This window comes from Prolixibacter sp. DSM 2831, from assembly GCF_056493735.1.
On sequence record NZ_CM151379.1, the window covers coordinates 3,402,615 to 3,460,285 of the forward strand.

59 protein-coding genes (2 of these 59 cut by a window edge) are annotated in these 57,671 nt (G+C 44.7%); 28 read left to right on the forward strand and 31 right to left on the reverse strand.

From position 1 onward, the window contains the following. The 4 genes in view from AC060N_RS13845 to AC060N_RS13860 are tightly spaced (at most 23 nt apart) and all read left to right on the forward strand, a layout consistent with a single transcriptional unit that may run on beyond the window. Positions 1–1,379 carry the 3' portion of a glucoamylase family protein gene (locus tag AC060N_RS13845; RefSeq protein WP_479524334.1) on the forward strand. The gene continues 1,030 nt to the left of window position 1, outside the view, so only the last 1,379 of its 2,409 coding nucleotides appear in the window; its start codon lies off the left edge, out of view; its stop codon occupies positions 1,377–1,379. Between the two features lie 23 nt (positions 1,380–1,402). After that, on the forward strand, positions 1,403–3,586 hold the full coding sequence (locus AC060N_RS13850; RefSeq protein WP_479524335.1) for a glucoamylase family protein: 2,184 nt from the start codon (positions 1,403–1,405) through the stop codon (positions 3,584–3,586). A gap of 14 nt (positions 3,587–3,600) precedes the next feature. Continuing rightward, entirely contained in the window at positions 3,601–5,946 is a 2,346-nt protein-coding gene (gene bglX / locus AC060N_RS13855) for a beta-glucosidase BglX (RefSeq protein ID WP_479524336.1), read from the forward strand. A gap of 18 nt (positions 5,947–5,964) precedes the next feature. Then, on the forward strand, positions 5,965–7,584 hold the full coding sequence (locus tag AC060N_RS13860; protein WP_479524337.1) for a sulfatase family protein: 1,620 nt from the start codon (positions 5,965–5,967) through the stop codon (positions 7,582–7,584). Between the two features lie 98 nt (positions 7,585–7,682). On the opposite strand, the gene AC060N_RS13865 is transcribed toward AC060N_RS13860, so the two are convergent. The 3 genes from AC060N_RS13865 to AC060N_RS13875 all read right to left on the reverse strand — a co-directional run bounded on the left by AC060N_RS13865 (position 7,683) and on the right by AC060N_RS13875 (position 12,516). Continuing rightward, positions 7,683–9,482 (reverse strand): hypothetical protein, encoded by a 1,800-nt coding sequence (locus AC060N_RS13865; protein ID WP_479524338.1) that lies wholly within the window; start codon positions 9,480–9,482, stop codon positions 7,683–7,685. 834 nt (positions 9,483–10,316) lie between these two features. Continuing rightward, positions 10,317–11,828, reverse strand: a complete 1,512-nt coding sequence (locus tag AC060N_RS13870) for an acyl-CoA dehydrogenase family protein (RefSeq protein ID WP_479524339.1) — start codon at positions 11,826–11,828, stop codon at positions 10,317–10,319. A gap of 214 nt (positions 11,829–12,042) precedes the next feature. Next, entirely contained in the window at positions 12,043–12,516 is a 474-nt protein-coding gene (locus AC060N_RS13875; RefSeq protein ID WP_479524340.1) for a GyrI-like domain-containing protein, read from the reverse strand. A gap of 211 nt (positions 12,517–12,727) precedes the next feature. Between AC060N_RS13875 and AC060N_RS13880 the strand changes: the two genes are divergently transcribed. Both AC060N_RS13880 and AC060N_RS13885 read left to right on the forward strand, forming a co-directional pair. Next, entirely contained in the window at positions 12,728–12,964 is a 237-nt protein-coding gene (locus AC060N_RS13880; protein WP_479524341.1) for a hypothetical protein, read from the forward strand. 281 nt (positions 12,965–13,245) lie between these two features. Further along, entirely contained in the window at positions 13,246–14,241 is a 996-nt protein-coding gene (locus tag AC060N_RS13885) for an IS110 family transposase (protein WP_479524294.1), read from the forward strand. Positions 14,242–14,387: 146 nt separating this feature from the next. On the opposite strand, the gene AC060N_RS13890 is transcribed toward AC060N_RS13885, so the two are convergent. From AC060N_RS13890 to AC060N_RS13970, 17 genes are all read right to left on the reverse strand, one after another. Beyond that, a complete protein-coding gene (locus AC060N_RS13890) occupies positions 14,388–15,296 on the reverse strand; it encodes a lysostaphin resistance A-like protein (RefSeq protein ID WP_479524342.1) in 909 nt (302 codons plus the stop codon). Positions 15,297–15,353: 57 nt separating this feature from the next. Beyond that, positions 15,354–15,941 (reverse strand): DUF3267 domain-containing protein, encoded by a 588-nt coding sequence (locus tag AC060N_RS13895; RefSeq protein ID WP_479524343.1) that lies wholly within the window; start codon positions 15,939–15,941, stop codon positions 15,354–15,356. A gap of 134 nt (positions 15,942–16,075) precedes the next feature. Continuing rightward, positions 16,076–16,411, reverse strand: a complete 336-nt coding sequence (locus AC060N_RS13900) for a hypothetical protein (protein WP_479524344.1) — start codon at positions 16,409–16,411, stop codon at positions 16,076–16,078. Between the two features lie 11 nt (positions 16,412–16,422). Continuing rightward, on the reverse strand, positions 16,423–16,866 hold the full coding sequence (locus AC060N_RS13905; protein ID WP_479524345.1) for a hypothetical protein: 444 nt from the start codon (positions 16,864–16,866) through the stop codon (positions 16,423–16,425). A 2-nt stretch (positions 16,867–16,868) separates the two neighbouring features. Beyond that, a complete protein-coding gene (locus tag AC060N_RS13910) occupies positions 16,869–17,345 on the reverse strand; it encodes a hypothetical protein (protein WP_479524346.1) in 477 nt (158 codons plus the stop codon). A gap of 221 nt (positions 17,346–17,566) precedes the next feature. Beyond that, positions 17,567–18,490: a DUF6263 family protein gene (locus AC060N_RS13915; RefSeq protein WP_479524347.1), complete on the reverse strand. Its 924-nt coding sequence runs from the start codon at positions 18,488–18,490 to the stop codon at positions 17,567–17,569. Positions 18,491–18,612: 122 nt separating this feature from the next. After that, the gene (locus AC060N_RS13920; protein ID WP_479524348.1) at positions 18,613–19,143 is read right to left on the reverse strand and encodes an ORF6N domain-containing protein; all 531 of its coding nucleotides are present in this window, start codon (positions 19,141–19,143) and stop codon (positions 18,613–18,615) included. Positions 19,144–19,363: 220 nt separating this feature from the next. Beyond that, the gene (locus AC060N_RS13925) at positions 19,364–19,738 is read right to left on the reverse strand and encodes a hypothetical protein (protein ID WP_479524349.1); all 375 of its coding nucleotides are present in this window, start codon (positions 19,736–19,738) and stop codon (positions 19,364–19,366) included. 5 nt (positions 19,739–19,743) lie between these two features. Further along, positions 19,744–20,052 carry a hypothetical protein gene (locus AC060N_RS13930; RefSeq protein WP_479524350.1) on the reverse strand — a complete coding sequence of 103 codons (309 nt, stop codon included), beginning with the start codon at positions 20,050–20,052 and terminating at the stop codon, positions 19,744–19,746. A 159-nt stretch (positions 20,053–20,211) separates the two neighbouring features. Next, positions 20,212–21,648, reverse strand: coding sequence for an exonuclease domain-containing protein (locus AC060N_RS13935; RefSeq protein ID WP_479524351.1), 1,437 nt, complete (start codon positions 21,646–21,648; stop codon positions 20,212–20,214). A 101-nt stretch (positions 21,649–21,749) separates the two neighbouring features. Beyond that, complete coding sequence (locus AC060N_RS13940) at positions 21,750–22,034, reverse strand: hypothetical protein (RefSeq protein WP_479524352.1); 285 nt, start codon at positions 22,032–22,034, stop codon at positions 21,750–21,752. A gap of 131 nt (positions 22,035–22,165) precedes the next feature. Then, on the reverse strand, positions 22,166–22,807 hold the full coding sequence (locus AC060N_RS13945) for a hypothetical protein (RefSeq protein ID WP_479524353.1): 642 nt from the start codon (positions 22,805–22,807) through the stop codon (positions 22,166–22,168). A 397-nt stretch (positions 22,808–23,204) separates the two neighbouring features. Continuing rightward, positions 23,205–24,200, reverse strand: a complete 996-nt coding sequence (locus AC060N_RS13950; RefSeq protein WP_479524294.1) for an IS110 family transposase — start codon at positions 24,198–24,200, stop codon at positions 23,205–23,207. 252 nt (positions 24,201–24,452) lie between these two features. Then, positions 24,453–25,124 (reverse strand): NAD(P)H-dependent oxidoreductase, encoded by a 672-nt coding sequence (locus tag AC060N_RS13955; protein WP_479524354.1) that lies wholly within the window; start codon positions 25,122–25,124, stop codon positions 24,453–24,455. Then, entirely contained in the window at positions 25,087–25,656 is a 570-nt protein-coding gene (locus AC060N_RS13960; protein ID WP_479524355.1) for a flavodoxin family protein, read from the reverse strand. The genes AC060N_RS13955 and AC060N_RS13960 overlap by 38 nt, the downstream gene beginning before the upstream one ends. Positions 25,657–26,151: 495 nt before the next feature. Beyond that, on the reverse strand, positions 26,152–27,450 hold the full coding sequence (locus AC060N_RS13965) for an MFS transporter (RefSeq protein WP_479524356.1): 1,299 nt from the start codon (positions 27,448–27,450) through the stop codon (positions 26,152–26,154). Between the two features lies 1 nt (position 27,451). Continuing rightward, complete coding sequence (locus tag AC060N_RS13970) at positions 27,452–27,946, reverse strand: GNAT family N-acetyltransferase (protein WP_479524357.1); 495 nt, start codon at positions 27,944–27,946, stop codon at positions 27,452–27,454. Positions 27,947–28,276: 330 nt separating this feature from the next. Between AC060N_RS13970 and AC060N_RS13975 the strand changes: the two genes are divergently transcribed. Together AC060N_RS13975 and AC060N_RS13980 are read left to right on the forward strand one after the other, a co-directional pair. Further along, on the forward strand, positions 28,277–28,858 hold the full coding sequence (locus AC060N_RS13975) for a YdeI/OmpD-associated family protein (protein ID WP_479524358.1): 582 nt from the start codon (positions 28,277–28,279) through the stop codon (positions 28,856–28,858). A gap of 1 nt (position 28,859) precedes the next feature. After that, positions 28,860–29,726, forward strand: coding sequence for a class I SAM-dependent methyltransferase (locus AC060N_RS13980; protein ID WP_479524359.1), 867 nt, complete (start codon positions 28,860–28,862; stop codon positions 29,724–29,726). A 52-nt stretch (positions 29,727–29,778) separates the two neighbouring features. Here AC060N_RS13980 and AC060N_RS13985 read toward each other — a convergent pair whose 3' ends face one another. Both AC060N_RS13985 and AC060N_RS13990 read right to left on the reverse strand, forming a co-directional pair. After that, positions 29,779–30,126, reverse strand: a complete 348-nt coding sequence (locus AC060N_RS13985) for a DUF488 domain-containing protein (protein ID WP_479524360.1) — start codon at positions 30,124–30,126, stop codon at positions 29,779–29,781. 9 nt (positions 30,127–30,135) lie between these two features. Continuing rightward, entirely contained in the window at positions 30,136–30,837 is a 702-nt protein-coding gene (locus tag AC060N_RS13990) for an aspartate/glutamate racemase family protein (RefSeq protein ID WP_479524361.1), read from the reverse strand. Between the two features lie 389 nt (positions 30,838–31,226). Here AC060N_RS13990 and AC060N_RS13995 point away from each other — a divergent pair, with 389 nt between their 5' ends. The 17 genes from AC060N_RS13995 (at position 31,227) to AC060N_RS14075 (ending at position 46,914) form a co-directional block, all read left to right on the forward strand. Next, positions 31,227–31,808: a Crp/Fnr family transcriptional regulator gene (locus AC060N_RS13995; protein WP_479524362.1), complete on the forward strand. Its 582-nt coding sequence runs from the start codon at positions 31,227–31,229 to the stop codon at positions 31,806–31,808. Positions 31,809–32,041: 233 nt separating this feature from the next. Further along, entirely contained in the window at positions 32,042–32,866 is an 825-nt protein-coding gene (ygiD, locus tag AC060N_RS14000) for a 4,5-DOPA-extradiol-dioxygenase (RefSeq protein WP_479524363.1), read from the forward strand. A 40-nt stretch (positions 32,867–32,906) separates the two neighbouring features. After that, entirely contained in the window at positions 32,907–33,752 is an 846-nt protein-coding gene (locus tag AC060N_RS14005) for an SDR family oxidoreductase (RefSeq protein ID WP_479524364.1), read from the forward strand. Between the two features lie 137 nt (positions 33,753–33,889). After that, positions 33,890–34,390 (forward strand): hypothetical protein, encoded by a 501-nt coding sequence (locus tag AC060N_RS14010; RefSeq protein ID WP_479524365.1) that lies wholly within the window; start codon positions 33,890–33,892, stop codon positions 34,388–34,390. A gap of 315 nt (positions 34,391–34,705) precedes the next feature. Then, a complete protein-coding gene (locus tag AC060N_RS14015; RefSeq protein WP_479524366.1) occupies positions 34,706–35,989 on the forward strand; it encodes a M20 metallopeptidase family protein in 1,284 nt (427 codons plus the stop codon). 608 nt (positions 35,990–36,597) lie between these two features. Beyond that, positions 36,598–37,098 (forward strand): CPBP family intramembrane glutamic endopeptidase, encoded by a 501-nt coding sequence (locus AC060N_RS14020; RefSeq protein WP_479526997.1) that lies wholly within the window; start codon positions 36,598–36,600, stop codon positions 37,096–37,098. Positions 37,099–37,409: 311 nt separating this feature from the next. Further along, positions 37,410–38,213 carry a hypothetical protein gene (locus tag AC060N_RS14025; RefSeq protein WP_479524367.1) on the forward strand — a complete coding sequence of 268 codons (804 nt, stop codon included), beginning with the start codon at positions 37,410–37,412 and terminating at the stop codon, positions 38,211–38,213. A 13-nt stretch (positions 38,214–38,226) separates the two neighbouring features. Beyond that, complete coding sequence (locus AC060N_RS14030; RefSeq protein ID WP_479524368.1) at positions 38,227–39,138, forward strand: helix-turn-helix domain-containing protein; 912 nt, start codon at positions 38,227–38,229, stop codon at positions 39,136–39,138. An 85-nt stretch (positions 39,139–39,223) separates the two neighbouring features. Continuing rightward, on the forward strand, positions 39,224–40,243 hold the full coding sequence (locus AC060N_RS14035) for an aldo/keto reductase (protein ID WP_479524369.1): 1,020 nt from the start codon (positions 39,224–39,226) through the stop codon (positions 40,241–40,243). A 406-nt stretch (positions 40,244–40,649) separates the two neighbouring features. Then, positions 40,650–41,828 carry an alpha/beta hydrolase-fold protein gene (locus AC060N_RS14040; RefSeq protein ID WP_479524370.1) on the forward strand — a complete coding sequence of 393 codons (1,179 nt, stop codon included), beginning with the start codon at positions 40,650–40,652 and terminating at the stop codon, positions 41,826–41,828. A gap of 213 nt (positions 41,829–42,041) precedes the next feature. After that, a complete protein-coding gene (locus tag AC060N_RS14045) occupies positions 42,042–42,566 on the forward strand; it encodes a DapH/DapD/GlmU-related protein (protein ID WP_479524371.1) in 525 nt (174 codons plus the stop codon). A gap of 88 nt (positions 42,567–42,654) precedes the next feature. Then, on the forward strand, positions 42,655–43,143 hold the full coding sequence (locus AC060N_RS14050) for a cupin domain-containing protein (protein ID WP_479524372.1): 489 nt from the start codon (positions 42,655–42,657) through the stop codon (positions 43,141–43,143). A 50-nt stretch (positions 43,144–43,193) separates the two neighbouring features. After that, positions 43,194–43,964, forward strand: coding sequence for an SDR family NAD(P)-dependent oxidoreductase (locus tag AC060N_RS14055; protein WP_479524373.1), 771 nt, complete (start codon positions 43,194–43,196; stop codon positions 43,962–43,964). A gap of 41 nt (positions 43,965–44,005) precedes the next feature. After that, positions 44,006–45,202 (forward strand): NAD(P)-dependent alcohol dehydrogenase, encoded by a 1,197-nt coding sequence (locus AC060N_RS14060; RefSeq protein ID WP_479524374.1) that lies wholly within the window; start codon positions 44,006–44,008, stop codon positions 45,200–45,202. 47 nt (positions 45,203–45,249) lie between these two features. Next, the gene (locus AC060N_RS14065) at positions 45,250–46,116 is read left to right on the forward strand and encodes an aldo/keto reductase (RefSeq protein WP_479524375.1); all 867 of its coding nucleotides are present in this window, start codon (positions 45,250–45,252) and stop codon (positions 46,114–46,116) included. A gap of 180 nt (positions 46,117–46,296) precedes the next feature. Further along, positions 46,297–46,524: a tautomerase family protein gene (locus AC060N_RS14070; RefSeq protein ID WP_479524376.1), complete on the forward strand. Its 228-nt coding sequence runs from the start codon at positions 46,297–46,299 to the stop codon at positions 46,522–46,524. 15 nt (positions 46,525–46,539) lie between these two features. Then, a complete protein-coding gene (locus AC060N_RS14075; RefSeq protein WP_479524377.1) occupies positions 46,540–46,914 on the forward strand; it encodes a DUF2255 family protein in 375 nt (124 codons plus the stop codon). Positions 46,915–47,036: 122 nt separating this feature from the next. Here AC060N_RS14075 and AC060N_RS14080 read toward each other — a convergent pair whose 3' ends face one another. Continuing rightward, entirely contained in the window at positions 47,037–47,435 is a 399-nt protein-coding gene (locus tag AC060N_RS14080) for a pyridoxamine 5'-phosphate oxidase family protein (RefSeq protein ID WP_479524378.1), read from the reverse strand. Between the two features lie 454 nt (positions 47,436–47,889). Between AC060N_RS14080 and AC060N_RS14085 the strand changes: the two genes are divergently transcribed. Beyond that, entirely contained in the window at positions 47,890–50,088 is a 2,199-nt protein-coding gene (locus AC060N_RS14085; protein WP_479524379.1) for a DUF5916 domain-containing protein, read from the forward strand. Between the two features lie 141 nt (positions 50,089–50,229). On the opposite strand, the gene AC060N_RS14090 is transcribed toward AC060N_RS14085, so the two are convergent. The 3 genes from AC060N_RS14090 to AC060N_RS14100 form a co-directional block, all read right to left on the reverse strand. Further along, a complete protein-coding gene (locus AC060N_RS14090; RefSeq protein ID WP_479524380.1) occupies positions 50,230–50,628 on the reverse strand; it encodes a cupin domain-containing protein in 399 nt (132 codons plus the stop codon). 25 nt (positions 50,629–50,653) lie between these two features. Beyond that, positions 50,654–51,412, reverse strand: coding sequence for a carboxymuconolactone decarboxylase family protein (locus AC060N_RS14095; RefSeq protein WP_479524381.1), 759 nt, complete (start codon positions 51,410–51,412; stop codon positions 50,654–50,656). A 161-nt stretch (positions 51,413–51,573) separates the two neighbouring features. Continuing rightward, the gene (locus tag AC060N_RS14100; protein WP_479524382.1) at positions 51,574–52,536 is read right to left on the reverse strand and encodes a DMT family transporter; all 963 of its coding nucleotides are present in this window, start codon (positions 52,534–52,536) and stop codon (positions 51,574–51,576) included. 370 nt (positions 52,537–52,906) lie between these two features. Between AC060N_RS14100 and AC060N_RS14105 the strand changes: the two genes are divergently transcribed. Both AC060N_RS14105 and AC060N_RS14110 read left to right on the forward strand, forming a co-directional pair. Continuing rightward, positions 52,907–53,404 carry a cyclophilin-like fold protein gene (locus tag AC060N_RS14105; RefSeq protein WP_479524383.1) on the forward strand — a complete coding sequence of 166 codons (498 nt, stop codon included), beginning with the start codon at positions 52,907–52,909 and terminating at the stop codon, positions 53,402–53,404. A gap of 226 nt (positions 53,405–53,630) precedes the next feature. Next, on the forward strand, positions 53,631–54,527 hold the full coding sequence (locus AC060N_RS14110) for a helix-turn-helix domain-containing protein (protein ID WP_479524384.1): 897 nt from the start codon (positions 53,631–53,633) through the stop codon (positions 54,525–54,527). Here AC060N_RS14110 and AC060N_RS14115 read toward each other — a convergent pair. The 5 genes from AC060N_RS14115 to AC060N_RS14135 form a co-directional block, all read right to left on the reverse strand. Then, the gene (locus AC060N_RS14115; RefSeq protein ID WP_479524385.1) at positions 54,524–55,258 is read right to left on the reverse strand and encodes a carboxymuconolactone decarboxylase family protein; all 735 of its coding nucleotides are present in this window, start codon (positions 55,256–55,258) and stop codon (positions 54,524–54,526) included. The two genes, AC060N_RS14110 and AC060N_RS14115, sit on opposite strands and share 4 nt — an antisense overlap. Positions 55,259–55,451: 193 nt before the next feature. Next, positions 55,452–56,111: an SDR family oxidoreductase gene (locus AC060N_RS14120; protein ID WP_463236409.1), complete on the reverse strand. Its 660-nt coding sequence runs from the start codon at positions 56,109–56,111 to the stop codon at positions 55,452–55,454. A gap of 182 nt (positions 56,112–56,293) precedes the next feature. Further along, positions 56,294–56,521, reverse strand: coding sequence for a hypothetical protein (locus AC060N_RS14125; protein WP_463236411.1), 228 nt, complete (start codon positions 56,519–56,521; stop codon positions 56,294–56,296). Positions 56,522–56,565: 44 nt separating this feature from the next. Continuing rightward, the gene (locus AC060N_RS14130) at positions 56,566–57,246 is read right to left on the reverse strand and encodes a hypothetical protein (RefSeq protein WP_463236413.1); all 681 of its coding nucleotides are present in this window, start codon (positions 57,244–57,246) and stop codon (positions 56,566–56,568) included. 27 nt (positions 57,247–57,273) lie between these two features. After that, a protein-coding gene (locus AC060N_RS14135; protein ID WP_106542213.1) for an FMN-dependent NADH-azoreductase crosses the window boundary here: on the reverse strand, positions 57,274–57,671 show its 3' portion. It continues 208 nt past the right edge of the window; 398 of the gene's 606 nt are visible here — the last part of the coding sequence; its start codon lies off the right edge, out of view; the stop codon is at positions 57,274–57,276.

A 57,671-nucleotide genomic window follows, 5' to 3' on the forward strand; every position in this document is an offset into this window, starting at 1 on the left:
CTGCTTCGGGTGCTACCGGAATGGGATTGATGGCCATGATCGTGGCTTATGAACGGGAATATCGTCCACGCGACGAAATAAAAGACCGGATTCTGAAAATCCTGAATTTTCTCGAAAACTGTGACCGTCACCACGGAGCCTGGTCACATTGGTACGATGCAGACACATACAAAACAAAGCCTTTCAGTACCGATGACGATGGCGGAGATTTAGTTGAAACATCATATGTGGTGCAGGGACTCATTGCCCTAAAAAACTACTTCACGGGAACGGATGACAAATCGGTTCAAATTAGGCAAAAGGCCGATCTGCTATGGAAAGGCGTTGACTGGGATTGGTACCGGCAGGATGGACAAAACGTGCTGTATTGGCACTGGTCGCCCAACTACGGCTTTGCCAAAAATATGAAAGTACAAGGTTGGAATGAGTGCCTCACGACTTACCTGATGGCTGCCGCCTCTCCCACTCATGGCATTCCCAAAGAAGTGTATGAGCAGGGCTGGGCCCGCAACGGTAGTATCGTCAACCAACGCACATTCTACAATTTTCCCATCAGTTTGTCACCCGACTGGGGCGGTCCGTTGTTCTGGATTCACTACTCCTTCCTGGGAATCAATCCGCACGGTTTGAAAGATCAGTATGCCGATTACTGGTTGGAAAATGTTAACACGGCGAAGATTCATCACGCCTACGCGGTCGACAATCCAAAGAATTTCCCGAACTACAGCGACAAGTGTTGGGGCCTCACCGCCAGTGATGATCCTGATGGCTATACTGCACACAGACCATACGATAACGACAACGGAACGATCAGTCCGACGGCTGCTCTGGCCAGCATGCCATACACGCCCGAAGAATCGTTGAAAGCATTGAAATATTTCTATCGCGAACGGGGCCAGGAACTGTTTGGCTTGTACGGACCTTACGATGCATTCAATGATGCTGTAAACTGGGTGCAACCAGCCTACATCGGAATCGACCAAGGTCCCATTGTGGTGATGATTGAAAATTACCGTACCGGTTTGCTTTGGAACACCCTGATGAAAGATAGCGACGTGCAGGCCGGATTGGACAAGTTCGGTTTCCAGTACGAAACCTCAACCGACGTAAACGATATTCTTAGCAACAAACAGGAATTCAGCGTATATCCCAATCCGGGAAACGGACAGGTATACATCGACTTTCCGGCTATCAATACTCAGCGTGCAGTTGGTGTGAGTGTTTTCGCTCTCGACGGCCGGTTGGTTCTGAAAAAGAACCTAACAAGTTCCGGTACTGAGATTTTTGTCGACTGTTCTGCTTTGCCCGACGGAATGTATATCCTGCAGCTCGTCAACGGGAACAACTATGGCCAAACCAAACTGGTCATTCGAAAATAGTTGAACGATTAAAATTTCGAAGAATGAAAAAACAAACTTTGCTAGTGCTCTTGCTGCTCTTTACCGGCATCCTGAATGCCAAAGAGCTCGAATACAATCAGGTATTCTTCGAAAACTCCCTGATGAAGAAAAGCTGGTTTTTCAGCGAAACTTCTTATCAATCTCCCAGCTTTGTTCTGAATATTCAGGGCAAACTTCCGGTAGAAAACGAGAAATCTTTCACTCCGGGAAACAGTCTGCAACTAACCTACCAATCCGCTCCGAACGGCCAATGGAGCGCCCGGTTGATGTTTCCAAAATGGCGCGGCAAAGACTTTATCAAAAACGGCGACTTTCTTTTCCTGCACTTATACGTGGCGGATGAAACAGCCCGAACAGAACTACCCAATATTTCCATTGAGTTGAAAAATAAAAAGACATCAAAAGCACTTGCGCTGGCGGGTTATCTAAAAAATTATTCCTCAAGGAAGTGGATGGAAGTCAAAATTCCGCTGAAGGATTTCGAGGATGGCTCTTCCATTAAATTTCAGCATAGTGAGGATATTCAGTCCGTTGTATTTCAACAGGCTTCGACTGATGGAAAATCTCACCATCTATTGATTGATCAGGTGGAGATACTGCCGGAAGAAACCGACGCTCAGCCTATGGCAACACCGGCTTTGAAAACGGCAAAAGGCTATGAACGACATGTCGATTTAAGTTGGAATCCGGTTAATCCGGAAAACGTGAAGTATGTAAAAATCTACCGCTCGGAAGACAATATTCATTTTCACCCAGTTGCTGTTCAAAGTCCGCAGTATGCTTCCCGCTATGCTGATTTCACTGGTTTCCCGGGAAAAACGTATTACTACAAAATCAGTTACCTGAATTACCGTTACCACGAATCGGAATTATCTCCTTCTGTAAAAGCAACAACTCACGCCATGACCGACGACGAATTGCTGGATATGGTGCAGAAGGCTTGTTTCCGTTACTATTGGGAAGGAGCAGAAGCCAACAGTGGACTGGCGCTGGAAGACATTCCCGGCAGGAAAGATATGATTGCTACCGGAGCATCCGGTTTTGGTCTGATGGCACTTATCGTAGGAACGGAACGGGGATTCATTACGCGTGACCAACTGATTCAGCGCTTAACCAAAATTGTCTCTTTCATCGAAAAAGCGGATCATTTCCACGGGGCCCTTCCTCACTTTCTAAACGGTCCTACCGGGAAGGTGGAGCCGTATTTCGGCAAATACGACGACGGCGGTGACTTAGTGGAAACCTCCTTCTTCATGCAAGGATTACTGGCGGCACGGCAGTACCTCAACCCCGTGAATACACAAGAAGAGCAACTCCGGAACCGGATGACAAAAATATGGGAAGGAGTGGAATGGAACTGGTACAAACAAACCGCTGACAGTCCGTTCCTCTACTGGCACTGGTCGCCCGACTACGCCTGGCACATTAACCACCGGTTGATTGGTTGGAACGAAACCATGATTACCTATCTACTGGCCATTGCCTCATCGACGCATTCAGTTTCGCCGGAAATGTACTACAGCGGATGGGCCAGTCAGGATACCATCGCACAGAAATACCGCTCGGCCTGGGGCAAATCAAAGGATGGTTCGATGTACACCAACGGAAAGACGTTTTACGGGGTGAACCTGGCTGTAGGTGTCAACAACGGCGGTCCGCTGTTTTTTACACACTACTCCTACATGGGCTTAAATCCTCACCTCTTTCAGGATAAATACACCAATTATTTCGATAACAACCGGAACATTGCTTTAATCAACTATCGGTATTGTTGCGAAAATCCGAAAGACTTTACCTACTACGGAGAGGATTGCTGGGGACTGACCGCCAGTGACGGACCATGGGGTTACAAGGCCCGCGAACCCCTTCAACGAATGGACGACGGCACCATTGCACCGACAGGCGCGATTGCCTCTTTTCCCTATTTGCCGGAAGCCTCAATGAAAGCTCTGAAATATTACTACCGTGATTGTGGTTCGTTTCTGTGGGGCGAATACGGTTTCCGCGACGCCTTCAACCTAAAGCAAGACTGGTGTGCCAACATCTACATGGGGCTAAATCAGGCATCGATGGTTGTGATGATAGAGAATTACCGAACCGGCCTGATTTGGAAGCTATTCATGCAAAATAAAGAGGTACAGAAAGCCCTACAAGAACTTGAATTGGAAAGTAAGAAAAAACAATAAAGACCAAACACACTATGAAGCAACGAGTGAACATGTCCATATCGCTTTTAATATGGCTAACGCGATGGACGAAACAGTTAAAACGGAAATTTTATCTGCCGGTAGTGCTGCCAATTCTGGTAGCAGCCTGCACGTCGACAAATCATCAGTCTCCCATGGACCGGAAGATTGATGGCCTGATGAAACAGATGACCCTGGAGGAGAAGATCGGACAGTTGAACCTGCCGGGAGCCGGTGATATCACCACCGGTGAAGCTACCAATTCCGACATCGCCTCTCAAATCAAGGCAGGCAAAGTCGGTGGCCTTTTCAACATCAAAACCGCCGAAAAAATTCGGGAAGTACAAAAAATAGCTGTCGAGCAAAGCCGGTTGAAAATTCCATTGATCTTTGGAATGGATGTCATTCATGGATACCAAACGGTTTTCCCGATTCCGTTGGGACTGTCCTGTAGCTGGGATATGCCGCTGATTGAACAGTCTGCTCGCATTGCAGCGATTGAGGCCAGCGCCGACGGTATCTGCTGGACCTTCTCTCCCATGGTGGATATTTCCCGTGATCCGCGCTGGGGACGAATGGCAGAAGGAAGTGGAGAAGACCCGTATCTGGGTTCTGAAATTGCCAAAGCCATGGTCAAAGGCTATCAGGGTGACTCACTGACCAAAAACAACACCATCATGGCGTGTGTAAAGCATTTTGCTTTGTATGGTGCCGTAGAAGCCGGGCGTGACTATAACACCACTGATATGAGCCACATCCGGATGTACAACGAATATTTTCCGCCCTACAAGGCGGCGGTGGACGCCGGCGCGGGAAGTGTGATGACGTCCTTCAACGAAGTCGACGGAATTCCGGCCAGCGGCAATAAATGGCTGATGACCGATGTTCTGCGCAAACAATGGGGCTTCAAAGGATTCGTGGTAACCGATTTTACGGCGATTAATGAAATGACCGCCCACGGAATGGGTGACCTGCAAACGGTTTCAGCACTGGCATTGAAAGCCGGAGTTGACATGGACATGGTAGGCGAAGGCTTCGTCAAAACGCTCAAGAAGTCGTTGGAAGAGGGCAAAATTACCCAAGAGGAAATTGATCGGGCTTGCCGGTTGGTACTCGAAGCGAAATACAAGCTGGGATTGTTCGACGATCCGTATCGCTACTGCGACACGCAGAGAGCAAAAACAGAGATCTTCACACCTGAACATCGTAAAATTGCCCGCGAAACAGCAGCCCAAAGTTTTGTTCTGCTCAAAAATGAAAAACAGGTTCTACCGTTGCAGAAAAAAGGCACCATCGCCCTGATTGGACCATTGGCAGCGAACCGCGAAAATATGGACGGTACCTGGAGTGTAGCCGGCGATTTCAAGAAATCAGTTTCGCTGCTGGATGGCATCCGGAATGTGGCCGGCGATAAGGTGAAAGTTATTTACGTAAAGGGCGCCAATGTAGTTGCCGACTCAGCACTGGAAGCACGCGTAAGTATATTTGGCAAACCCACCTACCGGGATAACCGTCCACCGGAAGTGATGATTCGCGAGGCGGTGAATGCTGCCCGCAAAGCAGATGTGGTGGTGGCAGCTCTGGGCGAAGCCGCAGAGATGAGCGGTGAAAGTTCCAGCATGTCGCACATTGAACTGCCGGAGAATCAGCGTGAATTACTAAAAGCACTGCTCAAGACCGGAAAGCCGGTTGTCATGGTGCTCTTTAACGGACGACCGATGGCCATCAAATGGGAACAGGAACATGTTCCTGCTATCCTCGATACATGGTTTGGTGGAACCGAAGCGGGCAACGCCATTGCTGATGTGCTGTTTGGTGATGTCAATCCTTCCGGAAAACTGACTGCAACGTTCCCGCAAAACATGGGACAAGTACCAATTTTCTACAACCACAAAAACACGGGCCGGCCGCTTCCGAAAGGAAAATGGTTCACGAAATTCCGTTCCAATTATCTGGACGTTTCCAATGCTCCGTTGTATCCGTTTGGATTTGGCCTTAGTTATACGACTTTCGACTACGGCAAAATAAAACTGAGCAGCGCTTCCCTTACCGGAAACGAGACGCTCACCGTTTCGGTTCCGGTCACCAATTCCGGAAACCGGGAAGGCAAAGAAGTAGTTCAGCTCTACATCCGCGATATGGTGGGAAGTGTCACCCGTCCGGTGAAGGAACTCAAAGGATTTCAGAAGATCGGCCTGAAAGCCGGTGAAACCAAAACAGTGACCTTCAACATCACGACTGACGACCTGAAGTTTTATAATTACGATTTGAAATACGACTGGGAACCGGGTGATTTTAAAATCATGGTGGGCGGAAATTCAAGAGATGTGCAATCAGCCAGGATAAACTGGCAGGAATAATTTATAAAACGTCAAATTATGGAATCTCATTTTTTAAAAGGGAAAACCATTGCAGCTGTTGGGGTGGGAGCTTTAAGTTTGTTTTCTGCCTGCAATCAAAAGGCACCGGCGCCTAAAAAGCCCAACATCATTTTCATCATGAGTGATGATCATGCTTACCAGGCTATTAGCGCATACGATCAGAAGCTAATTCAAACGCCCAACATTGACCAGATTGCCAACCAGGGAGCGCGTTTCGATCATTGCTTCGTCACGAATTCGTTGTGTAGCCCAAGTCGGGCAGTGATTCTCACGGGGCAGTACAGCCACCGGACCGGCGCGCGGGACAACTCTTTTTCGATGAGAATTAAACCGGACATTACGACTTTCCCCATGCTGTTGCAAAAAGCCGGTTATCAAACAGCCATTGTTGGGAAATGGCATCTCCTCAACAAACCGAAAGGTTTCAACTACTCTTCCATCCTGATTGGACAGGGAAATTATTATAACCCCGACTTCATTACGAATGGGGACACCGCACGGGCGCATGGTTATGCGACAGACATTACCATGAACAAGGCGCTTAACTGGCTTTCGAGTATGCGGGATAAAAGCAGTCCGTTTTGCCTGATGATTCACAACAAGGCGCCGCACCGCGATTGGCTGCCCGATACGACCGATTTCCACGAATTCAGCAAAGACCTTCCTTTGCCGGCCACGTTGTTCGATGACTATTCCGGACGCGGAAAAGCCGCCCACGAGCAAATGATGGAAATCGACAAAAACATGCATTTGTATAATGACCTGAAATATAACGCATCGGGGCCGATACCTAACGACGCACCGACCGATCTCCATCGTGAGCTTGACCGCATGGATAGTGCTCAGCGTGCTACCGTACTTAAATTCTACGCCAGTGAAGATGCGAAGGTGGATACGTCCAAAATGACGCACAGGGAATTCGTTATCTGGAAATATCAGCGGTACGTAAAAGATTACCTCCGCTGTATTCGTTCGGTTGACCGGAATGTAGGCCGGTTACTCGATTATTTGAAACAGGCTGGATTGCTCGACAATACCCTGATTGTTTACACCTCGGACCAGGGAATGTATCTCGGAGAGCACGGCTGGTTTGACAAACGGTTCATGTACAAACAGTCGTTCCGGACGCCGCTGCTAATGCGCTATCCGCCCAAAATCAAGCCTGGCACAGTTGTAGATGGCATGGCAATGAATCTCGATTTTGGCCCAACCTTCCTTGATTTGGCTGGTGTTCCGAAACCTGATTATATGCAAGGCACTTCACTGGTGCCGTTGTTCGGTGGGCAAACGCCGGCAGACTGGAGAAAGGCAGTTTACTATCATTTCTATGAATACCCCGGCTGGCATGCCGTGAAACGTCATTACGGTATCCGGACACAGCGATATAAACTCATCCATTTCTATTACAATGTGAACGAATGGGAGTTATACGATCTGAAAAACGATCCGGAAGAGATGCAAAATGTTTACGACAACCCGGATTACCGGCAAGTCAGAGATTCGTTGACGACGCAGTTGCGCTTGTTGCAGAAGAAATACGGGGATTCCGATTCACTGGCAGAGAAATTTTTGGAGCATGATAAACCAATGATGGATAGATTTAAGAACGTCTATTAATGACGATGAGACATTGGATTGATTCTGTCTGAAAGCGAACTATCCATCCAAGTGTAGAGTTCCCCGCCTGAAGCTAAGCAACGGGCGGGGATATTCTTTTACTTCAAACTTTCAATTTCGGCAACCAGGCGTTGCAGCGTTTTTTTGCTGTTGTCCAGCTCGGTTAAAATGCCGGCTTTGGTATCTTCAAATTTCTCCTTCGCCGAACTGAACAATCCCTGGTAGTAGTTGATTCCCTTTTCGAGGTTACCGGCGAACGACGACAAGTATTTTTCCTGCTTAACCGTCACCGACTTTTTGGTCTCTTCCACCTTATCCTTCAGGTAATCGATGTAAATCTTTAGCTCTTTCACAAACATGTTGGGACGATCGGCACGGGCCATCATATTGCCACGACCATAAATGTGATCGGTAATCTCCTTCAGACTAACCACTTTATTGAAATAGGCCATATTCGGTCCGGGACAAACAGATACCCCTTCACCTTCGTCTTTGGTATCCATATGATGCGCTTTCAGGGCTGATGTTCCCAGTCCAACGCAAATGCAGGATTTGTCGATCACCGCGTTCACTTTTTCCTGATAAGTCTCTTCTGACATTCCCTCTTTTTTCAGCTCTTTCAATTTTAACAGCTGGTAATGCCGCGAAGCAGGACAAATTCCCTTTTCGGTGAATTCGTTGTTCAACGCCACATACTTCTTCGGGCACGGACTTCCCGGCTTTCCACCCTGGGCCCATGCCATTTTCTCCACATCTTTTGTGTTACCACGAAGGTTGTTGAAAGGCACGCCCAGCGGAGAAATGTTGCTCAGATACAAATCGTCCTCTTTGGCTTCCGCCAGTTTATTCATGGTTTCATCATCTACGGTGGTAGCTTCCGGAACCAACAAAAATGGGGAACCCCAACCGACAGAATCAATCTGGTAATGCTCGATGAGGAACTGATGCTCTTCCGCCGTTCCTACACCGCCTTGTGCGGTAATTTTCAGCGGAAGCGTATGTTCAGGAACAATCCGGTTCTTTGCAGCCAGCGCCTGTACCATGATGTCGTGTACGTCCTGTATTAGTTTTTCCCGGTTATCCCGGAATTCCGCCAAAATCGGTCCCATCAGGTTGCCTTCGGTGGCAAAAGCGTGACCGCCGCAGTTCAGGCCCGATTCAATTCGGTACTCCGAAACCCACAGGCCTTTCTTCGCCAAAAACTTTCCCTGGATAAACGCCGAGCGGAAATCACTGACTTTTAAAACGATTTTCTTTTTGACGTATCCATTTTCATCGGGAAAGAAGTCGTCGAAATGTTCCAGGTAACTGTACAAACGTGGATTCATTCCGGCCGAAAGCACAATACTCGAATGCAAATCGCTGTTGGCAAAACCGCGCAACGCAGCGTGCGCATCGTTAAACTCAACCGGTAATTTCTCTTTATGCTGGTAGTTGTCTTTGTCAATTTTGGTCATGATGTTGACATCGATACTGCCCATCGAGAGGTTCTCCCGGAGCCAGTTGCCAACTTCATCCCAATTGATGTACTTTGCCGTCCGCTTCTTGAACTCCTGTTTAATCATCGAGCTATCGGGCAGCATATTGATGTATTCCCTGATTTCGTCTTTCTTTTCCAGTGCAGCGCTCTTCAACTCTTCGAGCTTTCGTTCAGCCACGCTGTTCATCAGGTTGAGATACGAGGTGATCCGCTTGGCGCGAAAATCCTCAATCTTCTCGGAAATTTCCTGGTAAGGCATTTCGAACTTTTCGCAATACATCTTCCGCAGTTTCTCGAGCAGCATGTCATCTACCAGCGAAATGACAGAATCGATGCCCAAATGCGCAACCTTCAGCGGTGTGTCAATGGTATATCCGATTCCCATAACGGGAATATGAAACGAGTGAGTATTGGCCATAATGATATTTGTTATTCGGTAAACGCTGGATTGGGCTGCAGTGGCTTGCGGGTATTTTTTTCGACCGTGGGAAAGTTCCGGCCGGCGGGAGATTATCTGTTCTTCCTCTTCAAATCCTTCACGTCATTGCTGCCTCGAAGGCAACGTTCAACTCTTATTTTCTCATGCTATGTCATTCAATCGGCACAAGATAACGGAAATTTGAGGGCCACGGCAACCCGAGCGCTTATATAGATTTCTTCTGCATTACGTTTACAGGTTTCAGGTGCAGCTGCGCGGGTTCAGGTTAAAGGTTAAAAGGGTTTCTGTTGTCCCTATCGTTAAAAGGTTTCAGGTTACGCTACGCGATTTCAAGTTTCAGGTTATGCTTTATTTTAGTTGTGCTCCAATAGTTACGATGTTTTTTCTGTTACTCGAAGCCTTACAGATAATATATACATAGCAACTTCTTAAATGATTCGTCCCCTACATCGCCCATAGGCGATACGTGCGTTTGCCCGTCAAAGTTGCCCGGGCAGGAGTTGGGGGGAGCGGTTTTTGGCGGGGATTCAGGATTGTGGGTAGGGAAGAAAATAACCGTGACGCGGGTGGAAGGATCACTTTGACAAGATTTTTGCAATACTTTTCATCGAATGGAAAAGTATGAATAATCTGTTAATACTATCCGTGTCCATCCGCGGATGATCTCTGCTTTAGCGGGAAAAATCGTTATGCTTTTTGCGTGAAATATCTAATTGAAGAAAAGTTTCAAGTATTAAGAAAGATACCAGACAAAAAAAGGATGTCATCACTCAGAGTGACAGACATCCTTTCATATTTTTTTGAATGAAACGCTTAACTGAACTTCAGCCACGAACTGTCTTCACGGTAGTCAACTACCGGAACGGTTTTCATTTCGAACTTGTACGAGCTGACCAGCATGGCAATGTCGTGCCGGATGGTTTCAATGCTTTCCTTTACCAAGTCACTACGGAAGCCTTTTGTTCCGAGATCGACCACATGATTGGCCGCAATCACCTTGCTGATGATTTTTCCTAAATCGACCACTTTCCGTTGCGGTAAATCGAAATCGACTTTGAAATTCACCAGCGACTTGAAATAGTCGGCTGCCCGCTCGGTCAGATTATAAGACTGGAAGAAATCCAACAGGTTCACCTCTTTCTTCTTCCGCATCATCTTCAGAACACCTTCCGATATCTGCGTGTACAGCATGTCGTTCGAGCCTTCGAAAATCTGGAACGGACGGGAATCCATGATTCCCCGCGAGCCTACGTTCTCGGCCTTGTAGCCGTTCGCTCCCAGTAGCTGTGTGAGCGTCTGTGCCGATTCCTGCATCAGGTCGGTAATGTAAGCCTTCATGCTACCGGCTTCCACAGCATCCGGCGACAGATCATTTTCGATACCACTGTGTTCTGCACTACGCGAGCACATGGCCGAACTGATGGTAAATGCACTCTGAATTCGGGTAATTTGGTGCTTCACCTGGTCGAGGGACATCAGCGATTTCCCTCCGACAAAGCGCGAAGTTACCTGTTCGATCGCCTCATCCATCATCCGGTGAATAAAGCCCATGCCCATTCCCGGGAACTGAAACCGGCTGCGGTGCAACAGGTCCATCATCAACTTCAATCCGGTGGTCTCCGGCTTCAGTTTATTCTCTTCGGGTACTTTGATATCAATCTTATTTTTCCCGTAAGGAATCGGATATAATCCAATGTTGTTGTAATACTCTTCTACTTCGATTCGTTGTTCCGGTTGGTGGGCGTCACAAACAAAAAAATCAATGTCGCGTCCCAACCGGCCATCTGCCGTTTTAGGCCTTGAAGTCATGAGCCAGTAGTCGGCCATGCCTGTTAACCCCTGCCAATGCTTGGTACCCTGAATATGATAGTGATCCCCTTCTTTCACATTGAATGTATGCATGTTGAGTGCATCGCTGCCATAATCCGGTTCCGTAATCATCAGTCCCCCCATATTTTGCTTATTAAGGAACCGTTTGAAGATGTCGCCTTTGACTGAATCCTGGGCATACTTCACCACCGGTTCCAGAAAAAGAGCGATGTTGATGCCGAAAATCAACGACAACGGCAACGACTCGTACGACGCAGTCTCCAAAACGCCCAAACATTCCTTTACCTTCACTCCCCTGCCTCCATAGGCTTCAGGAATGGCAACCGATAACGGATTCCGGGACATGATGTCGCGCAATACGACGGCAGGAAATCCCCTCTGCTGAATAAATTTCTCAATGTCGTCCCGCTCATAAAAAACACTCTTCAATGTCTCTTTCAACGAGTTGAGAAACGTGCTAAACGGAATTTGACCTGTACTTTCAGAAATAATCATTATTGTATTTTGTTTGATGTAAATGCCATGCTATTTAAAACGCCTCTAAATTTACGCTTAATCATGCAGATTCCATAAAGGAATATCAACATACAACAGCAAGCAAAGGGCTAATAATGTTCACAGGCGGGAATAAAAAACAGTATAACTGTCGTTATGATTAATACAATCATCGTATTCAATCACCTCAATGTGCTCTTCGCCCCTGGTCCTTCTACTTAACCGATATATAGATATCGACTTCAGCCCTGTTCCAATCCAAACTGCGCTCATCGTAGATTTCATAGTCGGCATGGTACGCCCGGTCCATGTCCGAACGCCAGATGTACTGCCAGGCTTCTGCAATGCAAGCCGGCATCTGCCCCCGGGCAGTCACTTTCTCAAAAGCTCCTCCCGGAATCACCAACTCATCCATTTCTTCGGGAACCGGAACTCCCTCTTCCACGGGGCAGCCAATGAAATAAGAAAATGCCTGCGTGTAATCACTATCGTATTGATGGTATACCGCTATCACATTTTCGTTCACCTTGCCGGGAACACGACTGGCTACCGCTTCTTTTTCAAAACGCTGCCAGAGACTTCCGCAATCTACCATCGACTGGCCATTGTCGTTCGTGGTTTTTCCGGGCAATGCCAGCCCAATCAATCGTATTGGCGTCTTTACCGTATATTCTGTCACTTTCATCATGGTCTTCAAGATAAAATGTATGCGATGATACGAATTTCAGACAAGGTCGTTCCACGATTTGACCAAACGAACCTGCTTCGCAGTAAGCTAAGTTATTATGAGAACAGAATTTATTACCATTCAGTTCTTGATTAATGCATCTCCCGGTGGAAAGCGAAGGAATCCATGCCGGAGAAATTTTCATAACTTTACTTAGATAAAAACAGAGACTATGGATATTCAGGCTTTAAAACTCGAACTGGTTGAAAAGATATTGCAGACCGATGAACCATCTCTTTTGCTGAAGATTGAAAAGCTATTTCGCAAAAATGAGAATGATGATTGGTGGGAACAAATTCCCCCGGAAGTTCAGGATGCTATCGCTGAAAGTCTGGATGAAATAGAGGAGGGCAAAGTTTTTACGCACGAACAAGTGATTCGGGAAGCAAAAGAACGTTATGGATTCTGATATCCAAATTATCCGGACATCCAAAAGACAAATAACCACAACTCAGTTTCACGCAAAGACCCGTTAGACTTGCATTTTAATAGAGGAGTAAGTTTGGTTATACTCATAGCATAAATAAGAGACTCCCGTATGTAGCGTTACCTTTAGCAAAGGACCAGGTTTTAAACCTAATTTGCGTATTAAGAACTACATACGTTTGAGTTAAAGCCAGAGAGTATTTAGGGTATAACCCATTATCACGGTTTTTGCCACTCAATTGGAGCCTCTATAAATAAAACACTATGAGACAAATTTATGGTATCGATCTTTCAAAGGAAAAGTTTAATGTGAATTTTCTTTCTGAAGAGGGAATTATTAAAGAATTGGAAGTTAAAAACAACTACAATTCTATTTGTGAGTTTTTATCTGATTTACCTTCAAGTTCAACCTTATGCATCGAACATACAGGCATTTATGGTGACTTACTTATTTTTCTTGCTAACTGTTTTGAAGTAAGCATCAGTGCTGTTTCTGGCTATGAGATTAAGCACTCATTGGGTCTTCAAAAAGGGAAAAGTGATCCGGTAGATGCAGCCAGGATAAGAGAGTATGGGGAACGGTTTTCTGATAAACTAAGACCGGCTGAATATGCAGATGAGACCATCCATGAACTTCGTGAGTTACACAACTTACGGCAAGTGTTGGTGAAAAACAGAAAGATACTTTTAACGCAAGGGAAAGACAAAGGCAGGCTTCCGTTCAAGTCATTAAGAGCTCACTATATCGCAACTGAGGTGATCGCTGATCTAAGTGAACAAATCAGTTCAGTTGAGCAAGAAATACAGAAAATAATCAACGCCAACCAGGAATATGCTCAGAACAGTGAACTTATTTGCAGTATAAAGGGAATAGGACCTGTTACAGCCAATGAGCTAATCATAAAGACACATAACTTTACAAAGATCCGAACAGCCCGCCAGGCTGCTTCTTTTGCAGGAATTTGTCCCTTCCCTAACAGTAGTGGCAAGATGGTAAAAAAGCACAGAATAAGTTCAATGGGTGATCGATCATTAAAAACACTTCTGTATTTATGTTCAACATCTGCGATCACTTACAACAAAGAGATGAAAAACTATTATATCAGAAAGAAAGCAGAAGGGAAACCTTCTTATTTAGTACTAAATAATGTAGCCAACAAACTACTGAGAATAATTTATGCGATCCTGGAATCCGGACAAAAGTATGATATAAACTACTTGTGTCTTGATCCCAGAATAGCTGACAAAAAAGTAGCCTGAAAATTTGGATTAATCAGAGTATACGCAAAGATTCCTACAGAGAACGCAAAGGCGATACCTTATCGAAGCCTAACAACAGTAACGATAGTAACAACAGAAACAACTGGAAGCAAACATGAAACATGAAACCTGAAACCTGTCCCTCTTTACTCGTTTCCCTCCTCATTCACAACCACAGCCGCTGCAGGAGTGGTTCTTCTTTGCTGAAACCATACCACGAGAACGATGGCCGGGATAATTAACAATGTACAGATGAGCGAACCTTCGAATCCGAAGCTCCCTCCGTTAATGAGTTCATTACCTGTATCAACTACCTTGAAGACTCCTTTTGACGCGCTTCCGCTTACTTCGTATCCCAGCACCGGCCCCTGGATGAAGTTCCAAAACAGGTGCAGACTGATGGGAAACCAAAGATTCCGGGTGTAGATGTAGGAAGCTCCCAACAGGATTCCTGCCAGGAAAATATTCGTTATCCCCAGGAGCGAAACGTTCGGATTAAACGAATGAGCACCTGCAAACAGAACCGCACTGATGGCTAATGCCAGGTATTTGTTCATCGCTCCCATCAGGGTATTCAAAACATATCCCCGCATTACAATCTCCTCGTTGAGTGCCACCAGGATAAAGAGCAGGAAGCTTAACCCAAGACTTTCTGTTCCGCTACCCGCCTGTTGCAGACTAATATGACCGGTTGCATAAAGCAGCAAAGTACCACCGCCAATAATAACAACAGCAAACAACAACCCGTAGAGGAGCGAACGCGGCCCATTCTCAAACGAAAAACCCAGCGACTTAATACTTTTCTTATCGATCGCTTTCCGGAAAATCCATACCACCAGGAACACTCCGATGACGGTTAAACCCATGATCACCAGATTTTGCTCCGTACTCAGTGATTTCATCGCATCCGGATCGGTGAAGGGAACCTGCATGGCTAACAGTCCCATCACCTGCATAAATACGCTGGCAACGATGTAAAGAACAAGAAACAATACAATTTTTCCGAGCACCAGAAAGGTGTTGGCGGTTTTACTTTTAGCAAATTCTGCGGTCATAATCTCACGATATTTTCTGATTGTATAATTCTCTAAGAAAATGAAAATTTTAATTGGTCACGCTATCTTCTCTTCGCTACGGTATATATAACACCCCATTTCCGATGGATGATCCTGTACCCAGCTTTCCCGGTCTTCCTTCCGGAGAAGGTGTACCATCAGGAAATCGCCCGCTGCAGCCACGGTAAAGAAGATAGCGAATATGAGCATAGCCAAATTACCTTGCACCAGGGCAACAATAGCCGGAAGAACGCCCAACAGCAATCCCGGCATGATGGCGCCCAGCACATAGTGTTTTACTTTGAGCGGCTCTTTGCAATGACAATAAGGAGTTAACATCTTCCATCTCATTCCATACCGGATGGATTTAGACCCATGTTTCGTGTAAAATGACCAGGTGATGCCATGAATTAATTCTTTCATGATTATACCTGCCAGGATTACCGGAACCGCCGGCAGCATATTAACCCAAATATTGTCCATATACGCCCCAATCCTATCCACCGGGTATTGATGGTGCCAGATGAAGTAAAAAGGAATTCCGTACAAAAACAGGACGGGTGTGAGGATTAAGAAGCCAAACAGGTTGGCCCAAACAATATTGATAGTGAGGTTTTCTTTCGTGAGATTTTCGAGTTCTTTCATAATGTTTAGTTGTGGTTAATCAGTTGATTGGTGCCCGAACGTGACTTGGCGTTACACGATGATTCAAAAAACTGCACAGCTGTACCCTTCCAATATTGAAACAGAAATCCCGACAGAAAACTGTTCGTGGCAAACTAGTGTTTAGCCGAATCAGGTTCTGCGCGAAGCAATGTGTTCTCGTGATAACCCGACTTCCAAACACAAAAAAGATCCTCGTTTTCGGGCAGATTCAATAGCCTGACAACATCTTTAAAATCCTTTTTGCGAATATTCGCAATGCGGTTGTCGATGATCCTGTAATTCTTTAGAAAATACTGAACGGACAACGAATCATTCTGCACCTGTCTCCTGATATGATTTAAAACAACATGACACTCGCCTTCCATCATGAAAACAATGTTATTCTTCTCTTGCCCAAAACCAAAATGCACAGAGAAGACCACCAATAGAGCTAGTACTATTCTTTTCATCTTCCTTAGGTTTATTGGAAGTTATACCGCAATCCAATCAAACTCCGGAGTTTCACCTCATCGTCGAAGACATACCCCGGTGCCAGCTCAAATAAAACCGAAAGGCGCTTGAACTCCTGCAACGGGAATACTTCCAACTCCATTGGAAATAGTAGTGTATTGCCTGCACCACCATCGGTGAACAAATCGGTTTTAAAACCAACGCCAATCGAAAAACGATGGTACTCCCGCGCTTTCAACCGGTAAAACAGATCCAGTTCCGTCGAAACATCTTTGATAGCCCGGTTGGCAAAAATTTTCAATTCACTTGCGATAGCGTTATCATTCAGGGTACGTACGGGCAGGTTGACCGATATAATTCCGGTGTTGTAATACGTTAGTGCCACCTGGGAATAAGCGTTCCCGCCTGCCAGGAGACTAATAAACAAGCTGGTCAGTAAGAGGATTCGTTTCATCTTCACGACTCCGTTGGTGACACCAATGGTACCTTCGTCGTTTCGTGTTTCACCCGTTGGGTCCGGTAACTCCGGATATACAGGACCACCCCCAGCAGGAACAACAGCGGCCCCATCCGCAGATGCTGGCCCGCATAGGTTAAATTGATGTCCTGCATCAGCGACGTCCACTCGAAGTACGTAGCATACAAGGTGATGAACAGAAACCCCAACCACAACCTTCTCTGCAGCTTATTTCTTCTGGTTTCCAGGAACAATAAAACTCCCGACAGCAGGAAAAACAGGTAGCCAAAAATGGTCGAAGTCAACGATAAGTCACCCGATTGCCCGGCGTAATCGAAGAGCGGCAACGGGATGAATTTGGTCATTACCCCGTGGGAAACAAACCCGTCGGAGAGGTTAAACTGCAGCCTGACAAGGCTGGAAAACACGAGGCCCAGTATCAACAGGCCCAATAGGATTCTTGGTTTGGTCATCATAGTAGTTTGGATTTAAAGCAACCCGTTGTGTGAGACGATTCGAAGTGGAGAAAAATCAATGTTTGATACCCTTACCCGGGAATTCGCGGCTAAAGGAAAACTCCGATTTTTCAGGCTTCACCCTTTAGGGTCGGGGTAAAAAGCCTGAAAAATCTTCACCTGATTCACTCCCACACAACGGTTCACATCATTCATTAGTGGATTATAAAATAAAACAGTCGTTATTTATCGGTAAAAGTCATTTCGTTGTGCATGGTCATCGGGATTTGCATGTCATTCGGCATCTGCGCATTGGCTTTCACGGTGGTGGTACCCTGCATTTCCTGGCTCAGCTTGGCTTTCTTAATCCAACCTGTTTTCTTGTCAACCCATAACTCCGACGTCATGCTCCCGTCCATGTTATATTTCATCTGCATCCCATTGTTTTCGATATACTGGTCGTTATCCACCGTGTTAATTTTCGATTCACCCGTAATCAGGTAATCGTCCGCCTCATCGGCTTTGTAGGTATAGGTGGTGGTGATTTCCAACGGCATGCCCGATGTTTGTTTATTCTCAATCACCCAGGTATCGCCCTTCGCTACCGGCTTGTCGGGATAAATCGCCAGGCTTTTCTCCACGTTGCCTTTAAAGGCATCCTCGCCATACGAGCGTACCAGCTGTGCTTTGATTTGCGCCTTCTGTTGCTCGGGAAGTTGCGGGAAACCCTCAAACATCGATTCGAACAGCTTGCTGAGGTTCTTCACCTCGGTGATTTTTCCTTTTGTCGTCATCTTTACCTGGAACGGACGGTTCTTCATCGACTTTAAAATCGACGAGAAAACATCCGACGCATCGTTCTTCTCCGAACTGAAATTCATGGTTCCCTGCGGCATCTGCATCGCCATGCTCAGGCTGTCGTACTGCACATCCATGTCGTAACCCGCAGCGGTCACCGCGGTTACCTTGTAGGTAATGCTGCCTTTGATGTCCATCTGGATTTTCATTTGCTGGCCTTGCACCTGCTGGTCGATGTTGATGTGCGAGTTCATCACCTGTGTGTACGACTTCCCCTGCTGCAGGTGAAGCGACAATTCCGTTTTCTTCGCCTGGCAGGTAATCGCTACCGACAAGGCTACAATCGTTGATAAAATTAATTTCTTCATGGTGTTTAATTTATGTTATTCAAAGTTAATGACGTTGCCGGATTAAAAGACCGACCGCGGTAATACCAGGCGTTGTTATCCTTGCTTTCCATGTTTGCCGGTATCGCTTTTATCCTTTGCATTTATTTTTCTTTGTTGATTTTAAAGCCAATTCTTGGCCTGTTTTTATCAAGCAGTTCCCGTTTCATTAGTTCTCTTATTGCTTCAAAAACCAATTTGAATTGACTGTCGTATTTTGATTCAAGTTCAAAAATTTTGCGTACAATTTCTTTATGATTTGAAAGAAATTCCCTCAACTTAACAAAAGCACGGACAATGAGCACACTGGTCTCTATTGCAGTAGGTGTATTCAAAACATTCGCCAGCATAATTGTTCCGTGTTCAGTAAAAGCATATGGATTTGTACTCGAGAACTTCAATTTCTCGAGGTGGTCGCAATTTGCGATCACCTCTTGTTTCTCTTCGTTGGTCAACTGAAACATGAAGTCTTCCGGAAATCGCTCTCTATTCCTTTTTACCTGTTCATTTAACCTACTCGTTCTCACCCCGTATATTTCAGCCAGGTCGCTATCGAGCATAACTTTTTGTCCTCGGATGACTAGGATTGCTCTGTCAATTTTCTCTGCCGGTATAATACTTTTATTTTTCATCATATAAGGTGATCGCATTTTGCGATATCCTCTGAAAATTTAATGAACTTCTCTTCTAATATGCCTGGCAGGTAAACGCTACCGACAGGACTACAATCGTTGATAAGATTAATTTCTTCATTGTGTTTTTAGTTTATATTATTCAAAGTTTATGATGTTACTTGATTTCTCAAGACCAACTGCTGTAATACCAAGCTTTTTTTCGTGCTTTCTGCGTTCGTTTTTATAAATATTTCTTAAGACTTAGCAGAAGAATAATTGATGCCACCACCATTAATACTTGCTTGGCATAAAAACAAAATACGCCAACATTGTATATCCATTTTTTACCGATGTCATCTTCTTTCAATTCATTATTATACTTAAATTTTGAATTAAAGTACTGAAATAAAATATTGAAATAATCAAAAAGCAATGCAGAAACACTTAATATAATTGTTATCAAAAGGCTTTGTCGCAACTGAGGAATTTTGTCATTAAACACTTCAATCCGTAGCGTGAGAATAGCAAAAGCGACACCTAATATTCCATAAACCACATATCGTGTGATTTCGCTCAGCTTTTTCGAGCTTTCTTTATAATTTCCAAGGACACTCATTTCTCTTAAAATTTACTTTGAGAGCGACTTCCTCTTCCGAAACTCCCAATCATTTCGGGCCTTTCAAATATTCCAGGGACTGGTCCTGTTTTTTTACTCCAACTATCCAGATACCCTGATTCATTAGTTGAATCAAACCTCTCGTTATCTAATGAACTTATATGTAGCCAATCTCCAAAATTGAGATTCTCGTTTCTTTCAAACTCTTCGGTCAGGAGCCGAAAACAACTATCAATTATATTCTCAAGTTCTTCTATTGGAACTTCTGTTTTTACATCTTCTTTGATTTTCTTCAGTATAGTTAGTCTGTCCATGATATTTAGTTGTTGTTAGTATTTAGTGTTTTTATTAAATAAACACCACCGGTAAATTTATAAGGTAAATGGCGGATTACGTATGAATCTCCGTCCGGTTATGGACGAGAGATTGAGCGGAAATCCGCTGCTCGCATATCACAGAAACCGCCATCTAATTTATAAAATGTTAGCAAGCATTTTTATTTTTTCCTTTGTCAAATTTAGTTCTTTCAAAAGCATTGTCGAATATTCTTTTACAATATCAGGCATGTCAGACTTGTCTATATCTGTTTCAATGAAATCAATGGAGTCGTCTAATGACTCAAAAAATTCTCCAAGAGTTATTTTGTTTTTCATTAAATCAAAAACTGTTTCTCTCAGTTCGTCCAACTCTGATTCAATTGTGATAAGAACATCAAAATCATCCTCATATAAATCTAAGTCATTTTCATCGTAAAATTTCTCTATGTTATCAATCTTTGACTTAAAATCATTCGCTAGTTTTCTTTTCTCGTCATGACTACAATCTGAGATACTATCAATAAACTCTTTATATTCTTTTGCTGATTTTTCAAGCAAATCTTTCTGGTCTTGTGGTAAACTCTCAAAAAGTTCGTTTGCTTTTCTTATTAAATCAATTGGAATTGGAATTTCAACTTCTATTGAAGTCGTTTTATCAGATTTTTTATTAACCTCACTTGTTTTAGGTGAAAGAGATGGAGATGATTGTTTGATCAGTATTTCTCCTTCCTCATTGCACATATTAATAAAGTCATTCTCAGTTAAAATTTTTATCTGTTTACCTTTTTCAATTAATCCTTCTGCTTTTCTATGTTTTGAACTTTTGTCATAACCTGCCAATCTTGTTGAATCCTGTGCGCCAACAACTAAAATTGTTGTTTTTTGTGATACATTATCAAGAACGTTACAGCCAATTTTTGCAGCAATTCCAGCAGCTTCTTTTCTTGGAATTGATAATGCTCCTGTAAAAACTATATTTTCGCCATATAAGGCCCCCTCACGATTACCGTCTTGTTTTATTGTTGATGAACTAGAAGTACTTGAAATGTCTAAGTTTATAGGTTTGCCTACTCTTATTAACCAATCATCAATTTGCATCTCAGTGAATTCACATGCTTTGTAAACTATGAGACCTGCGGTGGTTGCATCCTCCAATGCATCATGATGGTCAAAACTAATTTCTAAAAAGTCTGCAATATTTTTTAGTCCATATCCTTTGTATGCAAATTGTTCCCAAGTTCGTCTAGCAATTTTGGCAGAATCAAGCCATTGAGTATTTATTGACGGTAAGCTATACTCTTGACATACCCGATTAAGAGCTGTTCTGTCAAAAGGCATATGATGGATTGTTATTTTTCCTTCTAATCGTTTCACCAATTCAGGGTATAATTTGTCAAAAGTTGGTGAATTAACTACATCGGATTCTTTAATCTTGTGAATCGATACATTAAATGGGTCAAAGTATGATTCTGGATTTATCAAAGAACTCCATTTGTCTATAATTTTGCCATTTTCAAATTCAGCAATTCCAATCTGGCAAATGCTGGAGTAGTCTGCATTTGCCGTTTCTACGTCTATTGCTAAGTATTTCATAGTTGGTGGTTTTTTAAATCCTTGCTAACGCAGTTGTATATGTAGTCCGTCTATTTTTCATTATTTCTCATTCTAGTTTCAATTACCGGGTGGGCTGTCAATCATTCACCCAACCGTCCGCGGAGTTCATCCAACGCCTGCCGGAGTGCTTCCAACCGTCGCAGTTGATGTTCCAACGACCGGCGGAGTAGTTCCAACACCTGACGGAGTAGTTCCAACGACCATAGAAGTAGTTCCAACCGCTTGCGAAGTAGTTCCAACAGGGTGACGAGTTCTTCCAACTGCCGACGGAGTAGTTCCAACGGGGTGACAAGTTCGTCCAACCGCGGACTGAGTAGTTCCAACCAATGTCTGAGATGTTCCAACGCCCCGGCTACCTCTTCCAACCGTTCGTCGGGTAGTTAAAAACCCCCGGTGACTGTCTCCGGCACAGCACCGGGAGAATCCTTCTCTCCTGTTCGTTCGTCCTGTCGGGGCCGGGAAGGGGCTTTACTCGTTTCACCTCATGCGGCGGACACTAATCAACAATTACCCGCGCACGGGTGTACTCCTCATAAAAATCCTGGTCTGTAAACTGGAACCGAATCATCAGCTTGTCGAGCTGGTTATTCAGCAGGTTATTCGCTTCGTCGAACAAGTCGCCCAACACCGTTTTAGCAGCAAACGCCTGGTTGCGAATGGTGCGCGGCTTCCCAATGAGCGCCTTGAAATTATCGAGGCTCGTTTCCACCTCCACTATCATGTCCTCGGTGAGCATGTAATCGGTCAGGTTCGCCAGGTTGTTCCGGGCTTCGGCTATCACCGGCGTAACCATGGTTTCCACTTCCGTCTCGCGGCAATTGCGCAATTCCGAAGCAGTTATTTTCACTTTGTCGGCCAGCACCGGGTCGTCGTTCATGGCGGCGTAAGCCTGCAAAATCCCCGATATGATGACCGTTTTCTCGGCCACTCCCCGGCGCACATCGGCCTTGTTCTCGGTAACCGCTACACTGGCGGGGTTGGTTTTTTCGTTCTGGGCAACAATCCGCTGAATGATTTCGTCGAACTCGTTCTTCCGGGCTAAAAACACGGGAATCACGTTCCATTTTACGGAATGGTTGTCCATCGCCGTCTGCGTATTGATGAACATGCGCAGATGATTGTTTTGCTTTGCATCCATAGGCTAAATCATTTTTATGGTTTGATATTAGGTTAATCCCGGTTGCCGGTATTTTGACAGTTTGTTTTCCCCTACTGCCGGCGGCAATCCGGTGGTTTAATCGTCTTGGTCAATGAACGCGGATTTCTCTTTTTCCACCTAATGAATGCACAATGGTATCGAAGATAATACATTATGATCAAGAATCATAACATTTAAAAGCTGTTTTACAATAGAATTCGGTTGAAGATTTCAGGTTGGACTGCGGGGGTTACAGGTTAGAAGGGTTTCTGTTGTTTCTATGGTTACTATTGTTGGAAGAATTTCAGGTTTCAGGTTTCAGGTTGCGCTTCGATAAAGTGACTCCCTTTGCGTTCTCAGCGAAAATCTTTGCGTATACTCTGATTAATCCAAATTTTCAGGCTACTTTTTTGTCAGCTATTCTGGGATCAAGACACAAGTAGTTTATATCATACTTTTGTCCGGATTCCAGGATCGCATAAATTATTCTCAGTAGTTTGTTGGCTACATTATTTAGTACTAAATAAGAAGGTTTCCCTTCTGCTTTCTTTCTGATATAATAGTTTTTCATCTCTTTGTTGTAAGTGATCGCAGATGTTGAACATAAATACAGAAGTGTTTTTAATGATCGATCACCCATTGAACTTATTCTGTGCTTTTTTACCATCTTGCCACTACTGTTAGGGAAGGGACAAATTCCTGCAAAAGAAGCAGCCTGGCGGGCTGTTCGGATCTTTGTAAAGTTATGTGTCTTTATGATTAGCTCATTGGCTGTAACAGGTCCTATTCCCTTTATACTGCAAATAAGTTCACTGTTCTGAGCATATTCCTGGTTGGCGTTGATTATTTTCTGTATTTCTTGCTCAACTGAACTGATTTGTTCACTTAGATCAGCGATCACCTCAGTTGCGATATAGTGAGCTCTTAATGACTTGAACGGAAGCCTGCCTTTGTCTTTCCCTTGCGTTAAAAGTATCTTTCTGTTTTTCACCAACACTTGCCGTAAGTTGTGTAACTCACGAAGTTCATGGATGGTCTCATCTGCATATTCAGCCGGTCTTAGTTTATCAGAAAACCGTTCCCCATACTCTCTTATCCTGGCTGCATCTACCGGATCACTTTTCCCTTTTTGAAGACCCAATGAGTGCTTAATCTCATAGCCAGAAACAGCACTGATGCTTACTTCAAAACAGTTAGCAAGAAAAATAAGTAAGTCACCATAAATGCCTGTATGTTCGATGCATAAGGTTGAACTTGAAGGTAAATCAGATAAAAACTCACAAATAGAATTGTAGTTGTTTTTAACTTCCAATTCTTTAATAATTCCCTCTTCAGAAAGAAAATTCACATTAAACTTTTCCTTTGAAAGATCGATACCATAAATTTGTCTCATAGTGTTTTATTTATAGAGGCTCCAATTGAGTGGCAAAAACCGTGATAATGGGTTATACCCTAAATACTCTCTGGCTTTAACTCAAACGTATGTAGTTCTTAATACGCAAATTAGGTTTAAAACCTGGTCCTTTGCTAAAGGTAACGCTACATACGGGAGTCTCTTATTTATGCTATGAGTATAACCAAACTTACTCCTCTATTAAAATGCAAGTCTAACGGGCCTTTGCGTGGAATAAAGGAAACTCTAGGGCTACCGTTGCGCGGTTTCGTACGGTCTATCGAAACGCTTCTCCCAGGCCCCGTTTTTCTTCAGATGGCTATTCCAATAGAAGTTGGTGAGTCCGGTATGTTTTAGCAGATTGAACATCATCCGGCGCCTGCCAGATAAGGTGTAAGGCTTGCGCAGGGCTTCCATGATTTCCGGTGAGAACTCGCCCCGCACGGCGAAGTACCGTCCCAGCTCTTCGAAGCGGTGGAACAACTTCCGTGTCATTCCCGGAGGCATGATTTGTATCCCCTCGACGTCACCCCGGATAACCGTTCCCAGGTATTCCCGCTTCAGGCGCTTCACGAACTTGGCGAGGTAACGCTCCACATACACTGAGTGAATGGCTTCGGGGAACCCCGACTGCACAATGAACCCGATACGCCGCGGCCGAACAACATCTGGTTTCGATATTTCTTCGAAAAACTCCTTCACCATACCCGGCATGCAATCGGTGTACAGCGGAAAGACGACAATTATCGTCTCAGTCTGCTCGAACAGCGACAGGGCTTCCTCTTTCCGTTTCTGTCCGGCCAGGTAATGAACCGGCACTTCATCGGTGCATTCCCGGTAGTAGCCTTTCAGGAAGCGATCGATTAATATCTTCGAATTACTCTTCTTACGCCTCGGCGAGCCGTTGATAATGGCTAGTTTCATGGACGACCTCCTTCACGTTACTGGTTTCGATGCATTTCAGGTATCGCTGTTGCGCATGGAAGTTCAGGGCAAACCGATCGTAGATATCACGAACAATCGCCAGGTCTTCTTCATCGGTATCGGGCTCTTTGGCCAGAATCACCCCAAAGTCGGGATAGTGTGGGTACCGCTTGATGTGATGCGACTCGCCATTGCGCATTTCGATGTACGGATGCAGCAACGCGACAAACCGGTCGGTCATCCGTTTCAGCAACGAGCTGACGAAGCCAGCCATCAGCGGCGAGGCGAAAATCACAAAGTCGGAATTGATGACCGCCCGCAGAACTTGTTCGGCGTCATCGTGGGTATTGCACCTGCCCGGCGTTTTCCACCAGCAGCTCCAGCATCCCGAGCAATGCTGAATATTCATTTGGTTCAGGAGAAAGAGGTTGACCCGGTGCTCTTCGCGAAGCTTCCTCGTCAGCTTTTGGATATAGCCCGAGAAGTCGCCCGAAGTGTCCGACATATCTCCGTTCAGGATCGTAATGTTCATCACAGGAAATTGAACAGGTTAAAAGCCAATCGATTTTACTGTTCAAGTTACGCAATTCCCTATTGGCCATCAATGCTGTAACCGAAATGTAACATCGGGTAGAGCTCCCGGCTGGTAGGGTCATGACCGTGCTTTCCTCCCCTGTTGCGCCTTCTGCGTGCGGTCACAATATATCGTGACCCTACCGAGCAGCAGTTAGGGAACATCGCAGCACAACCTGAAACATGAAACATGAAACATGAAACCTGAAACCGCAAAGCGTAAAGCGTAACACGGAACCTTTCTTTATTCCACGCAGAGGCCGCAAAGATATTCGCTGAGAACGCAAAGAGAGTAACTTCATCGAAGCCCAACAATAGTAACCATAGAAACATTTCTAACTACAGAAACTGGTTAGCACACGGCCACGATATATCGTGACCCTACCGGGCCGGCAGTTAACGGAACATCGAAGCACAACCTGAAACCTGTAACTTGTAACCGCGAAGCGTAACCCTACTCTTTCTTTATCCCAAAATTCCTGTCAATCTTAATCAGTTTGGCCATGATGAAACCGGGGATGGTACACAACATCACCCACAGGAAGAAGTGCTGGTAACCGACCGTTTCCTGTATCCAGCCCGACACCATGCCGGGCACCATCATTCCCAGGGCCATGATTCCGGTGCTGAAAGCAAAATGGGCTGTCTGGTATTTCCCGGCCGACACGTACAACATATAAAGCGTGTAGGCCGTAAATCCGAATCCGTAGCCCAGTTGTTCCACTCCCACCGACGTAATGACAATCCACGTAGCCGATGGCTGAACATACGACAGGTACACGTACACCAGGTTCGGCAGGTTCATCGAGAAAACGAAGATCCAAAGCAACCGGCCGAATCCCATTCGGGAAGCCAGCCAACCTCCGAGGATTCCACCAACCGTTAGTGCAATGATGCCCACTGTTCCGTAGGCCAGCCCCACCTGCTCGGTCGACAGCCCCAGGCCGCCCACACTCTTCGCGTCCAGCAAGAAGGGCGACGCCATCTTCACGAGCTGTGATTCGCCCAGCCGGAACAACAACAGAAAGCCCAGGATGGTCCAGATCTCCTTTTTCACAAAATAAGCCCGGATGGTTTCTCCGAACCCGGATAAAACGGTATCCAGGCTCACCGAAGCCTTGTGAACATCCCCTTCGGGATGCGGCAGGAAGAACTTGTGATAGATGGCAAACAGCACAAACAGGATAGCCAGCACGGCAAAGGTAAATGCCCAGGCAAAGGCAATGCTCTTCTGCGACTCCGGTTCTCCGAAGTACGACGAGCCTTCGAGGTAGCCAGCCAGGATAACCAGAATCCCCTGCCCTGTCACCATGGCTATCCGGTAAAAGGTATTCCGGATACCCACAAAAAAGGCCTGCTCGTTTTCGGTCAGTCCCATCATGTAGAAGCCGTCCACCGAGATGTCGTGCGTGGCGGAGCTAAAGGCCAGCAACCAGAAAAATGCCAGCGTCCCTTTGAAGAAAAAGGTGGTGGGAAGCGTGAAAGCCACGCCGGCCAGTCCCGCCCCGATGAACAGCTGCATGGTGACAATCCACCACCGCTTGCTCTTCAGTACTTCCACGATGGGACTCCAGAACGGTTTTATCACCCACGGGAGATAAAGCCAGCTGGTATAAAAAGCAATTTCGGCATTGGAAATATTCAGTCGCTTGTACATGATAACCGACACGGTCATCACAACGATGTATGGCATCCCCTCCGCGAAATACACGGTGGGAATCCAGCTCCAGGGATTTTTCTTTTTCTGCGGCATGCTATTCTTCAGTATCGATGGGCCGTTCGAGATACGGATAAACAGGTTCGGTGAAGTGATATTTCCGGTACAGCTTCTCGCCGTCCTTCGACGTGTGCAGCGCCACCTTGCTGATGCCCCGCTTTTTCGCTTCGTCGAGCAACGCCTCCAGGATAACTGACGATACTCCCTTTCGACGGGCATCCGGAACGGTATACATGTTCAGGATATCGCCCTCGAGATACATCGTTTTGTATATATCGCCCGGAATCTCCTTGATGACCATCCCGCCAAAACTCACAATCCGCCCCTCCAGCTCGGCATAAAAGGCAATGAACCGGCCTTCGGTCAATGCCCGGTCAAAATAGTGCGTGAGGTCTTCCAGCAGTTTCAGTTTGTACCGCTCGTCCATTACTCCCTGGAGCTCGGTGAGGTATCTCATCCGGTAGGCGACCAGCAGCGGCACATCGCCAACATCGGCTCTACGGACAATCAGTTGGGTAGGATCGATTTTCATCTTGTTTGTATTCGGGTTTAGTACATTTCGTTTAAAACATAAAAATAGCATAGTTTTCTGGATGTAGCGGAATGGGCGTATTCATTTTGTGCTTTTTACCGGGAGGCGAACACAGGCCTTATGTTGTATTAATAAACCATTCTAATTCGTTATCGCTATCTTCTGTTTTTTCAACAATAAGTTTTTTGATAAATATTCTATAACATTGAAAAACAGTGATGCCACACCAAATAATGCTAGCAAAGTGCAACGAAAACCTAACTCTTCATCTTATCTGGTTGAAACCGCCACTCTCCTATCGCGTATCAATAAAAAATCAAATAAACCAACATGAATCCAAAGGTTGACGAGTTTTTAGGCAAAGCCAGAAAATGGCAGGATGAGATGACGAAACTAAGAAGCATCGTGCTCGATTGCGGGCTGAACGAAGAAATAAAGTGGATGCATCCCTGCTACACCTATCAGAACAGTAACGTGGTATTGATACATGGATTTAAGGAATACTGTGCACTCCTGTTCTTCAAAGGCGCTTTATTAAAAGACACCGATGGGATTCTCATTCAGCAAACAGAGAACGTGCAGGCAGGGCGACAGATTCGGTTCACCAACATCCGGGAAATCGTCGAACTGGAAGCGACCATCAAAGCCTACATCTTCGAAGCGATTGAAGTGGAGAAAGCCGGTTTGAAAGTGGAGCTGAAAAAGACGAAGGATTATCCTGTCCCGGAAGAACTTCAAACAAAGCTGGATGAAAGTCCGGCCCTGAAAACTGCTTTCGAGGCTTTAACACCCGGACGGCAACGGGCCTATCTTTTTCATTTCGGTCAACCCAAACAATCGAAAACCCGGACGGCCAGAGTGGAGAAATGCATTCCGCAGATTCTGGATGGGAAGGGATTGAATGATCGGTAGTATGACACAAAAAAAGCAAACAAAAGAGCCGGATAATACAGCCGTTAGAACAGCACTTTGGAGAGCCTTGCATGTGCAGGTAGATGCTGAACCTCATATCCTCGAAGATGGAATCGGGTTGAAATTGGTCGCTCCGCCCGACGGCTGGCAGGAACGTCCTGATATGAAATACACGCAACGTCTTCGGGCTTCGGTGGTGGCCCGTGCCCGACTGATCGAAGACTTCGTTGTGAAACAGAACCAACAGGGAATTGGCCAGTATGTTATTCTTGGTGCCGGCCTCGACACCTTCGCCCAACGCAGACAGGAGGCTGTTTCCCCGCTTCATATATTTGAAATCGATCAGCCCGATACGCTGGCGTGGAAAGAACAACGCCTAAACGAAAAAGGGCTGGACATTCCTGATGATTTGCATTTTGTTCCCGTCGATTTTGAGACTTCTTCGTGGTGGGAGCAACTCCTGGCGGCAGGATTTGACATCAACCAACCGGCAGTTGTCGCCTGTACCGGTGTGAGTTTGTACCTGACCGAAGAGGCCATCGTGGCGATGCTGGAACAACTGGCCGGACTGGTAGCAGGCTCCCGGTTGATCATGTCATTTTATCTTCCGCTGGAGCTATTGGATAATGTAGACCAGCCGATGCAGCAAATGGCTGAGAAAGGTGCCCGCGAAGCCGGAACACCCATGGTGAGTTTCTTTAGCCCGGATAAAATATTGAGCATGGCCCGTGAAGCCGGTTTTAAGGAAGCAAAAACATTATCGACAAAAGATATCGAAGAATCCTATTTTGCCAACCGCACCGACGACCTGATGCCCGCCAGCGGCGAAGTCTTTCTGATAGCAACAACACAGACCGGAAAACGCTAGCCTAAGCTAATCGGATTTTGTTACTTTTTGCGATAGCCACTCTTACTCTTGTTTAACTCATCTGGTCCAATACCGCTTTAAGGACAAGCGCATGATTGCGCTCGGGGTTTCTTGCGGCATAAACCAGAATGAGGGAACCATACTGAACCTCAAGATTTTTTAGTCTCTTAAGCTCTCCTTCTTTTTCAGATAACTCCCGGGCATAATGGTGTTGAAATTCGGTCCAGCGTCCTTCTTTATCCTGGTGAAACCATTTTCGCAGTCCGCTGTCCGGGGCTACTTCCTTATTCCATTCATCCCAGAAGGCAGCCTCCTTCCGGAAACCTCGGGGCCACAATCTGTCGACCAATACACTGTATGACCGACCGGAAACAGCCCCCTCATAAACCCTTCGAAGCATAATCATGATTTATCCGTTGTCTCGACACTGCTTAGCGATGGCTGCCACGTGAATCTTCGTCGTATTCAACACAGGAACGCCGGCGTAACGCTCCTCTTCAAGAATTAATGGCAATTCGGTACAGCCAAGAATGATAGAATCGATTCCCCGTTCCCGAACCATTTTTTCGATGATCGCTTCCAGTTGTTGCCGCGTTTCGTCTTTGAAAATACCCAGTTCAATCTCACTGAACAGTTTGTTGTCGATGAATTCCCGGTCGTTTTCATCGGGCAACACCACATCCAGGTTCCTGCGGTGAAAAACATCCGCGTAAAAGGTCGCTTTCATTGTTAAGCCGGTACCAAACAGCCCGGGACGCTTCGAGCCTATTCGCTCCACTTCATCGCGGGTCGCCTCCACAATGCTGAGCAAAGGAATGCCCGACCGTTCCCTCAATGCATCGAATAACTGATGAGGCGTATTGGCACTCAGAGCGGCAAAATCGGCCCCCGCCCTCTCCAGCTTGTCAATCTTCTCGGCCAGGTAATCCGTTGCCTCCTCGTACCGCTCCTCACGCATCAGCCCGATGAAAAACGACATATTCACGCTGTAAATAATGATCTCCGGGTAGTTCAGATCCCCATCGCCTGTCTTAAATGCATCGATGAGTTCTTTGTAATAATCAACCGTTGCTTCCGGTCCCAGTCCTCCGATAATTCCTATTTTCTTCATGAATCAATGATGGTCATTTGTTGATTGGCTACCGATCCCCGGGTATCTTCGCCCCGCAGGACTTGGATTGCAAAATCAATCAATTTTTACTGTAAAGGTATCATTTCAGGCATAAAGGACAATAAAGTCTTTTATAAAAAGAACGAAATCCTAAACAATAATCAAACGGTGGATGGTTAAAGGAAAATGGAGAGAGAAACGGAGTCCCAAAGTGTTCTGAGCATGATTTCCATAACAGACTTGCCCACGGAGCCGAACAACAGGAACCAGGGATAAAAATATTAAGGTTAAAGACTTGTTTCATTTCCGGAGTCTTTTCTTAACCTGCTCTAGCAACATATCATCACCATTGACTGTTAACTTGATATCTGTAAGACAAACAAATGTCCATGAAGGCTTCAACCAATCACAAACTGCTTTACTACTTCAACAAATGGGTGGATATTACCGAACAGGAAGAAGCGATTATCCTTTCGGCTTTTGAGCAGTCTTCAGTGAAAAAGAAAAAGGATCTGTTGGTTCCCGGCGAGGTTTGTCGGTACGTCTATTTCGTCACGAAAGGTGGTTTGCGGTCCTATTTTGTCGACTCGAAGGGAGTGGAACACATCTATCAAATCAGGCTGGACAACAGCTGGATTAGCGACCTCGAGAGTTTTTTTTCGCAACGTCCGTCCAAATACTACATCGAGGCGATGGAAGATACACAGATGCTTCGCATCTCACACGAACGGCTGGAACAGCTTTACCACGAAGTGCCCAAACTGGAACGCTACTTCCGCATCCTGTTTCAGAAAGCCTACATCAATGCACTGGAACGACTGAACGCCACCATGTGGGAATCGGCTGTTGAGCGGTACAACGATATGCTGAAAGAACATTCCGACATCTTCCAGCGCGTACCGCTGACCTATATTGCCTCCTACCTGGGCATTACCCCGGAGAGTCTGAGCCGTATCCGAAAGAAGAAGTAGGCCGACAGAAAACGAGGTCCTCACTTCTTTCTCCTAACCCACATCAAGTTCATTTCTTATCATAGATCAAGTGTACGAGGCCTGTGCCCACCGTACCTTTGTACCTGATGATTGACCATCGAACGATAACATTTTTTAGATAACGTCATCGTTGGTCAAACCGTAAAGAGAATATGAACAGGAAGGCATTTGTGAAACGACTTTTGGCAGCAATGCCAATAACATTTACAGCAATGAAATTAAATGCTCTACATAACATCACCGATTCGTTGGAGAACACGCCTAAAATGCCCGTTCTTTTCGTGGGGCACGGCAGCCCGATGAATGCGATTGAGGAAAACGAATTTGTAAAAGGATTTCGAAAAGTGTCGACCGGGATCGAAACGCCCAAGGCCATTGTGGTTGTTTCGGCTCATTGGGAAACACAGGGAACCCGGGTAACCGCCATGGAACATCCGCCTACGATTCACGATTTCGGAGGCTTCCCGAAAGAGCTCTACGAGGTACAGTATCCGGCACCGGGCATGCCGCAACTGGCAGAGGAAGTAAAAGGGCTGGCCCATACCACCGAGGTCCATCTCGACGACAAATGGGGACTCGATCATGGCGCGTGGTCGGTCATCCGGCACATGTATCCCAGGGCCGACATTCCGGTGATACAAATTAGCCTCGATTGTTACAAGAATCCGCAGGAACATTACGCACTGGCCAAAGAGTTGGCTCAACTGCGACAAAAGGGTATCCTGATTGTCGGAAGCGGTAACATCGTGCACAATCTCCGGATGGTCCGTTGGGACAAGCTGAACGAGAACTACAGCTACGACTGGGCTCATGAGGCAAACGAGAAAATGAAACAATGGATTCTGGACGGGAACCACGCCGCGTTGATGGACTTTTCGAAACAGGGTACCGCCTTCAACCTGTCGATTCCGACACCGGAGCATTTCCTGCCATTGCTCTATGCGCTGGCACTTCAGGACAAGAAAGACGATATCACCCTCTTTAACGATGAACCCCTTGGCGGTTCGTTATCGATGACCTCGGTTAAAATCGGGTAAGAGGAACATAAGTAATAGTAACATTAAAACGTATCAGAAAATGAAAATAGCAGTAACAGGAGCAACAGGCCAGCTAGGAAGCCTGGTTGTTGAACAATTGAAGAAAAGAGTAGCAAGTGAGAACCTGGTAGCTTTGGTGCGCAACCCCGAAAAGGCAGCCAAGCTGGGCATTGAAGCCCGTGCGTTCGACTACAACCAACCGGAAGGTTTGAGTGATGCATTGAACGGTATCGATCGGCTGGTGTTGATTTCAGGTAGCGAAATCGGGCAACGGGCCCGGCAACATGCCAATGTGATTGAGGCGGCCAAGAAAGCCGGCGTACAATGGATTGTTTATACCAGCCTGCTTCACGCCGATACTTCGTCGCTGAGCCTGGCGGGAGAGCACATCGCCACCGAGAAAGCGCTGAAGGAATCAGGTATCGCACATACGGTTCTTCGTAACGGATGGTATACCGAAAACTACACCGCTTCCATCGAAGGAGCGCTGGGGGCCGGAGCGTTTGTCGGTAGTGCCGGCAATGGTAAAATTGCCTCTGCCACCCGTGCTGACTATGCCGAGGCTGCAGCAGTTGCCGTTACCGACGAGCGTCACAAGGGGAAAGTATACGAACTGGCCGGTGACAAAGCGTACACGTTAACCGACCTCGCAGCTGAGATTTCGAAACAAAGCGGAAAGGACCTTCCTTACAACAATCTGCCGGAAGCAGAATATGCTAATATCCTGAAGCAAGTGGGCTTACCGGAAGCTTTTGCAGGTGCTATTGCCAGCTGGGATACAAGCGCATCGAAAGGTGATTTGTTCGACGACTCCCGTCAGCTTTCCCAACTAATCGGACGGCCGACCACTCCACTGGCTGATACCGTGAAGGCTGCGCTGAAGTAATCCTATTCAGCAAGTACTTGATCAATTCTGTTTGCCTGATCCGGTTTCCGGGGATGGCAGACAGAATTGTTGTATGAAGCTATCTGAGAGGAAGAAAAATCATCGCTCTTCTCAATCTTACACCAACAGATATTATCATGAAAGACCAGGGACAAATTCAGAAGATGACAGAGAACTATTCGGGGACGGTTCGCCTGTTGAGTATCGAAAAGGAAGTGCTTCGTTTTCAGTTCCTGGTGAATCATTCGTTACAGAAAGAAATCACCCTGGAAGCGGGATACCAAACCATTGCCAACAAGTTTTTCGGGCAAGACATTCCTACCGAGGCCGAAACCGAGTATGCCATTAATTACATCGAGGATGAGTTGATGAGCACCAAAGATCTATTGAACAGGAATGAGATACTGGTTTCTTCCGATGAACACCTGGCTGAAGTGTTCCGCAAGAACGGTCTTACCCAAAGCTCGTATTCCCGCGGGGAAGTGGAAAATCTTTTCAGCCAATATGCATCCATCATCACGGGGCGACCGTCCTCAATACAACGTATTTCCGTAACCCGGAAAGATTTTGCCATGATTCTCCTGTTGCGCGAAATTACCCACCACCTGGATTTTGAAACCATCGACCTGGTTGGCTAAGAAAGGAATGCCGGAAAACACTTCAAGCAAATTCAGGAAGTTTTTTATTACCTTGAAGTGCCTTAACGAACCAACAAAATGAAAACTGACCGAAGTATATTGAGACTTAAATGGAGTAAAACAACAGAGATTTCCCCTCACGTAAGCCAATCTTCTCTTGCAAAAATAAAAACTCCACCGGATGCACTCTCAACTGGTAAAACATAGATTGCCAGACGATTGAAAACCAGTGCATATATAAAAACATTTAACCTACGTGCAATATACACGTACTTAGCTGTCATTAAACAACCCCTAAACGATAAAATGAACGTGATGAAAAAAGGACTTATCCTTACAATTGGATTGATTTATGGATGTCTGGCATTAGGTCAAAGTAGTAAAACCGAAGCATCAATTCATGACTTAATAAAGAAACATACTGACGAAATATTTGATAGTCTAGTCGAAATCCGCAGAGACTTTCATATGTATCCTGAAGTTTCGGGGCGAGAACGGAATACTTCAAAAAAAATTGAAAACTATCTACTTGCTCTAGGATTAAAGGTTAAAACAAATATTGGTGGATATGGTGTTATTGGAATATTAGAAGGGGATAAAAAAGGCAAACACATAGCTTGGCGTGCTGATATTGACGCAATACAATCAGATTTACCTGACAAAGTTGAGTTTGCATCTAAAAACACTGGTGTAAGACATATTTGTGGGCATGATGTTCACACAACAATTGGATTAGGAATTGCCAATGTATTATCTCATTATAAGGACAAACTCAAAGGGACGGTATATTTTATATTCCAACCGTCTGAAGAAAATTTCGAAGGAGCGAAAGCAATGATTGATGATGGTTTTCTTAATAAAATCAATCCAGATGAAATATATGGTATTCATGTATTTCCAATGCCAACAGGTATTATTTCAACGAAACCCGAAGAGATGTTTGCCTATAATCGGAGAATTAGACTGACTTTTAAGAAAGATATACCAATTGATAGTATTAAACATCTGACAAAGATTATAGCCCAAGATTTATTTCGTGTAAAATCTGAAAGCAAACCATGGGAACTTCAGAATCTGCTGCATCCAGAAAAGGGATTGGGAAGTCCAGAAACTTCTTATCAGGACTATTTATTTATGTATGATAAGTTGAATATAATAGAACAATACGATAAAATATTATTTGAATCAACTTTATTTGAAACCGATAAAGCTAATTTGAAAAACATCCTAAACAAAATCAAAAAACATGTTTCCGTATCAAAATACAAAGACAAATTGATTTCAATCAATTATGTGTCTGAAAGGCCAACTGTGGTGAATAACAAGGAACTTACAGAGAGCGCAATTAAAACTATTAGTGAGATTTATGGAGACCAAAGCATTTTTCCTGATTATGGACAAATTCCGCTTTTCAATGATGATTTTGCTTATTTTCAACAACATGTTCCTGGAGTCTATTTTTTGCTAGGTGGTTCAGATTATGAAAAAGGCTTAATATCAATGCCACACTCTCCTGATTTTGCAGTTGATGAAGAAACCATTAAAGTTGGTGTTAAATACTTTTCATCATTAATTATAGAAAGAACAAAAACTGAATAAAAACGCAAACTTAGGAATTGTCATATGGCAGGATTTCTATTGGACCCCGAAGTTTCGGGGCCGCGCGACCGCATACAAGTGACCATTATAGCACACAAAATGAAAAAGCTACTTACATATACAGTGATAGTCCTGTTTGTTTTGCATTCCTTACCTCATTTTTGACAGTCTTAAGCAATTTGCTACTTTAGGGGCTTTTGCAACGGAATGGTGCTGTTTGATTGGCTTAGGCGTGACAACACCTTATTTAAAAAACGCTGGTACATGTGCATAAAAGATACTGCTACCGCAAAATAAATAGTGTAAGACGTATGATGAGGAAGATAGTTAAAATTTATTTTTTGTTCTTAGCTTTTATGATTCTGACAACCGGATTGAGATATTTCCAAATGGATATTTTCAATTTGAAAAACGTTGGAGAAATTTCGCCCATATTAATTTCAGTGATATTTATTTTGTTGATCAAGAAGGATTCCTTCAAAATGCTAGCCTTCAACAAATTTGAACTTAAACCTTTATTTCTGCCCATTGTGGCAATCATTTTTGTCATTGCCATAGATTTCATTGTTCAGTTTAGATTTCATCTTATTCAGCCACCAGTATTCAACATGTCATTTCTGGTTAGCTTGCTGATTTATTCCGTCCTGTTTACTATTATGCTTGGAGGATTCGAGGAAATTGGTTGGAGAGGATATCTAACCAGTAAAATCATTCAGTATAAACTATCGTGGAGTCAATTGATAATTATTACAAGCGTAATTTGGTCAATTTGGCATTTACCAACCCATTTCGCAAAATTTGAGCATCACTTTTATATCCAGTATTCAATCTTTGTAATAAGCTGTTTTGAATTTAGTATCATCATGGCTTATTTGAGAATTCGAACCAACTCAGTAATTCCGGCAATTATTATGCATTCATTGATCGCTTTGTTATATGCGAGTTTTTTCAAGCCAACCTCCAATCATATGGACTTATATTTCCTGACGTTTCCAAGTATTGTCATGATTCTGATGTTATTGCCGGTTTCAATATATTTCTATAGAAAAGGCCATAAGATATATTCAGATAATTATTTGAAAACGCCTGCACCCGAATATGTAGGATAGCTCATAAAATATGAACCTCAGAACATCATTAAGGGATTTTGTTTTAATTGACTCTGACTTTTTCAATTGGGGCATACCAATACGTTTAACCATGTAATTGACAATAAAAAGAGACCAGAACTGGCCAAAATAAAATGTCATATGGCAGGAGGTGGCAACAAAGACAACACATCCCTCCTTCCCGAAACCTTATGACATTGGAACGACAACAAGCAATTGTTTGATTTTCGTAACTATTCGTTTGAATTTTGTTATGAGCAATTCCACCTATCCCATATTTTTGTTTACACGAAACCTAACTAATTGAACGAATGAAAAGAAGTACCAACTATTTAGGGAAACCGTTATTAGCAGCATTATTTTTATTGACTACCTGTTTCACATTTGCTCAGAGCTCCGACAGTACGGACATTTTCAATCATTTTTCCGGCGCTATTTCCATTACGAATAAAGGAATCTCCACGGTTCCCTCGTTTACACTGGGAAAACCAGCTGCCGAACTGGACCTGTGGGTAGGCAAAGGCAATTTGCGCTTCGAACCCATTATACGCATATCGATGGAGGGAAAACCGTGGTCCCTGATATTCTGGTGGCGCTACAAGTTCTTTGAGAATGATAAATTTCGATTCAGAGCAGGAGCTCACCCGGCCTTGCTTTTCAAAACCGTAACAGCAGAAACGAACGGTAGCCCCAGTGAAATCATCAGAACTTACCGGTACCTCGCAACCGACCTTGCCCCCACTTTTTTTCTTACCAGAAATATCAGTGTTGGTCCCTATTACCTCTATTCGCGTAGCCTCGAAAAAGATGTGGCGCGAAACACGCACTATATTTCCATGGTGGGAAGTTTTTCAAACATCAAACTATCTGAAGATGTAGCGTTTGGTATTACCCCACAGGTCTACTACCTCAGGCTAGACCAACGCGATGGCCTTTATGCCACATCAGCTTTTTCTCTGACCAAAAAGGATTCTCCGTTTTCCATTGCTGCCATCATCAACAAAAAAATCGATAGCCAAATTGCAGGAGAGGACTTTTTATGGAACGTAAGCCTGGTTTATTCGTTCAATAAGAAATATGTTGCATCGGAAATGTCCTTCATCAATAAAGATTAACTTAACTGATAAAATGGATTTCAAGATGGAAGATGCAGAAAAATTAGAAGAATTTTACCAACGGAAATTCGACTGGATACCCGATAATATTCACAACGATCTGGGACATTTCAATGTCTTCAGGGTGGAACCTTTTACCGTAAAACCCCCTCGCCCTGTTCCTTACCGGAGGCGCGACTATTACAAGGTTACCTTGATTATCGGGGAGAGTACCATACACTACGCCGACCGGGTTTTAAAAATCGGAAAACAGGCACTGGTCTTCTCCAACCCGCAGATTCCGTATAAGTGGGAACATTCCGAATCGGTGCACAGCGGCTATTACTGCATCTTCAACCAGCACTTTTTCCGGCAATATGGTAACCTGGAACAGTACGAAGTTTACCAACCCAGCGGCTTGCATGTATTCGATCTGTCGGACGAACAGGTAGAGAAGGTTCAAAGTGTCTACGAGCGAATGTTCGAGGAAATCAACTCTGATTACATTCACAAGTACGATGTGTTGCGGAACTTGGTATTTGAGCTGCTCCATTTCGCCATGAAGATGCGGCCCAACTCCAATCTGGTAAAACAACAAATTGATGCCAATCAACGAATTTCAACCTTGTTTATGGAACTTCTGGAGCGTCAGTTTCCCATCGATGATTCTCATCCCAAAATCAACCTTCGCTCCGCATCCGACTTTGCCACTCAATTAAATGTGCATGTCAATCACCTGAATCGGGCGATAAAAAACACCGCGCATAAAACAACTACCCAGCTTATCTCCGACCGCATATTACAGGAATCCAAAGTAATGCTAAAACACAGTAGCTGGAATATCTCAGAAATAGCCTACGCGCTCGGTTTTTCGGAAGTGACTCATTTCAACAACTTCTTTAAAAAACACACGGAAATGACGCCCACAAAATTCAGGAATGTTTGATTTTCGTAATTAGTGGTTTGAAATCTGTTAGTTCTTCTGCCGAACAGTAGCAACCTTTGTAACAGTAAGCTAAAAACATCAGAATATGACAACAGAAATTCAGAAACGAAAACTAGGAAACAGTAACCTCGAAGTTTCCGCCATCGGTCTGGGCTGCATGGGTATGAGCTTTGGATATGGTACCGTTGCTGATGAGCAGGAAATGATAAAACTAATACATACTGCGGTTGATAAAGGAGTAACCTTCTTCGATACCGCCGAAGTCTACGGACCTTTTATCAATGAGGAGCTGGTGGGAAAAGCATTGGAACCCTTTAAGGGCAAGGTGGCCATTGCCACCAAATTTGGCTTCAATATTACGCCACAAAACAGCTCGGAGGGAGCCAAAGATTTACCGCCCCTCAACAGCCGTCCGGAGAACATCCGTAAGGTGGCAGAGGCGTCGCTGAAACGCCTGAAAGTAGAAGCGATCGATTTGTTCTACCAGCATCGGGTCGATCCAAACGTCCCGATGGAAGATGTGGCCGGTACGGTGGGTGACCTCATCAAGGAAGGAAAAGTAAAACACTTTGGTTTGTCCGAAGCCAGTGTCAAAAACATCCGCCGGGCTCACGCCGTGCAACCGGTGACGGCCCTGCAAAGCGAATACTCTCTTTGGTGGAGAGAGCCCGAAGAAGAAATCATTCCCACGCTGGAAGAGCTGGGCATTGGATTAGTCCCTTACAGTCCGCTCGGAAAAGGTTTTCTTACCGGAAAGATTGACGAAAACACCACGTTCGGCGAGAAAGACTTCCGCAGCTCAGTTCCCCGTTTGTCACCGGAGAATATCAAGGCGAATCTGGCATTCGTTGACTTTATTCGTCAAATTGCTGAAAAGAAAAACGCCACTCCGGCACAAATTGCATTGGCATGGTTGCTGGCTCAAAAGCCATGGATTGTCCCCATTCCGGGTACGACCAAATTGCATCGTCTGGAAGAAAACATTGGAGCCGCCTCCATTGAATTCACGGCAGAAGAACTAAAAGAAATCCAGGACGAAGCTTCCAAAATCAAAACACAGGGAGGTCGATACTCCGAAGGCGCTCAAAAGCTGATTGACCGGTAAACCCGGCTTAAAAAACCACATCATAAAGCAAACTCCGGGGAAAGGTGCGTTGAGATAATCTGAACGCTTCATTCCCCGGAGTTTTTTGTCCCGGAATAGTGCTGCGATTTCGGAATCAGGGCGTTTATTTAAGTAATTCAGGTAAGCAGCTGAAATTAAACCAAACCAACTTTACAGGGTCCATGCATATAAGGCTTAAAATCTTTAAAAGAGCATCTTATACAGAAATACGCAGGATTAAATAACCCTCTGCATATCGATTCCGTAATATGGGTAATTAAATCAGTAATGCGTATAACAACCGCCTAATCAATTATCAGGAACTTTGCATTGTCAATCTGATAAAAGTGAAGTTTATGATATCTGAGAAATACAATACTTACAAATCAACTAATACCAACTAATCATGAAACAACTTCTCTTCACCTTACTTTTCGCATTCGTTTCCTGTTTGTCTTATGGACAGCAGGATCTATTTCATTCTAATCCGATTGTTTCTCCGGAAATAAATGCAGACCACACGGTCACTTTCCGAATTATGGCACCTAAAGCACAGGAAGTAAGCGTTTCCGGCAGTCTGAATGGGAAGAATGCCTTTGCAAACATCACTTATGAGATGCAAAAAGGAGACAGTGGAGTCTGGACCTTCACAACTCCGGTTCTGCCGTCCGAATTCTACCGGTACCATTTTACGGTAGATGGGGTGCGAACCGTTGACCCGGCAAATGCTCATGCCATTCGTGACGTCGGCAACCTGTCGAATGTTTTTCTCATCGGTGGCGGCAAGGCTGATCTCTACAAAGTGAACGACGTTCCTCACGGTACGGTTGCTTACCGGTGGTACAATTCCCCCGGGAATAGTAAAATGCGCAGAATGGCGGTTTACACACCTCCGGGTTATGAAAACAGTACAGCGAAATATCCTGTGTTGTACCTGCTTCACGGAGTTGGCGGTGACGAAGAAGCCTGGTTGGGTTCAGGAAGAGAATCTCAGATTATGGATAACCTGATTGCCCAGGGAAAGGCTACACCTATGATTGTGGTGATGACCAATGGCAATGTTTCGCAGGAGGCCGCACCCGGTGAAGGCATTCAGGGATTCGTGAAGCCGACGTTTATGCTTCCGCATACCATGGACGGGAAGTTTGAAGAAACGTTTATCGACGTGATGAAATTCATCGAAAGCAATTACCGCACCCCGGCAACAAAAGAGAGCCGAGCCATTGCCGGTTTATCTATGGGAGGTTTTCATACAGCGAACATTTCATTGTACTATCCGAATACCTTCGACTATGTGGGCTTGTTTTCATCAGCATTGGGTGTTCGGCCGATGAACAACAATCCGTCACCGGTATACGAAAACCAGGATGCAAAGCTAAAAAAGCAGATGGAGAATGGATACAAACTATACTGGATGGGTATGGGTGTTGACGATATGCCCATGATTTACAATGGAAATAAGAATTTCAGGGAAAAGATGGATAGCATAGGCATGAAATATGAATATGTGGAATCCAAAGGCGGACATACCTGGAATAACTGGCGCGATTATTTATCCATTTTTGCCCAACGATTGTTTAAGTAGAAAATACCCCCTATACCTCACCGGCAGTTTTTTTTTGAGCAAGAATAAAGCTGCCGGTGATGCTTCCTCAATGGTACACACGGGATACCATGGTTTGAAATTCTTATTCATTGGATTGACTATCTATTATCCGCTTTTGTTCTTGCTAACGCATTTTCAAATAACCATACAGCGGGAAAGTAGGATTTTCGATCAACAAAAAACAGGAGGTGTATGAATCAGGCCAACAGAGACATTTTTGAGAGACTTCAGTCGGGTGAGTCAGTTCCGTATACCGACCCTCAACATAAACAGATAGCCGACGCAGGTGCACACACAAGAAAACTAGTAGCAGAACTTAATGCTTCTGCCGACGTGGACCACATACGCAGGTTGTTGAGTGAAATTACGGGGACGAAAATCGATGAGAGTACCACCGTATTTCCTCCTTTTCACGTCAACATCGGGAAGTTTACCCGTATTGGGAAAAACGTATTTATCAACTTCTCCTGTACTTGTCTGGATATGGGAGGTATTACCATCGAAGACGATGTACTGATAGGCCCCAACGTAAGCCTGCTGACGGAATACCATCCGTTGAAACCATCGCAAAGGAAAGCGCTTTCGGTGCAACCGGTGCGTATTAAGCGCAATGCGTGGTTAGGAGCCAGAGTAACCATTCTTCCCGGCGTGACGGTTGGTGAAAATTCGGTGGTAGGTGGCATTCCCGCCAAGGTGATGAAAAATCTCGGAGAATAGCTGGCGAACAGCGAAAGCCCGAAAGGCATTATCAAGACAAAAGCAAGTAAAGACTGACAGACAAACTAATCACTAAAACAGTTGACATATGAAAACAATCAGCAAGAAAGTATTATTCGTTGCGAGCGTTATGCTCTTCGTCATGTCCAGCATGGTTTGTGCGGGACAGGAACCGACAGCAAAAAGTGACGGTATTTTCCCGGAAGGAAGATTGGCACCCGCCAAATTCTTTACAGGAAAAGCGTGGGTGACCGGATTGGTAGCTAACGACTCTGTTTTTACGACAGCTGCCGGAAGCGTGTTCTTTGAAGCCGGCGCCAGAAGTAACTGGCATCTGCACCCAAGTGGTCAGATTCTGATTGTCACCTCGGGAGTGGGTTATCACCAGATTAAGGGACAGCCCATCGAGATCATCCGGAAAGGCGACGTAGTGAAATGTCCACCCGACGTTTTACACTGGCACGGTGCTTCCAAAGACAGTAGCATGTCACACATCTACATTTTGCCGAATACCGAAAAAGGCATGGTTGAATGGAAAGGTCCGGTGACAGACGAAGAGTACGCAAACATCGACTAAGTATAAAGGAGCAGAACAAACCAAATGGTGTCTCATAAAATTGAACTAGCATGGCAAGAATATTCATAACAGGCTCATCCGATGGACTTGGACTTTTAGCTGCCAAAGCACTGGTCTCAAAGGGCCACCAGGTTGTTCTTCATGCCCGGAACGAGGAACGGGCAAAATCCGCGATGAACGACGTTCCTGGTGCTGAAAACGTTCTCATCGGTGACTTGTCGAGTATGGAAGAAACCAAACGGCTGGCGGAACAAGTGAATGAGTCCGGCCCTTTCCATGCCATTATACACAATGCGGGTAGCATGAATTCATCAGGCAGCACGAAAAACAAAGATGGATTACCACTGATTTTTGCTGTCAACACCATTGCTCCTTACATCCTGACAGCGATGATCAAGCGGCCTGAACGATTGATTTACCTCAGTTCGAGCATGCATCGGCAGGGTGAAGCGAGTGAGGACCGGTTGGAGTCTATTCTCGAAGGCAAAAATTTTCCAAGCTATTCGGATACCAAGTTGCATGATCTCGTTCTGGCATTTGCCGTAGCCCGGAAATGGCCGGAAGTATCTTCCAATGCGGTTGATCCGGGATGGGTTCCCACCAAGATGGGTGGCCGAAGTGCACCGGATGACCTGGAAAAGGGATTCCTTACCCAGATTTGGCTGGCCGTCGGAGAAGACAAAGAAGCAACCATCAGTGGCCGCTACCTGCATCACCAAAAGGAAATGAATTGTCACCCGCAGGCGAAGAATACAGAAATTCAGGATAAGTTATTGTCTGTCTGCGAGCAATTAACGGGGGTACCATTCCCCCATCAATAAACCAAAATTCCTAATAGTAAAAACTTAAAGCAAGAAACACCATGAAAGAAAATACCAAACAACCATCGAGAAGAAGGTTCATTCAGCAAACGGCTATGGCCGGCGCCGGAGCCAGCGTACTGTTCAGCAACCCGATGAATGTATTCGGGCAAAACAGCAATGAAAATACCGGTTCGAATATCAAATCGAAGGGATATGCGGCGGTCGACACATCAGGGAAACTCCAACCCTGGGAATTTGAGCGCCGACCTGTTGGCGACAATGATATCCAGATTGATATCAAGTACGCCAGTATCTGTCATTCCGATATTCACCAAATGAAAGGACACTGGGGTCCGCAAAAATACCCGCAGGTTCCCGGACACGAGATTGCCGGCATTGTTACTGCCGTTGGTAAAAACGTCACCAAATTTAAAGTAGGCGACCGTGCCGGTGTGGGCTGTATGGTCGATAGCTGCATGGAATGCGACAGCTGCCAGCACGGAGAAGAACACTATTGCGAAAATGGCCAAACACTGTTTACCTACGGTTATCCCGATAAGAAATCGCCTAACGGAATTACCCAGGGCGGTTACTCTACCAACATTGTCGTCAGAGACCATTTTGCGGTTCACATTCCGGAGCATATCAGCCTCCAGGAAGCTGCACCACTTTTGTGTGCGGGAATTACCACATATTCTCCGTTGATGAAAGAGGATTTTAAAATTGGCGATAAAGTCGGTGTTGCCGGGATTGGTGGTTTAGGCCACATGGCCGTGAAGCTGGCGGTATCGAAGGGTGCCGAAGTTTATGCTTTCACCACGTCTCCCGACAAAGTAGAAGATATTAAATCGTGGGGAGCCAAAGAGGTCATCGTTGTTGATGAAGCATTTAAAAATATGCGTCCGTACAATAAGAAACTGGATTACATGATTTGTACCATTCCTTACCAGTTTAATGCGGCCCCTTATGTGGCTTGCGTAAAACCATACGGTAACTTCACGTATGTGGGAATGCCCGAAGGTTTTCAGATCAATCTCAGTAACATTGCATTAGCTGCTACCCGGGTTAATTTTAATGCTTCGCTGATTGGCGGAATGCCTGAAACACGGGAAGTCGTTCACTATTGCGCCGATAACGGCATCAGGCCTGAAATCCAAATGATTTCTGCTGAACAAATTAATGATGCCTGGGAAAAAGTAGTGAACAAAGAAGCTCGCTATCGATACGTGATTGATGCAGCTACTTTTGAATCTTAATAGCATATTATTCACAATCAATTTTATAATTAAAAGACATATTAGTTATGGTTTTAGAAGAAAGGTTTACACTATCAAATGGAGTTGAGATCCCAAAACTAGGTCTCGGAACATGGTTTATTAGTGACGAAGATGTTGTACTGGCCGTGAAAGAAGCCACCCAATTGGGCTACCGGCATATCGACACAGCTCAGGCATACCAGAACGAACACGGAGTTGGTGAAGGTATTAAAGCCTGTGGTGTGAAAAGAGAGGACCTGTTTGTCACTACGAAACTGGCTGCTGAAGTGAAATCATATGAGGAAGCAGTTGCCTCCATTGATAGTTCACTCAAAAAGTTGGGGTTGGATTATATTGACCTGATGATCATTCATAGCCCGAAACCATGGATGGAATTCCACGAAGATGATCACTACTTCGAAGGAAACCGCGAGGCATGGAAAGCGCTGGAAGAAGCGTACAAAGCCGGCAAACTTCGGGCTATTGGAGTTTCGAACTTCGAAAAAGAAGACATCGACAACATCCTGGAATCCTGCACCGTGAAACCGATGGTCAACCAGATTTTGGCACACATCAGCAACACACCCAAAGAGTTGATTGATTATTGCCAGGACAAAGGAATTCTCGTAGAGGCCTATTCGCCGGTTGCACACGGAGAGCTGATGAAAAATCAGGATGTTATAAAAATGGCTGAGAAATACGGCGTTTCGGTGCCACAGTTGTCTATTCGTTACGTGCTTCAACTTGATCTTCTTCCATTACCGAAAACCGCGAATCCGGCGCATATGAAAAACAATGCAGAGGTCGATTTCGTGATTTCGGATGACGACATGGAAGTGTTGAAGAATATGAAAACAATTGAAGATTACGGAGAGGCCAGTATGTTCCCGGTATACGGAGGCAAACTGAAGTAACTCAACACATTTTTTTCGATAGTTCATTCGTATCATACTTAAAAACAGGACTGTCCGGAGAGAATCACTCATCGTGCTTTTCCAAATAGGGCTATGAGTTTGCCATCCAGGAAGAAGTGAACGGTGAAGCCGTAAAGTGGATGGGAAAGGTATCCGACGAACAGTATTCAAAAAGTTGATATGCCACATTTTCAAATTAAGCTGTTAGAAGGCAAAACCGAAGAGCAGAAGAAACAGCTGGCTAAAGAAGTGGTCAAAGCTGCTCAAAGAGTCATTGGTTACGGAGATGAATCTTTTTCCGTGACGATTGAAGATTTTTCTTACGAAGAATGGAAGAATCAGGTGTATCCCAATGACATTATCGGGCGAAAGGACATTCTGTATAAAGAGCCCGGTTATGAAATGTAATTGAAACGAAAGATTATGAGTGTTTCAGAGAATTTATCAAAAGAAGAAATACAGAAAATCGCCGAAGCGGATGATTTTCATATCGCTCCCTTCCGTGAAGATGGTGTAACCTATGGCACGCCAACCTGGATTTGGTCGGTGATGGCTGAGGGCCATATTTATGTGAGAGCGTATAACGGAACACGTTCCCGGTGGTATCAGGCCGCCCTCAGTCAGAAGGCCGGAAAGATTGAAGCGGCCGGCATGGTAAAAGAAGTGAGCTTTGAGCCTGTAAACGGAAGTATCAACGAAAAGATAGATGAAGCTTACCGGGAAAAATACAGCGATAGTCCTTATCTGGGTTCCATGATCAGCGAAAGGGCCAAAGCTGCCACGGTCAGGGTGTTCTAATATCTGTATTAAAGATAATAAACAGAACGTTATCTTATATAGAAGAGATGCATGCATCAACTATTGGAAACTACCGGGAAAACCGATAGTTTTCAATAGTCTCTTTGAATAAAGATAAGTAATTAGCCAATCTTTTTACCGGCCATTGGTCCGGGTTTCAGACTGTGAATTTCCTCTACATGTATCAGAATGACGGCCTTCGGCTTAGGCATTCCTACCTTCAGTGACATCTCTGCCGATTTCTCGTAAATCTCACCGTCAGTCAATACTTCCGGAGTTCCTATGAATCGGTATCCGTCAAGAATTTCGCGGTTCACAACAGCTACGGCTACTTTTGAGCCATCCAGGATATTCTGATAGGTTCTTCCACCTGTTCCCTCACTGAAAATCAACGTTTCATCGTTGAACACACGGGTCGAACGCTTGGGGGCGTTATTCGGGAGTCCGTCTTTACTGACCGTAGCGTGGAAACACTGGTGGTTCATCACCATCTCTTTCATTTCGGATGTAAGCTGTGACATAATCGATTTTCCTCTTTATTTTATTTGACTTAAGCTTAAAACATCCTACTAAGCTAGCGTTATTATTCGTTTTATTTTTTTACATATGCTAAAAAATTCAACGGATTAAATCCATTCTTTTTAGTTGAAGCGGGACTTGACTTTTTTTCTGCTCCCATGTAGACAAGAACCACACACGATTCTATTCGGAAAGAGTACAAAACTTAAATAATGTTTGATTTTCGTAACTTATGGTTTGAATTTCATAAGTTAAAAGAAGCCCTGTCATCTATATTTACATGACTGTCAGTTGATAATTATGAACGAACCTAACTAACCAACATAACATCAACGGCAATTGCGCAGGGATATAATGACCAACCAACCTGCCTAAATTACTACACGATGCTATGCTCCGTTGACGCTGCATGTGAGTGAGAACAGGAATACGACTAAACTAACAAACCAAAGACTCATGATCAAAACGATTAGCTTCCTCGCATTCTTTCTTTTCGCTATTTCCGTCTGGGGACAAAATTTAACCCGGAATATTACGGCAAAGTACATCACCGGTTCAATTCAGGTGGACGGCGTTATGAAAGAGCCGATATGGCAAACCGCTACTCCATCCGACAACTTCTGGGAGTTTTTCCCTACCGATTCCATCCGGGCCAAAAATAAAACAGAATTCAGGATACTGTACAACGATCACACCTTGTATGTCGGCATTCGGGCCGAAGTGCAGGGTAATCACTATGTCGTGTCGAGTCTCAGGCGCGACTTTGGTGGTGCCACCAATGACAATATAACGCTGATGTTCGACACCTTTCGGGATGGAACCAACGCTTTCATGTTTGGGGTTACTCCATACGGCGTAAAACGCGATGTGTTTGTTTCCGGCGGCGGTTCGGGTGAAAATAGCCTGAATACAGCCTGGGATGTGAAATGGTTGGCCGAAAGCAAAATGTATGATGACCATTTTGTGATAGAAATAGCGATCCCTTTCAGCTCATTAAAATTCAGAGAAGGCGACACCAGCTGGCGACTGCAGTGCTACCGGTGGGATATACAAACGAACGAACAAAGTGCATGGGGCCGGGTTCCGCAAAGCCAGTTACTGTCAAGCCTCGCCTTTTCGGGCAACCTGAATTTTGAGAAACCACTGGGCAAATCACACACCCCAATTGCTGTTATTCCATATGTAAATGCCCAGGCCGACAAAGATTATGACACAGGCGACGCCAACAGCAAACTCAAGATAGGAGGAGACGCCAAGTTTGCCATTGGAAACAGCATGAACCTGGATGTGACGGTGAACCCCGATTTCTCGAATGTCGAAGTGGACGATATTTTCACCAACCTGACCCGGTTTGAGGTTCTCCTGCCGGAAAAACGTCAGTTCTTTATTGATAACAATGACCTGTTTGGAAGTTACGGAGACGTGTACAATCAGGCCAACCCATTTTTCTCAAGAAGAATTGGCTTAGCCAGGGACAAAAACGGAAACCTGATTGAAAACCGCATTCTCGGTGGAGTACGTTTAAGTGGAAAATTAAACGAAGACTGGCGTCTTGGATTTTTGAATATTCAAACGGCTGAGGATGTTAAAAATGCGATTCCTTCGAATAACAACATGATGTTTACGCTGCAAAAGAAGATGTTTTCCCGCTCGAGCCTCGGCGTGTTTCTGCTCAACCGGCAAACATTTAAGGATTATGATTTTGTACCTGACTCTCAAAAATACAACCGGGTGATTGGTATTGATTATAATTTGGCTTCTGCAGACAACGAATGGACTGGTAAATTTTACCTGCACAAATCTTTTCAGCCCAATGACACAAAAGGGAATTTTTCGGCGCAAGCCACAACGACCTACCTGAAAAGAAACTTGCGATGGATTATTGACATGATGTACGTTGGTGAAGATTTTCATTCGGACCTCGGATACATCCAACGCACCGGAATATTCAGATGGGGAAACAACCTTAAATTGATGTTCTACCCCAGAAACGGAAGCGTCAGCCAGCACGGACCGGGTGGAGAAATCCTGCACTACTGGAAGCCCAATATGGATTTTCGGCAGTCTGACCACCGGTATCAATTGTATTATGAGATGAACTTCACTAATCAGGCTGTATTGAATGCCAATGTTGCCAATCATTATGCTTATCTGCCTTTCGATTTCGATCCGACCCGGTCGGGAGGTGTTCCTTTGCCCAAAGATCACGGTTACACCTATAACCAATATGAGGTTTCGTACCGATCGAACCCCGCCAAATTGTTTTCATTTAGTGCAGAATCTTCCGGAGGACAATTCTTTAACGGGCAAAGCTTTATGGCAAGTACCGATCTTATATACCGTGTTCAGCCCTGGGCTGTGCTAAGTCTAAATACGCGGTACGATGCTATTCGCCTGCCGGCCCCTTATTCCGATGCCGACTACTGGCTGCTTACACCCAAAGTGGATATCTCATTCAGTAAATCAGTATTCTGGGCTACCCTGATACAATACAGCAACCAGCGCGATAATCTCGGTATCAACTCGCGGCTGCAATGGCGCTTTGCTCCGCTGTCGGACCTCTACATCGTATACAACGACAACTACTTTGTCAACAACTTCGGCCCCCGGTTCCGTTCCATCAACCTGAAACTGACCTATTGGTTGAATATTTAATCGTGCAATCATCTTGTTTCAACTCAAAAGGCATATCTCAAAAGAAGACTTCTGGTTATTTGCCCATAAAAAAAGAGGCCGTCCCTAAAAGGATGGCCTCTTATATGTTCTCAACAGGAAAACAACTGTATTCTCTCTCTATCAGTCCAACTTGCTGTATTCTTCATGCGTCACCGGACCGCGCCATTCGGTTGTTGCACCCTCAGCGGGCACCGACAAAGCGATATGGGCAAACCAGCTGTCTTTTGTGGCACCATGCCAGTGATTCACTCCGGCAGGAATATTAACCACATCACCGGGCTTCAGCAACTGAGCCGGCTTTCCTTCTTCCTGGTACCAACCTGTTCCGGCGGTACAAAAAAGAATTTGTCCTCCTTTATGATGGATATGCCAATTATTGCGGCATCCCGGCTCAAAAGTCACATTAAACGACGGAACACCTTCTAATGTCAACGGAGCCAGATAACTTTGTCCGATAAAGTATTGGGCAAAAGCATCGTTCTTCTCTCCTAACGGGAATATTTGCTTAAAATCACTCATTTTTAAATCTTTTGTATGCTAATGATTATTTGTTTTCCGGTACGACTTCGTTAATGGAGCTCAGTGCATTCAATGTTCTGGGAAAACCCATATAAGGTAAACATTGTGTAACCGCCTCCAATAGAGTATTTTTGTCATTTCCGACATTCAGGTTTCCATACACATGCGATTTCACCTGGCTTTCGCAGCCTCCCAGGGCACTGAGAATGCACAAGGTCAGTAATTCACGGGTTTTCAAATCCAAACCTCCGCGTGTATAGATGTCGCCGAAACAAAATGCCGATAAGTAGTTCTGAATATGTTTCTGATTCTCCGGTGCATTTTGGTGCATCTGGTCGATTACATCGCCAAATATGCTTTTCTGCACTTTCAGTCCTTTATCGAAACGGGTTTCTTCAGTTACCTGCTTTTGGCTTTCGACAGGAACTGAAATGTTAGCTGCTTTGAAAACTTCGTTCACCTGCTGAATGGCATTCAGGGTTTTAGGGAAACCTAAATAGGGTGTACATTGATAAACAGCTTCTTTAATCTCAACAGGCGAAACACCAATGTTCAACGCAGCAAAAACATGAGCCTTTAGTTGCTCCAACGTTTGGTTCGTCGTGAGCACAACAATCGTGATTAGTTCGCGAACCCTGTCGGTCAGTTCTCCATGATAGAAAACCTCACCAAAAATGAAGCGATTGAGCATCTCCTGCAGGTCAGGATCAGTTTCAGCCAGCGGCCCTGTGTGTTTGCCAAACAGTTCTTCAAATTTCTCTTTACTTAATTTTACTCGGTCCATATCGTATATTTTTTGTCAGAATTGCTTCATCAATCCTTCCGGAAATTCTCACATACAAATATCACAATACCCCCGACGATAAAATTACCTCAATAACTGATAGTGTTACCCTTATTACGGAATGTTATAAGAAAGCTTGCCCGGAAAATGAATAGCTGCATCTACCGCTTTCGTAACTTATTCGCTGAAAATACCCAACTCAGGGCTATTCGTCTCTGTTCTGTTGTTTTCCGAGCAGCTGGTTTCGTCACCAAATAAACCCCTGTTAGTACCAGGCCAGCCGCCAACGGCATTTCCCAGGTTAGCGAATCCTGTCCTATAGCAATGGCCACCACTGAGGCTACAATCGGCTGCAAATTCATAAAAATACTAACGGTACTCGCCTCCAACCGTCTTAACGCGTAAGGCATAAAGAAAAATGCCAGCGTAGTCGAAAACAACAGTGCAAAGGCCAATAACGCAATAGCCGTTCCTGTGGTATCTGCCGAGTAAATCTTTTGATTTGGCAATGCAGAAAAACTGAACGGTAACACCATCAATGCGGAAAACAGGAACATCCACTTGGCTACGGTTACAGGCGCATATTTTTGCGAGATTTTCCGGGTTATCGTCAGGTATCCGGCATAAAACAGCACACAAATAATGGTAAACAGAATACCCAGCGCATTATTCGTTCCATGCTGTCCGTGTGCACTTCCTAACAAGATAATCAAAGCGGCACCGGAAATACTTATCAGAATTCCGAAAATCTTTCGGTTGGGAATGCCTTCTCCCAAAAACAAGGCTGAAAGAAGAAGTACAACCACTGGCGTCATCGCTATGAGCAATGAAAAAATAACCGGCGTGGTAAATTCAAGGGCTTGTGAAAATAAAAACTGTGTACCCAGAAAGCCCATTAATCCGCCAACAAAAACAATGAGCAAATCCTTTCCTTCAACTTTCTCGCGTTTCAGAAACGAACCAATTGCCCAAAATATGATGGCTCCAAATATCATCCGGGTCATGGTATACCCCATAGGGGTCATCCAATGCGCAACCAGTGACTTTGTCACCGGTATATTCAACCCGAAAATGACGTTGGCTGAAAAAATGGCCATGAGCCCTTGCTGTCTTTCCTTTATCATATCCTCTCTCCTTCTCCTAACCTAAAAACAGGAATTGCAATTCAGTTGCAACATAAAAACTTTCCGAAACAATCATACTATTGAATAAGATCTTTAACGCTTTTCGTTCCTTTCACCTGATTTTCTCATCTCATTTTAACAGGCACAAAAACCTCCGTACAAAAGTCCACAGAAAATAGCATGGAAGCTTACCCAAATCACGGAGAGACTTACCATTATTACGGAATATAACTCCGAGTTGTAACAAACTAGAAAATAGTTGCTTAAATTTGTCTTAGACTATTAAAAGGATACGAAATGCGATGGTTGGAATATTTCATATCATCGTCATATTTAAGTAATCGAACAACAACCGGTAAACCGAAACAAAATGAAAAGGAATGTATTTTTTTTATGCCTGGCATTCATGTCCTTATTGGCAGCAGCCTGTTCTGCGGAGGACAAGGAATCTGAGCTCCTCAATGCGGAGGAAGAACCTACAGATACAACAGAAAATAAAGTAAAAGCAGATAGTATGATTATTAAAATTGGAGACCGGATTCTTACGGCAACGCTTGCTAATAACTCTTCCGTAGATGCTCTGGTAGAAGCACTTTCAAAAGCACCGATAACGGTCGATATGCGAGACTACGGCAACATGGAAAAGGTCGGTTCACTTGGTAGAAGTTTTCCGAGAAACGATGAACAGATTACAACCGAACCCGGAGATATCATCTTATACCAGGGGAACGCTTTGGTCATTTATTATGCTACCAATTCGTGGAGTTTCACAAGACTTGGGAAAATTGCCAACATGACCCGGGAAGAGCTGAAAGCGGTACTGGGGGGCGGTGATGTGACCGTTACATTATCTCTGCCTCAGGAGTAGACTCCACATAAGACGTTAGCCATATGTGGTAGTTACTATTATCGCCACAGCAAACAGAAAAGATGCTTTCGTGTGAAGTATGCGTGAATAATCCCGATGAGATTCAGGTTGCTTTGTTACCTCAATCATCGATTCTCTTACCCAAATTACGGAATCTGATTTCCAACAATAACAACCTATGGGATGTTAGTTAAATTTGTAATAGCAATTACATTAAGAATGAGTTATGAGCAAAGTTACCAGGATAAATTCAGTGACCGAATACAACAATTTGGTGGGGCAGGAAACCTTACATCCGTTGGTCAGCGTGATTGATTTTTCAAAAACAGAGCCGTTTCACTATTTCAGGGGACAGATGGACGTATATGCCATCTTTCTAAAAGATATTAAATGTGGTAATATCACCTACGGGATTAAAAACTACGACTATGAAGAAGGAACCTTGATATTCATTGCTCCCGGACAGGTTTATGGTGTAGAAGGAACCGGTGAAAAACAACAGGCATCTGGTACCGCGATCATTTTTCATCCCGATCTGATTCACGGAACTTCCCTGGGAAAGCACATCGACGACTATACGTTCTTCTCCTACGAGGTAAATGAAGCACTGCACCTGTCAAACAGGGAGCGGGAAATCATCAATGATTGTATTAGTAAGATCAATTACGAACTAGAGCACGCCATTGATTCACACAGCAAAACGCTCATTGTTTCGTATCTGGAACTTTTCCTCAACTACAGCAAACGCTTTTACGAGCGCCAGTTTATCACCCGCAGCCACGTCAATAAAGACATATTGGTTCGTTTTGAGGCTGTCCTGAAAGATTACTTCTCTTCGGAACAACCTTTAGAGGCGGGATTGCCTTCAGTTCGCTATTGCGCCGATAAACTGTTTATCTCTCCCAATTATTTGGGTGATCTGCTGAAAAAAGAAACCGGCAAATCGGCCCAGGAACACATTCAGCTTAAATTGATTGATGTGGCTAAAGAAAAGATTTTCGATTCGGAAAAATCCATCAGTGAGATTGCCTACGAACTGGGATTCAAACATCCACAGCATTTTACCCGGATGTTTAAAAAGCAGGTGGGCATGTCGCCCAATGAATACAGGAACATGAATTAATTGCTCCGCGCTTTTATCCGTTGCAGAAGGTTACGACCACTTTCTGCTTGGCTTTTCCCAACGGTGTTTTCAATGACGGAGAATAAATCATCCAATTGATTTTCGGTTACACCTACATTCATTCCCATACCAATATGCGCCCCCAGCTGAGGTTCGACACCCTGCATGGAAGCCAATGCGGCGATGGTGACTAACTCCCGTTGGTGATAGCTGAGGACATCGCTCGCGAAGATGTCGGCAAATAGATGTTCCTTTAGAAACCTGTCAATGCGGGGAGAAAATTCGCCGAAGCCGGAAGCTGGCTTGCTCTGTAGCCTGCCAGTCAATACTTCCAGAACTTTCCGGCCCTGCTCATATTTGTCAGCCACATCATCGTTGAACTTGATTTCCTTGCCTTGCTCGTCATGAATGCCCCTCTCCTTTCTTTCCTTCTCAACTGCCATGAACGTTACAATACCGTTCAAACTTCTGGGAAAACCACAATAGGCATAGAGTTGCACCAGCGCTTCATTGATTTCATTTATCGTCAATCCGGCATCAAGCCCCTCATTTAGCGCCTTTTTCAATCCGTCAAGTTTTCCCTGCGCCGTATAACTGGATATACTAACCAGACTTTTTTCTTTTTGACTTAGACCGGCGTCTCCAACAGGCTCACTGTTGGCATCCCAACTAATCAATAAAACCAAAATGACGATTAGCGTGGAAAGGAATGGTTTGGTATGTATCTTCATGGTTCATGGTGTTAAGTTAGTTGTCTGTAAGTTAACAAAAGTAGACTACTTTTCAGGGAAGAATGTAGGGGTTGACAGAAATATAACAAATGGAATCGCGAGGTGGGAAGTTTTTCAACAAAAAAAAGAGAGAAGAGGGAAATCTTCCCTGCAACTCTCTTCTCCAAAAACCCATTTATTTAAGACCAAAAGTTTATGAACAGACTTTCTTCACCGCTTCTGCAATATTGTCTTCTCCACGGCTCATCTCGATGATTTTTCCATAGGTAGCTTTATCTTCGAGAATTGTCAGAATAGTTTCGGCCACAGCCGCCCGCGGAATTTCACGCTCCAACAGACCGGGCTCTTTGAGCATTTTCACTTTTCCCACTTTCTCGTCATCGGTTAATCGTACGGGGCGTAAAATGGTAAAATCAAGATCACTTTGCGAAAGCTCTTTGTCGGCGTAATGTTTGGCGATGTAGTAAGGTTTGATGCTCGATTGCCCCCAATACGACCGTTCATCCGCATGCGCGGCACTTACCATGATGAAACGCTTCACCTGATGCTTGCTGGCGCCGTGAACAGCTTTTATCGCTCCGTCGAGGTCGATTTCCAGCGTTTTATCGTAACCGGTTTTGCCGCCCGAACCCGCTGTAAAAACAACCGCATCGAAATCTTTTATCACATTCCCAATCACCTCTTCGGATTGCTCTAGGCTCTCAACAATTGCCGGAACTCCGATTTCGTCGAAATACGCGCGTTGCTCTTCTTTTCTGATAAAGGCTGTCGGCTCATATTTCTCAGAGGCACTTAACTTCTTAGAAAGGATTCTACCGATTTTTCCGTTGGCTCCAACCACTAAAACTTTCATATGATTTTGTCTTTTATGTGTTACTGTTCTTTATAAGGAGAACAGGTTACATCGCGAATATGTTTCTCGCTTTTTCTATACACAAACCATGAAAGTATAATCAGTTAAATACTCATTCGAGTCATGACCGATACACCTCGCAGCTACGCTGATACTGCATCAACTGACCGTTCGTAAACGCTTTACTTTGTATTCGCCAGCTTGAGCTTTCTGCTTCTTTTTTGCTGTACCCAATAGCCCATAATACCCATAAAGCCGCCCATGAAACCGCTAATGGCACCACTAATGCCATTTCCGAAGGCATTTTCGGTGGCTGTCTCGGGGAGCGACGAAATAAAGTACACCATTACAAAACTCATGATAAAACCCATAATTCCACCGATGAATCCTTGTTTTAGGAAGTTCTTCATACATATCCCGTTTTAAGTAGGTTGGAAAATCTGCTCAACCCATGTTATTGCAAAACCGTACTGATAAAAATTCCGAACTGGTGATTCGATATTTTCATCGGGCCGTAGCCATACCAGTCGTTGTCCAGCGCCAATCCAAAGGAAAACGTCTTGTAGCTAACACCCAGACGGCTGTACAGGAAGCTGCGATCATGCTCGCCAATCTCTGTATTCTGGCTGTACAGACCTTGCACATGAGTATACAATGACCAGGCACCTTTAATCGTCGGACGATATTCAGCGATAGCCAATGATTCAAAGTTTTTCGTTTCGGTCAGCTGAAAACCGGAGTTAACAACACCCATAAAATTTCTGCTGTGATAGGCATACTGGGCACCGGCATAGGGTCTAAATCCCCATTGCGAATTAAACTCCGCACCGGAAAGGATGCTCACATTCTTAAACAAATCGTATTTCAGGAAAGCCAGGTTGATCGATTCCCGCAGAAATTCAGCGTTATCATAATCGGCTTTCAGGAATGACAATCCGAAGAATCCAAACTTACTGTTGGGTGTCAACTTCTTGTCGACAATAACCTGCGAGGTCCAACCTTTCGTTCCAAGGAAAATTTCCACCGGGATAGGTGCCGAATGAGGTGCATTCGCTACCGGCTCCTGGGCCTTTACTCCCTGAGCAATAAAAGCTGCAACAAACAGCAGCACGATTCCAAAAACTTTCGTTCTCATTTTCTTTATTTTATCAATCATTCGATGCTAAAATGCTAACGCTGCTTCTTCAGCTTTTTGAATAGCACCTTCCATCAGTTTGTCCGTATCTTCTGTAATTACATCAAGGCGATCGGTAGCAATCGTCTCAAAATCGGTAATCCCCATAAATCCGAAGATATTACGCAGGTACCTGTCGGCCATTTCAAGTGTTTCCATCGACTCCGACGAGTAATCGCCTCCCCGTGTGATAATATTAACTGCCTTTTTATTGTGACATAAACCAACCGGTCCCTTTTCGGTATAGGTAAAGGTGATACCGCCAACAGCCACGTAATCGATATAGGCTTTTAAGATAGCCGGAAGTCCCAGGTTCCAGATAGGTTCGGCAATGACATACTTATCGGCTTCTGCAAATTCGTAGGCAAATTTCAGAATCGGGTGAT

What these genes read in the sequence shown, in the direction of transcription:
- AC060N_RS13850 (WP_479524335.1), top strand. Translation starts at nt 1,403, where the DNA reads ATGAAAAAACAAACTTTGCTAGTGCTCTTGCTGCTCTTTACCGGCATC.
- bglX (WP_479524336.1), top strand. Translation starts at nt 3,601, where the DNA reads ATGAAGCAACGAGTGAACATGTCCATATCGCTTTTAATATGGCTAACG.
- AC060N_RS13860 (WP_479524337.1), top strand. Translation starts at nt 5,965, where the DNA reads ATGGAATCTCATTTTTTAAAAGGGAAAACCATTGCAGCTGTTGGGGTG.
- AC060N_RS13865 (WP_479524338.1), bottom strand. Translation starts at nt 9,482, where the DNA reads ATGGCCAATACTCACTCGTTTCATATTCCCGTTATGGGAATCGGATAT.
- AC060N_RS13870 (WP_479524339.1), bottom strand. Translation starts at nt 11,828, where the DNA reads ATGATTATTTCTGAAAGTACAGGTCAAATTCCGTTTAGCACGTTTCTC.
- AC060N_RS13875 (WP_479524340.1), bottom strand. Translation starts at nt 12,516, where the DNA reads ATGATGAAAGTGACAGAATATACGGTAAAGACGCCAATACGATTGATT.
- AC060N_RS13880 (WP_479524341.1), top strand. Translation starts at nt 12,728, where the DNA reads ATGGATATTCAGGCTTTAAAACTCGAACTGGTTGAAAAGATATTGCAG.
- AC060N_RS13885 (WP_479524294.1), top strand. Translation starts at nt 13,246, where the DNA reads ATGAGACAAATTTATGGTATCGATCTTTCAAAGGAAAAGTTTAATGTG.
- AC060N_RS13890 (WP_479524342.1), bottom strand. Translation starts at nt 15,296, where the DNA reads ATGACCGCAGAATTTGCTAAAAGTAAAACCGCCAACACCTTTCTGGTG.
- AC060N_RS13895 (WP_479524343.1), bottom strand. Translation starts at nt 15,941, where the DNA reads ATGAAAGAACTCGAAAATCTCACGAAAGAAAACCTCACTATCAATATT.
- AC060N_RS13900 (WP_479524344.1), bottom strand. Translation starts at nt 16,411, where the DNA reads ATGAAAAGAATAGTACTAGCTCTATTGGTGGTCTTCTCTGTGCATTTT.
- AC060N_RS13905 (WP_479524345.1), bottom strand. Translation starts at nt 16,866, where the DNA reads ATGAAACGAATCCTCTTACTGACCAGCTTGTTTATTAGTCTCCTGGCA.
- AC060N_RS13910 (WP_479524346.1), bottom strand. Translation starts at nt 17,345, where the DNA reads ATGATGACCAAACCAAGAATCCTATTGGGCCTGTTGATACTGGGCCTC.
- AC060N_RS13915 (WP_479524347.1), bottom strand. Translation starts at nt 18,490, where the DNA reads ATGAAGAAATTAATTTTATCAACGATTGTAGCCTTGTCGGTAGCGATT.
- AC060N_RS13920 (WP_479524348.1), bottom strand. Translation starts at nt 19,143, where the DNA reads ATGATGAAAAATAAAAGTATTATACCGGCAGAGAAAATTGACAGAGCA.
- AC060N_RS13925 (WP_479524349.1), bottom strand. Translation starts at nt 19,738, where the DNA reads ATGAGTGTCCTTGGAAATTATAAAGAAAGCTCGAAAAAGCTGAGCGAA.
- AC060N_RS13930 (WP_479524350.1), bottom strand. Translation starts at nt 20,052, where the DNA reads ATGGACAGACTAACTATACTGAAGAAAATCAAAGAAGATGTAAAAACA.
- AC060N_RS13935 (WP_479524351.1), bottom strand. Translation starts at nt 21,648, where the DNA reads ATGAAATACTTAGCAATAGACGTAGAAACGGCAAATGCAGACTACTCC.
- AC060N_RS13945 (WP_479524353.1), bottom strand. Translation starts at nt 22,807, where the DNA reads ATGGATGCAAAGCAAAACAATCATCTGCGCATGTTCATCAATACGCAG.
- AC060N_RS13950 (WP_479524294.1), bottom strand. Translation starts at nt 24,200, where the DNA reads ATGAGACAAATTTATGGTATCGATCTTTCAAAGGAAAAGTTTAATGTG.
- AC060N_RS13955 (WP_479524354.1), bottom strand. Translation starts at nt 25,124, where the DNA reads ATGAAACTAGCCATTATCAACGGCTCGCCGAGGCGTAAGAAGAGTAAT.
- AC060N_RS13960 (WP_479524355.1), bottom strand. Translation starts at nt 25,656, where the DNA reads ATGAACATTACGATCCTGAACGGAGATATGTCGGACACTTCGGGCGAC.
- AC060N_RS13965 (WP_479524356.1), bottom strand. Translation starts at nt 27,450, where the DNA reads ATGCCGCAGAAAAAGAAAAATCCCTGGAGCTGGATTCCCACCGTGTAT.
- AC060N_RS13970 (WP_479524357.1), bottom strand. Translation starts at nt 27,946, where the DNA reads ATGAAAATCGATCCTACCCAACTGATTGTCCGTAGAGCCGATGTTGGC.
- AC060N_RS13975 (WP_479524358.1), top strand. Translation starts at nt 28,277, where the DNA reads ATGAATCCAAAGGTTGACGAGTTTTTAGGCAAAGCCAGAAAATGGCAG.
- AC060N_RS13980 (WP_479524359.1), top strand. Translation starts at nt 28,860, where the DNA reads ATGACACAAAAAAAGCAAACAAAAGAGCCGGATAATACAGCCGTTAGA.
- AC060N_RS13985 (WP_479524360.1), bottom strand. Translation starts at nt 30,126, where the DNA reads ATGCTTCGAAGGGTTTATGAGGGGGCTGTTTCCGGTCGGTCATACAGT.
- AC060N_RS13990 (WP_479524361.1), bottom strand. Translation starts at nt 30,837, where the DNA reads ATGAAGAAAATAGGAATTATCGGAGGACTGGGACCGGAAGCAACGGTT.
- AC060N_RS13995 (WP_479524362.1), top strand. Translation starts at nt 31,227, where the DNA reads ATGAAGGCTTCAACCAATCACAAACTGCTTTACTACTTCAACAAATGG.
- ygiD (WP_479524363.1), top strand. Translation starts at nt 32,042, where the DNA reads ATGAAATTAAATGCTCTACATAACATCACCGATTCGTTGGAGAACACG.
- AC060N_RS14005 (WP_479524364.1), top strand. Translation starts at nt 32,907, where the DNA reads ATGAAAATAGCAGTAACAGGAGCAACAGGCCAGCTAGGAAGCCTGGTT.
- AC060N_RS14010 (WP_479524365.1), top strand. Translation starts at nt 33,890, where the DNA reads ATGAAAGACCAGGGACAAATTCAGAAGATGACAGAGAACTATTCGGGG.
- AC060N_RS14015 (WP_479524366.1), top strand. Translation starts at nt 34,706, where the DNA reads ATGAAAAAAGGACTTATCCTTACAATTGGATTGATTTATGGATGTCTG.
- AC060N_RS14020 (WP_479526997.1), top strand. Translation starts at nt 36,598, where the DNA reads ATGTCATTTCTGGTTAGCTTGCTGATTTATTCCGTCCTGTTTACTATT.
- AC060N_RS14025 (WP_479524367.1), top strand. Translation starts at nt 37,410, where the DNA reads ATGAAAAGAAGTACCAACTATTTAGGGAAACCGTTATTAGCAGCATTA.
- AC060N_RS14030 (WP_479524368.1), top strand. Translation starts at nt 38,227, where the DNA reads ATGGATTTCAAGATGGAAGATGCAGAAAAATTAGAAGAATTTTACCAA.
- AC060N_RS14035 (WP_479524369.1), top strand. Translation starts at nt 39,224, where the DNA reads ATGACAACAGAAATTCAGAAACGAAAACTAGGAAACAGTAACCTCGAA.
- AC060N_RS14040 (WP_479524370.1), top strand. Translation starts at nt 40,650, where the DNA reads ATGAAACAACTTCTCTTCACCTTACTTTTCGCATTCGTTTCCTGTTTG.
- AC060N_RS14045 (WP_479524371.1), top strand. Translation starts at nt 42,042, where the DNA reads ATGAATCAGGCCAACAGAGACATTTTTGAGAGACTTCAGTCGGGTGAG.
- AC060N_RS14050 (WP_479524372.1), top strand. Translation starts at nt 42,655, where the DNA reads ATGAAAACAATCAGCAAGAAAGTATTATTCGTTGCGAGCGTTATGCTC.
- AC060N_RS14055 (WP_479524373.1), top strand. Translation starts at nt 43,194, where the DNA reads ATGGCAAGAATATTCATAACAGGCTCATCCGATGGACTTGGACTTTTA.
- AC060N_RS14060 (WP_479524374.1), top strand. Translation starts at nt 44,006, where the DNA reads ATGAAAGAAAATACCAAACAACCATCGAGAAGAAGGTTCATTCAGCAA.
- AC060N_RS14065 (WP_479524375.1), top strand. Translation starts at nt 45,250, where the DNA reads ATGGTTTTAGAAGAAAGGTTTACACTATCAAATGGAGTTGAGATCCCA.
- AC060N_RS14070 (WP_479524376.1), top strand. Translation starts at nt 46,297, where the DNA reads ATGCCACATTTTCAAATTAAGCTGTTAGAAGGCAAAACCGAAGAGCAG.
- AC060N_RS14075 (WP_479524377.1), top strand. Translation starts at nt 46,540, where the DNA reads ATGAGTGTTTCAGAGAATTTATCAAAAGAAGAAATACAGAAAATCGCC.
- AC060N_RS14080 (WP_479524378.1), bottom strand. Translation starts at nt 47,435, where the DNA reads ATGTCACAGCTTACATCCGAAATGAAAGAGATGGTGATGAACCACCAG.
- AC060N_RS14085 (WP_479524379.1), top strand. Translation starts at nt 47,890, where the DNA reads ATGATCAAAACGATTAGCTTCCTCGCATTCTTTCTTTTCGCTATTTCC.
- AC060N_RS14090 (WP_479524380.1), bottom strand. Translation starts at nt 50,628, where the DNA reads ATGAGTGATTTTAAGCAAATATTCCCGTTAGGAGAGAAGAACGATGCT.
- AC060N_RS14095 (WP_479524381.1), bottom strand. Translation starts at nt 51,412, where the DNA reads ATGGACCGAGTAAAATTAAGTAAAGAGAAATTTGAAGAACTGTTTGGC.
- AC060N_RS14100 (WP_479524382.1), bottom strand. Translation starts at nt 52,536, where the DNA reads ATGATAAAGGAAAGACAGCAAGGGCTCATGGCCATTTTTTCAGCCAAC.
- AC060N_RS14105 (WP_479524383.1), top strand. Translation starts at nt 52,907, where the DNA reads ATGAAAAGGAATGTATTTTTTTTATGCCTGGCATTCATGTCCTTATTG.
- AC060N_RS14110 (WP_479524384.1), top strand. Translation starts at nt 53,631, where the DNA reads ATGAGCAAAGTTACCAGGATAAATTCAGTGACCGAATACAACAATTTG.
- AC060N_RS14115 (WP_479524385.1), bottom strand. Translation starts at nt 55,258, where the DNA reads ATGAAGATACATACCAAACCATTCCTTTCCACGCTAATCGTCATTTTG.
- AC060N_RS14120 (WP_463236409.1), bottom strand. Translation starts at nt 56,111, where the DNA reads ATGAAAGTTTTAGTGGTTGGAGCCAACGGAAAAATCGGTAGAATCCTT.
- AC060N_RS14125 (WP_463236411.1), bottom strand. Translation starts at nt 56,521, where the DNA reads ATGAAGAACTTCCTAAAACAAGGATTCATCGGTGGAATTATGGGTTTT.
- AC060N_RS14130 (WP_463236413.1), bottom strand. Translation starts at nt 57,246, where the DNA reads ATGAGAACGAAAGTTTTTGGAATCGTGCTGCTGTTTGTTGCAGCTTTT.